This window comes from Rhodococcoides fascians A44A (assembly GCF_000760735.1).
GTDB classification, from domain to species: Bacteria; Actinomycetota; Actinomycetes; order Mycobacteriales; family Mycobacteriaceae; genus Rhodococcoides; species Rhodococcoides fascians_E.
The window spans coordinates 1,029,237-1,084,581 of sequence record NZ_JMEX01000005.1 but is presented as its reverse complement, the minus strand read 5'-3'; the positions used below and the strand labels follow the sequence as shown (position 1 = coordinate 1,084,581).

General features: G+C 64.9%; 50 protein-coding genes and 1 riboswitch. Of the genes, 33 read left to right on the top strand and 17 right to left on the bottom strand.

Features of this window, described 5'->3' with window-relative positions:
* Window positions 1-24: 24 nt before the first annotated feature.
* On the bottom strand, window positions 25-318 hold the full coding sequence (locus BH95_RS28220) for a WhiB family transcriptional regulator (RefSeq protein ID WP_026347518.1): 294 nt from the start codon (window positions 316-318) through the stop codon (window positions 25-27).
* Window positions 319-1,002: 684 nt separating this feature from the next.
* On the opposite strand from BH95_RS28220, the gene BH95_RS08860 reads away from it, so the two are divergent.
* From BH95_RS08860 to BH95_RS08850, 3 genes are all read left to right on the top strand, one after another.
* A complete protein-coding gene (locus tag BH95_RS08860) occupies window positions 1,003-1,833 on the top strand; it encodes a hypothetical protein (protein WP_208601151.1) in 831 nt (276 codons plus the stop codon).
* A gap of 122 nt (window positions 1,834-1,955) precedes the next feature.
* Window positions 1,956-2,534: a sigma-70 family RNA polymerase sigma factor gene (locus BH95_RS08855; protein ID WP_019663610.1), complete on the top strand. Its 579-nt coding sequence runs from the start codon at window positions 1,956-1,958 to the stop codon at window positions 2,532-2,534.
* Window positions 2,527-3,519, top strand: coding sequence for an anti-sigma-D factor RsdA (locus tag BH95_RS08850; protein WP_020111134.1), 993 nt, complete (start codon window positions 2,527-2,529; stop codon window positions 3,517-3,519). The genes BH95_RS08855 and BH95_RS08850 overlap by 8 nt, the downstream gene beginning before the upstream one ends.
* Window positions 3,520-3,598: 79 nt before the next feature.
* Here the strand turns inward: BH95_RS08850 and BH95_RS08845 are convergent, their stop codons facing one another.
* Complete coding sequence (locus BH95_RS08845; RefSeq protein ID WP_026347520.1) at window positions 3,599-4,003, bottom strand: DUF5319 domain-containing protein; 405 nt, start codon at window positions 4,001-4,003, stop codon at window positions 3,599-3,601.
* Window positions 4,004-4,315: 312 nt separating this feature from the next.
* Between BH95_RS08845 and guaB the strand changes: the two genes are divergently transcribed.
* From guaB to guaA, 4 genes are all read left to right on the top strand, one after another.
* Window positions 4,316-5,839: an IMP dehydrogenase gene (gene guaB / locus BH95_RS08840; RefSeq protein WP_170945130.1), complete on the top strand. Its 1,524-nt coding sequence runs from the start codon at window positions 4,316-4,318 to the stop codon at window positions 5,837-5,839.
* Between the two features lie 53 nt (window positions 5,840-5,892).
* Window positions 5,893-7,032 (top strand): GuaB3 family IMP dehydrogenase-related protein, encoded by a 1,140-nt coding sequence (locus tag BH95_RS08835; RefSeq protein WP_037181593.1) that lies wholly within the window; start codon window positions 5,893-5,895, stop codon window positions 7,030-7,032.
* 411 nt (window positions 7,033-7,443) lie between these two features.
* Window positions 7,444-9,201, top strand: a complete 1,758-nt coding sequence (locus tag BH95_RS08830) for a GMC oxidoreductase (RefSeq protein WP_019663615.1) — start codon at window positions 7,444-7,446, stop codon at window positions 9,199-9,201.
* Between the two features lie 48 nt (window positions 9,202-9,249).
* Window positions 9,250-10,839 carry a glutamine-hydrolyzing GMP synthase gene (guaA, locus tag BH95_RS08825; protein WP_020111133.1) on the top strand — a complete coding sequence of 530 codons (1,590 nt, stop codon included), beginning with the start codon at window positions 9,250-9,252 and terminating at the stop codon, window positions 10,837-10,839.
* Between the two features lie 7 nt (window positions 10,840-10,846).
* On the opposite strand, the gene BH95_RS08820 is transcribed toward guaA, so the two are convergent.
* Together BH95_RS08820 and BH95_RS08815 are read right to left on the bottom strand one after the other, a co-directional pair.
* Window positions 10,847-11,095, bottom strand: coding sequence for a hypothetical protein (locus BH95_RS08820; RefSeq protein WP_019663617.1), 249 nt, complete (start codon window positions 11,093-11,095; stop codon window positions 10,847-10,849).
* Entirely contained in the window at window positions 11,088-12,515 is a 1,428-nt protein-coding gene (locus tag BH95_RS08815) for a PspC domain-containing protein (RefSeq protein WP_080737970.1), read from the bottom strand. The genes BH95_RS08820 and BH95_RS08815 overlap by 8 nt, the downstream gene beginning before the upstream one ends.
* 14 nt (window positions 12,516-12,529) lie before the next feature.
* On the opposite strand from BH95_RS08815, the gene BH95_RS08810 reads away from it, so the two are divergent.
* From BH95_RS08810 to BH95_RS08785, 6 genes are all read left to right on the top strand, one after another.
* A complete protein-coding gene (locus BH95_RS08810; protein ID WP_256976891.1) occupies window positions 12,530-13,321 on the top strand; it encodes an NADPH-dependent F420 reductase in 792 nt (263 codons plus the stop codon).
* A 71-nt stretch (window positions 13,322-13,392) separates the two neighbouring features.
* Window positions 13,393-14,712: an ATP-binding protein gene (locus BH95_RS08805; RefSeq protein WP_033189924.1), complete on the top strand. Its 1,320-nt coding sequence runs from the start codon at window positions 13,393-13,395 to the stop codon at window positions 14,710-14,712.
* Complete coding sequence (locus BH95_RS08800) at window positions 14,709-15,356, top strand: response regulator (protein WP_019663621.1); 648 nt, start codon at window positions 14,709-14,711, stop codon at window positions 15,354-15,356. Before BH95_RS08805 ends, BH95_RS08800 begins: the two co-directional genes overlap by 4 nt.
* Window positions 15,357-15,424: 68 nt before the next feature.
* A complete protein-coding gene (locus BH95_RS08795) occupies window positions 15,425-16,111 on the top strand; it encodes a YqeB family protein (protein ID WP_033189925.1) in 687 nt (228 codons plus the stop codon).
* Window positions 16,108-17,241, top strand: a complete 1,134-nt coding sequence (locus tag BH95_RS08790; protein WP_019663623.1) for a sensor histidine kinase — start codon at window positions 16,108-16,110, stop codon at window positions 17,239-17,241. The genes BH95_RS08795 and BH95_RS08790 overlap by 4 nt, the downstream gene beginning before the upstream one ends.
* Entirely contained in the window at window positions 17,220-17,876 is a 657-nt protein-coding gene (locus BH95_RS08785; RefSeq protein ID WP_019663624.1) for a response regulator, read from the top strand. The genes BH95_RS08790 and BH95_RS08785 overlap by 22 nt, the downstream gene beginning before the upstream one ends.
* A 63-nt stretch (window positions 17,877-17,939) precedes the next feature.
* On the opposite strand, the gene BH95_RS08780 is transcribed toward BH95_RS08785, so the two are convergent.
* Window positions 17,940-19,160, bottom strand: a complete 1,221-nt coding sequence (locus tag BH95_RS08780; protein WP_019663625.1) for a serine/threonine-protein kinase — start codon at window positions 19,158-19,160, stop codon at window positions 17,940-17,942.
* A 326-nt stretch (window positions 19,161-19,486) separates the two neighbouring features.
* On the opposite strand from BH95_RS08780, the gene BH95_RS08775 reads away from it, so the two are divergent.
* Genes BH95_RS08775 through BH95_RS08765 form a run of 3 tightly spaced genes read left to right on the top strand, consistent with a single transcriptional unit; the run spans window position 19,487 to window position 22,394 of the window.
* A complete protein-coding gene (locus BH95_RS08775) occupies window positions 19,487-20,290 on the top strand; it encodes a hypothetical protein (RefSeq protein WP_230594067.1) in 804 nt (267 codons plus the stop codon).
* A gap of 13 nt (window positions 20,291-20,303) precedes the next feature.
* Window positions 20,304-21,857, top strand: a complete 1,554-nt coding sequence (locus BH95_RS08770; RefSeq protein WP_037181935.1) for a DNA polymerase Y family protein — start codon at window positions 20,304-20,306, stop codon at window positions 21,855-21,857.
* 27 nt (window positions 21,858-21,884) lie between these two features.
* On the top strand, window positions 21,885-22,394 hold the full coding sequence (locus BH95_RS08765) for a hypothetical protein (protein ID WP_037181591.1): 510 nt from the start codon (window positions 21,885-21,887) through the stop codon (window positions 22,392-22,394).
* 15 nt (window positions 22,395-22,409) lie between these two features.
* Here BH95_RS08765 and BH95_RS08760 read toward each other — a convergent pair whose 3' ends face one another.
* Both BH95_RS08760 and BH95_RS08755 read right to left on the bottom strand, forming a co-directional pair.
* A complete protein-coding gene (locus BH95_RS08760) occupies window positions 22,410-24,410 on the bottom strand; it encodes an SDR family oxidoreductase (protein WP_019663629.1) in 2,001 nt (666 codons plus the stop codon).
* A 182-nt stretch (window positions 24,411-24,592) separates the two neighbouring features.
* On the bottom strand, window positions 24,593-26,722 hold the full coding sequence (locus BH95_RS08755) for an MMPL family transporter (RefSeq protein WP_037144593.1): 2,130 nt from the start codon (window positions 26,720-26,722) through the stop codon (window positions 24,593-24,595).
* A gap of 172 nt (window positions 26,723-26,894) precedes the next feature.
* On the opposite strand from BH95_RS08755, the gene BH95_RS08750 reads away from it, so the two are divergent.
* Both BH95_RS08750 and BH95_RS08745 read left to right on the top strand, forming a co-directional pair.
* Complete coding sequence (locus tag BH95_RS08750) at window positions 26,895-30,182, top strand: error-prone DNA polymerase (RefSeq protein ID WP_052060010.1); 3,288 nt, start codon at window positions 26,895-26,897, stop codon at window positions 30,180-30,182.
* Window positions 30,183-30,245: 63 nt separating this feature from the next.
* Window positions 30,246-30,743: a metallophosphoesterase family protein gene (locus BH95_RS08745; RefSeq protein ID WP_019663632.1), complete on the top strand. Its 498-nt coding sequence runs from the start codon at window positions 30,246-30,248 to the stop codon at window positions 30,741-30,743.
* Between the two features lie 9 nt (window positions 30,744-30,752).
* Here BH95_RS08745 and BH95_RS08740 read toward each other — a convergent pair whose 3' ends face one another.
* Window positions 30,753-31,706, bottom strand: a complete 954-nt coding sequence (locus BH95_RS08740; protein ID WP_019663633.1) for a HAMP domain-containing protein — start codon at window positions 31,704-31,706, stop codon at window positions 30,753-30,755.
* A gap of 170 nt (window positions 31,707-31,876) precedes the next feature.
* Here BH95_RS08740 and BH95_RS08735 point away from each other — a divergent pair, with 170 nt between their 5' ends.
* A complete protein-coding gene (locus tag BH95_RS08735) occupies window positions 31,877-33,178 on the top strand; it encodes an ATP-binding protein (protein ID WP_230594061.1) in 1,302 nt (433 codons plus the stop codon).
* 15 nt (window positions 33,179-33,193) lie between these two features.
* Here the strand turns inward: BH95_RS08735 and ctaD are convergent, their stop codons facing one another.
* Window positions 33,194-34,972 carry an aa3-type cytochrome oxidase subunit I gene (ctaD, locus tag BH95_RS08730; protein ID WP_037159715.1) on the bottom strand — a complete coding sequence of 593 codons (1,779 nt, stop codon included), beginning with the start codon at window positions 34,970-34,972 and terminating at the stop codon, window positions 33,194-33,196.
* 158 nt (window positions 34,973-35,130) lie between these two features.
* The gene (locus BH95_RS08725; protein WP_037181587.1) at window positions 35,131-35,607 is read right to left on the bottom strand and encodes a DUF6764 family protein; all 477 of its coding nucleotides are present in this window, start codon (window positions 35,605-35,607) and stop codon (window positions 35,131-35,133) included.
* 240 nt (window positions 35,608-35,847) lie between these two features.
* Here BH95_RS08725 and BH95_RS08720 point away from each other — a divergent pair, with 240 nt between their 5' ends.
* Window positions 35,848-36,789 (top strand): DUF4349 domain-containing protein, encoded by a 942-nt coding sequence (locus tag BH95_RS08720; protein WP_020113415.1) that lies wholly within the window; start codon window positions 35,848-35,850, stop codon window positions 36,787-36,789.
* Window positions 36,790-36,844: 55 nt separating this feature from the next.
* Here BH95_RS08720 and BH95_RS08715 read toward each other — a convergent pair whose 3' ends face one another.
* The gene (locus tag BH95_RS08715; protein ID WP_026348292.1) at window positions 36,845-37,309 is read right to left on the bottom strand and encodes a tRNA (cytidine(34)-2'-O)-methyltransferase; all 465 of its coding nucleotides are present in this window, start codon (window positions 37,307-37,309) and stop codon (window positions 36,845-36,847) included.
* A gap of 33 nt (window positions 37,310-37,342) precedes the next feature.
* Here BH95_RS08715 and BH95_RS08710 point away from each other — a divergent pair, with 33 nt between their 5' ends.
* The 3 genes from BH95_RS08710 to BH95_RS08700 are packed head-to-tail and all read left to right on the top strand — an operon-like array spanning window position 37,343 to window position 39,131.
* Window positions 37,343-37,951, top strand: coding sequence for a pentapeptide repeat-containing protein (locus tag BH95_RS08710; RefSeq protein WP_037161963.1), 609 nt, complete (start codon window positions 37,343-37,345; stop codon window positions 37,949-37,951).
* Window positions 37,952-37,988: 37 nt separating this feature from the next.
* Entirely contained in the window at window positions 37,989-38,849 is an 861-nt protein-coding gene (locus tag BH95_RS08705; RefSeq protein WP_179275219.1) for a bifunctional methylenetetrahydrofolate dehydrogenase/methenyltetrahydrofolate cyclohydrolase, read from the top strand.
* Between the two features lie 6 nt (window positions 38,850-38,855).
* Window positions 38,856-39,131, top strand: a complete 276-nt coding sequence (locus BH95_RS08700) for a DUF3017 domain-containing protein (RefSeq protein ID WP_019667990.1) — start codon at window positions 38,856-38,858, stop codon at window positions 39,129-39,131.
* A gap of 30 nt (window positions 39,132-39,161) precedes the next feature.
* On the opposite strand, the gene metX is transcribed toward BH95_RS08700, so the two are convergent.
* A complete protein-coding gene (gene metX, locus BH95_RS08695; RefSeq protein ID WP_020113413.1) occupies window positions 39,162-40,310 on the bottom strand; it encodes a homoserine O-acetyltransferase MetX in 1,149 nt (382 codons plus the stop codon).
* Window positions 40,307-41,644 (bottom strand): bifunctional o-acetylhomoserine/o-acetylserine sulfhydrylase, encoded by a 1,338-nt coding sequence (locus BH95_RS08690; RefSeq protein ID WP_080733864.1) that lies wholly within the window; start codon window positions 41,642-41,644, stop codon window positions 40,307-40,309. The genes metX and BH95_RS08690 overlap by 4 nt, the downstream gene beginning before the upstream one ends.
* A 177-nt stretch (window positions 41,645-41,821) precedes the next feature.
* Window positions 41,822-41,949: riboswitch (SAM riboswitch) on the bottom strand.
* A 468-nt stretch (window positions 41,950-42,417) separates the two neighbouring features.
* Here BH95_RS08690 and BH95_RS08685 point away from each other — a divergent pair.
* Window positions 42,418-43,566 (top strand): MFS transporter, encoded by a 1,149-nt coding sequence (locus BH95_RS08685; RefSeq protein WP_033188525.1) that lies wholly within the window; start codon window positions 42,418-42,420, stop codon window positions 43,564-43,566.
* Window positions 43,567-43,633: 67 nt separating this feature from the next.
* Here BH95_RS08685 and BH95_RS08680 read toward each other — a convergent pair whose 3' ends face one another.
* Complete coding sequence (locus BH95_RS08680; protein WP_020113410.1) at window positions 43,634-44,677, bottom strand: iron-siderophore ABC transporter substrate-binding protein; 1,044 nt, start codon at window positions 44,675-44,677, stop codon at window positions 43,634-43,636.
* Between the two features lie 189 nt (window positions 44,678-44,866).
* Between BH95_RS08680 and BH95_RS08675 the strand changes: the two genes are divergently transcribed.
* The 9 genes from BH95_RS08675 to yhjD all read left to right on the top strand — a co-directional run bounded on the left by BH95_RS08675 (window position 44,867) and on the right by yhjD (window position 52,982).
* Window positions 44,867-45,547: a response regulator transcription factor gene (locus BH95_RS08675; protein ID WP_037181585.1), complete on the top strand. Its 681-nt coding sequence runs from the start codon at window positions 44,867-44,869 to the stop codon at window positions 45,545-45,547.
* A complete protein-coding gene (locus BH95_RS08670; protein WP_027499116.1) occupies window positions 45,544-46,530 on the top strand; it encodes a sensor histidine kinase in 987 nt (328 codons plus the stop codon). Before BH95_RS08675 ends, BH95_RS08670 begins: the two co-directional genes overlap by 4 nt.
* A gap of 100 nt (window positions 46,531-46,630) precedes the next feature.
* Window positions 46,631-48,130 carry a DUF4153 domain-containing protein gene (locus tag BH95_RS08665; RefSeq protein WP_244164862.1) on the top strand — a complete coding sequence of 500 codons (1,500 nt, stop codon included), beginning with the start codon at window positions 46,631-46,633 and terminating at the stop codon, window positions 48,128-48,130.
* 56 nt (window positions 48,131-48,186) lie between these two features.
* Window positions 48,187-48,477, top strand: a complete 291-nt coding sequence (locus BH95_RS08660) for a DUF6412 domain-containing protein (RefSeq protein ID WP_244164860.1) — start codon at window positions 48,187-48,189, stop codon at window positions 48,475-48,477.
* A gap of 73 nt (window positions 48,478-48,550) precedes the next feature.
* On the top strand, window positions 48,551-48,820 hold the full coding sequence (locus BH95_RS08655) for a DUF6412 domain-containing protein (protein ID WP_020113406.1): 270 nt from the start codon (window positions 48,551-48,553) through the stop codon (window positions 48,818-48,820).
* Window positions 48,821-49,019: 199 nt separating this feature from the next.
* Window positions 49,020-49,967 (top strand): membrane protein insertase YidC, encoded by a 948-nt coding sequence (gene yidC / locus BH95_RS08650; RefSeq protein ID WP_037181933.1) that lies wholly within the window; start codon window positions 49,020-49,022, stop codon window positions 49,965-49,967.
* A 39-nt stretch (window positions 49,968-50,006) separates the two neighbouring features.
* Window positions 50,007-50,813, top strand: coding sequence for an exodeoxyribonuclease III (locus BH95_RS08645; protein WP_080737990.1), 807 nt, complete (start codon window positions 50,007-50,009; stop codon window positions 50,811-50,813).
* A gap of 45 nt (window positions 50,814-50,858) precedes the next feature.
* Window positions 50,859-51,899 (top strand): tryptophan--tRNA ligase, encoded by a 1,041-nt coding sequence (trpS, locus tag BH95_RS08640; RefSeq protein WP_019667978.1) that lies wholly within the window; start codon window positions 50,859-50,861, stop codon window positions 51,897-51,899.
* 57 nt (window positions 51,900-51,956) lie between these two features.
* Window positions 51,957-52,982: an inner membrane protein YhjD gene (yhjD, locus tag BH95_RS08635; protein ID WP_019667977.1), complete on the top strand. Its 1,026-nt coding sequence runs from the start codon at window positions 51,957-51,959 to the stop codon at window positions 52,980-52,982.
* Between the two features lie 2 nt (window positions 52,983-52,984).
* On the opposite strand, the gene BH95_RS08630 is transcribed toward yhjD, so the two are convergent.
* The 3 genes from BH95_RS08630 to BH95_RS29460 form a co-directional block, all read right to left on the bottom strand.
* Window positions 52,985-54,280 (bottom strand): D-alanyl-D-alanine carboxypeptidase family protein, encoded by a 1,296-nt coding sequence (locus BH95_RS08630; RefSeq protein ID WP_019667976.1) that lies wholly within the window; start codon window positions 54,278-54,280, stop codon window positions 52,985-52,987.
* A gap of 65 nt (window positions 54,281-54,345) precedes the next feature.
* Window positions 54,346-54,804 carry a MepB family protein gene (locus tag BH95_RS08625; RefSeq protein WP_019667975.1) on the bottom strand — a complete coding sequence of 153 codons (459 nt, stop codon included), beginning with the start codon at window positions 54,802-54,804 and terminating at the stop codon, window positions 54,346-54,348.
* A 124-nt stretch (window positions 54,805-54,928) separates the two neighbouring features.
* Window positions 54,929-55,345, bottom strand: a 417-nt coding sequence (locus tag BH95_RS29460) for an aldehyde dehydrogenase family protein (RefSeq protein WP_244164858.1), incomplete at its 5' end; no start/stop codon positions are given.

Sequence of the window (55,345 nt, the reverse complement as noted above, 5' to 3'; positions counted from 1 at the left end):
CCCGGCTTCTCGTATGTGGTCCTGCTACACCGCGATTCGTCGACGGTTGTGGCGTGCGTACATCTCCCGCTCGGTCTCGGACATTCCGCCCCAGATTCCATAGGGTTCCGAGACGCTGAGCGCGTGGGACCTGCACTGTGCGAGAACCGGGCAGGTTCGGCACATCTCCTTGGCACGCATCTCACGCTGAGCACGTGCTCGGCCGCGTTCGCCGTCCGGATGGAAGAACATCGACGAGTCGACGCCACGGCACAAACCGTGCATCTGCCAATCCCAGATATCTGCATTGGGCCCAGGGAGGTGATTCGGCTGCGGCATGAGAACTCCTAGGGTGTCTGCTCGCCGCAACGGATGCGGCGACGCTCCTGTGGAAGACAGAAGAAATGCGAATTCGTGGTTTCGTCCGGCGGCGGCGCCGAACTTGTGGTGAACTCGTTCCGCGAGATACTGCAATCGCGGTTGTCGTGAACAACGCCAACGTTATTCGTGGCGATGAAATCGAGTCAATAGGCCATCGCCGTGGCGAGGTGCATAGTCGTATCTCGAGAAATTAACGCGGGCGACATTTACTTCGACACAACTTCATGGGTCGATTCGTTGAGGAGTTCTCGGTCGCAGCATGAACAGCGGTCTGACGGACTTCGGTCACGATCGAAAGCAAAGGGCACTGGCCTGCAGGTTCGTGGTCGTGTCGGAAGAAGGATCGCGGAATTCGTCTGCCGGATTCGAACGACTCGATCAGGTCGCGAGCAACACTGGTCCCCGGGTAGTGAATCCCGCGATTAACCTTACGGCTACATTCTCGTCAGAAAGCGCTCATCAAATGCATCCCGGGAGCGCATGTTAATTCCGTGAAACAAACGAGAATGTCGCGCGACGGATTCGACGATACTCGGCGATGGGCACGAAGCGGCCAGGAGTATCCATCCATTCGACGGTGAACCGAGAGGAATGCCGAGCCTCACGGTCGCAGGGGCCGCTCCGGGTCGTAACGTCGACACGATGGACGATCGGCTTCATCGCGCTGCCTGGGGCACCGAACCCGGTATGTGGCCACTGCCCGCTGCATCGACCGTCCGCGAGCGGTGGGACCGCGCCGTCGCACTCGGTGGGCAAGGCAGGTACCTCGCCGCGTCGGCCGAGCTCGATGCGGCTGCGCTGTCGGGCCCTGTTCCTCCGTCTCTGCGGTCGCAGATGTATTCGACTCGCGCATCATGGATACGGCAGAGGGGAGTGCACAGTGCAGCGGCGCGGGTGGACGGGACGGCGATCGCTGCGGTCGGGCTCGACGAGCGCAGTTCTCCGTCGGGTGAGGACGGCAATGAGGCTGCTGTCGTTCGTGCGCGAGCGGATGCTCTCGTCGGCCTTGCCGCGGACGCCCTCGGCGTAGGCAGATTCGGCACCGCGGACGCGCTGCTGACTCGATGCGAGCACATCGTGGCGCGAGATGGGCGCGAGGACGTTCTGTGGCGTCAACATCTGAGGCTCGGGTGGGTCCGCGCGGAACTCGCGATGTTCTCGGGAAATGGGCCCGACGCGGTCCGGCATGCGCTCGACGCGCGCGGGCGTGCCGACGAGATCGATTCGTTACGCCACATCGTCAAGACCGACCTCGTGCTGGCTGCCGCCTACAGCTCCGTGGGAGATCTGTCACGAAGTGGTGACGGCGCCCAGCGTGTACTCGATGCCTGCGAGGTGCACGGACTCCTACCGTTGCGCTGGGCGGCAGCGATGTTGTGGAGCGGCGTCGGGGGAGGAGCGGCCGCGCAGTCGGTCGCGCGGGAGTGCGAGGCGGAGCTGGCTCGGCGCGGTGGTCGGTTCACGGCCGTGTGAAGTCACGGACCGAGTGGTTCGATCGAGTGGGGTGAAGGTCGCTATCCTTACTAGGTTCCACTTCGGGTGGAAGCGCTGTCGAGATGCGGCGGCGTCACTGTAACGCGGGGAATCCTTGAGCGATGAACAACACGGGTGAGGAGTTGGACTCCTTCGTCGCTGCCGCAGCGCAGGGCGAGCGAGCCGCACTCTCCCGAGTTCTGGAAATCATCCGTCCGCTCGTGGTGCGGTACTGCCGCGCACGTGTGGGCTCCGCCGAGCGTGGTCAGCTCTCGGCGGACGACGTGGCTCAGGAGGTCTGCTTGGCAGTCATGACCGCCCTGCCGCGTTATCAGGACCAGGGCCGACCGTTCATGGCCTTCGTGTACGGCATTGCCGCCCACAAGGTCGCCGACGCACATCGAAGCGCCTCCCGTAACAAATCGGACCCGGCCGCCGAAGTACCAGATGTCGTGTCGACGGAACACGGACCGGAGCAGCGAGCTCTGGACTCCGAGTCGAGTAGACAGATGACCGCCCTGCTGGACACCTTGCCCGCCAAGCACCGAGAGATTCTGGTGCTCCGACTCGTCGTCGGATTGTCGGCCGAGGAAACGGCAGCGGCAGTGGGTAGTACCGCAGGTGCCATCCGCGTGGCTCAACACCGAGCCATCGCGAAACTGAAGAACGAAGTTGTGAAAGCGGGTGAAATGTATGGCTAGGAACAACGGCCGTGATGGCATTCCCCGTATCGGCCGCCCGGATGGTTCCACGCCATCCGAGGATTCTCTCGACAGCACCCTCGTGGGTTCGAGTCCGGTGGACATCGCAGCGGTACGCCGAGACGAGGAATTCATCGAGGCAATCCGTGGCGACGGACCGATCGCGACGGACGACGCGGACGAGTACCAGCTCGCTCTGCTCCTCGCCAACTGGCGTGCAGAAATCGTCCACCCCGCGCTCCCCGCAGGTCCCGACCTCGACGAAGTGGCGGCAGCCGTCGATCAGGAGATTGCCGCGACAGGGCTACGCCGCAAGGCGTCGAGTCGCGGACGTCAGCGTCTGCTCCGCCCGGTAGCGGGCGCCGCAGCGGCGATCGCGCTGGTGATGGGCGGCTTGGTCGTCTTCTCCTACAACTCCTCCCCGGGCGACGCGCTGTGGAGCGTCAAGTCCGTGGTGTTCTCGCAGCAAGCAGATTCGACCGTCGCGCAGATCGACACGACGTCGAAGCTCGAGCAGGCAGAACAGCTGATCGCAGCAGGCGACGTCGAAGGTGCACAGGCTCTGCTCGACGGTGCGTCGGGTGCGGCCGGCGCGGTCACCGACGACGCGCAGCGCACGGATCTGGAGATCTGGCTGCAGCGGTTGATCGAGCAACTCCAGACGATCATCCCGACGATTCCTCCGCAGTTGCCGCTACCGGTCGATCCGACGTTGCCTGCGCCCGTTCAGAGTGCACCCGAGTTGGGCTCGGTTCCGGTCACCACGGATCCGCTGCCTCCGCCGGTCTCCGGCACGGTCGACCCGTCGCAGGTTCCTTCGACCAGCGATCCGGTTCTCCCGACGACCGAGCCGCCCGCAGTCACCACGACGCCTCCCGGGCCGACGATTCTGAATCAGACCGGTGAGACGACGGCTACGGCCAGCGGTTCGAGTGACGGTACATCTGCTCCCCGGATCGACACGCTGGACACCAACGGAGGCTGATCGCCCTCCGGCCCTGCACCGCATACGACTGATGCCCTACACGAAAATCGTGTAGGGCATCAGTCGTATGATCGGCTGACTAGTTCTCGAAACCGTCGCCGTGCAGAGCGTCGTTCATGGACGCGTCCGCGTATCCGCGGCAGTAGTCCCATGTGACGTACGCATCGGGAACGGGGTCGTACGCAGGCTCGTGGGGACGAACGGTCCCGTCGACCAGGAGCTGGAGAAGGTTGGCTCGCAACATGTCCCAGTCGTGGTAGTGATCCTGCTGGCAGTCCTCGCAGCACACCACGAGTCCGCGAATACCGCGGTGTCCGAGGAGTGCCTCGTACACCGCGAGATCGGCGAGGTCTTCCTCGACGGCGAGCCGCTCCTGGGGGTCCAGAGGCTGGCCGGGCTCGATTGCATCGAGGGCGGCCGAGGGGTCGGCGGGGTCACCGGCGAAGGGATCCGGCGGTAAACCTGGAGGCAGTTGATCGCGCACGCCTCCACGGTACGCAGGACTGGTGGGTCTGCGCCAGCCGTTCACGCTTCGTGTCGACGCGCGACGAGGTCCACCGGGCGGCCGATCGGCCGCAGTCGGGGTGCGGTCGACCTGCTCGAACGACGCCGTCCGGTGCGCGTTCACGAGCGAACGGCGGAGCCGATACCATGTGTGCAGGCGCTGAGCGAGCGTACGCGTCCATGTTTTTTCGTCCGCACTGTCTCCATCCGCTTTCGAACACGCCGTCTTCTCCGGTGCACCGCCCGCGCGCTGCGAGAAGGGCACACAGGCTCTAGGGAGGGCCAGATCCGCATGAGTAGTTCCGGAGCCCACGTCCGTACCGGTGGCGACGACCCCAACAAGGTCGCCATGCTCGGTTTGACCTTCGACGATGTTCTGCTGTTGCCCGCTGCGTCGGACTTGATTCCCAGCGCCGTGGACACCTCCAGTCAACTCACCCGCGAGATCCGTCTGCGCGTCCCACTGGTCAGTTCCGCGATGGACACCGTCACCGAGGCGCGCATGGCCATCGCCATGGCCCGCGCGGGTGGCATGGGCGTCCTGCATCGCAACCTGTCACTGCAGGATCAGGCGTCCCAGGTGGAAACCGTCAAGCGGTCCGAGGCGGGCATGGTCACCGACCCGGTCACCTGCAAGCCCACCGACACACTCGCCGAGGTCGACGCGATGTGCGCACGGTTCCGCATCTCGGGTCTGCCGGTGACCGACGAGACCGGTGCCCTCGTCGGCATCATCACCAACCGTGACATGCGTTTCGAGGTCGACCAGAACCGCCGCGTCGCCGACGTGATGACCAAGGCACCGCTCATCACCGCGCGCGAGGGCGTCACCGCCGAGGCAGCTCTCGGTCTTCTCCGTCGGCACAAGATCGAGAAACTCCCCATCGTCGACGGACAGGGCGCTCTCACCGGACTGATCACGGTCAAGGACTTCGTCAAGACCGAGCAGCACCCCCTCGCCACCAAGGACCGCGACGGGCGCCTGCTGGTCGGAGCGGCAGTGGGTGTCGGGCAGGACGCGTGGTCGCGTTCCATGGCGCTCACCGACGCCGGTGTCGACGTGCTCATCGTCGACACCGCGCACGGGCACAACTCGTCGGTGCTCGAGATGGTCAGCAAGCTGAAAGCCGAAGTAGGAGAACGCGTCCAGGTCGTCGGCGGCAACATCGCGACCCGCGCGGGCGCATTGGCACTCGTCGAGGCAGGCGCGGACGCGGTCAAGGTCGGCGTCGGTCCCGGCTCGATCTGCACCACCCGCGTCGTCGCAGGCGTCGGCGCCCCGCAGATCACCGCGATCCTCGAGGCGGTCGCCGCGTGCAAGGCGCACGGTGTTCCGGTCATCGCCGACGGTGGTCTCCAGTTCTCCGGCGACATCGCCAAGGCGTTGGCTGCGGGCGCGTCGACGGCCATGCTCGGCTCGTTGCTGGCAGGTACGGCCGAGTCGCCGGGCGAGTTGATTCTCGTCGGTGGCAAGCAGTTCAAGAGCTACCGCGGCATGGGTTCGCTCGGGGCGATGCAGGGACGCGGAGCGGCCAAGTCGTTCTCCAAGGACCGTTACTTCCAGGACGACGTCCTCGCCGAGGACAAGCTCGTCCCCGAAGGCATCGAAGGCCGGGTCCCGTACCGCGGACCGCTGTCCCAGGTCATCCATCAGCTGACCGGTGGTCTCCGTGCCGCGATGGGATACACCGGGTCCAACTCCATCGAGGAACTGCAGGAGGCGCAGTTCGTGCAGATCACCGCTGCCGGACTGAAGGAAAGCCACCCGCACGACATCACGATGACCGCGGAAGCTCCCAACTACACCGTGCGCTGACTTCGCTCGCATCGGCCTGAACTCAAGACGAACTCCTAGGGAAAGGGGCGCGCGTGCGCGACCTCGTTGAAATCGGCATGGGCAGAGAAGCCCGTCGCACCTACCAGCTCGACGACATCGACATCGTGCCCTCGCGCCGTACTCGGTCGTCGAAGGAGGTGTCCACGGCCTGGCAGCTCGACGCCTACCGATTCGACATTCCGGTCCTGGCTCATCCGACCGACGCGTTGGTGTCGCCGGAATTCGCGATCGAGCTCGGCAAGCAGGGTGGCCTCGGCGTCATCAACGGCGAGGGGTTGTGGGCTCGCCACACGGACGTCCAGGCCAAGCTCGACGAGCTGGTCGCGATCGCCGAGAACGACTTCGACGCCGACGCTCCCGTCGCATTCCTGCAGAAGCTGCACGCAGCACCGCTGCAACCGGACCTCCTCGCTGCCGCCGTCGCGCAGGTCCGCGCAGCCGGTGTCACCGTCGCGGTCCGCGTCAGCCCGCAGAGCGCCAAGAACCTGACGCCTGCGCTGGTCGCAGCCGGTATCGATCTGCTCGTCATCCAGGGCACCATCATCTCCGCGGAGCACGTGGCGCACGGCGACGAGGAGCCGCTCAACCTCAAGACGTTCATCGCCGAGCTCGACGTACCGGTCATCGCCGGTGGCGTCAGCGATCACCGCACCGCGCTGCACCTGATGCGCACCGGCGCTGCCGGAGTCATCGTCGGCTACGGGTCGGTCGAGGGAGGCACCACCACCGGTGAAGTTCTCGGCATCGGTGTACCCATGGCAACGGCCATCGCGGACGCTGCGGCAGCTCGTCGGGACTACCTCGACGAGACCGGCGGCCGCTATGTTCACGTCATCGCCGACGGCGACATCACCACGTCGGGCGGCCTGGCCAAGGCAATCGCGTGCGGTGCGGACGCCGCCGTGCTCGGTGCTCCTCTCGTGGCGGCAGCAGAGGCGCCCGGTGGCGGTTGGTACTGGCCCTCCGCGGCAGCGCACCCGTCGATGCCGCGAGGCGCACTCCTGCCCGTCGCAGCCGGTGAGCGCCCGAGCCTCGACCAGGTCCTGCACGGTCCGTCGAGCGAGCCCTACGGTTCGATCAACCTCGTCGGAGGTCTGCGCCGGTCCATGGCGAAGTCGGGTTACTCGGATCTCAAGGAATTCCAGAAAGTCGGCCTGAACGTCCGAGCCTGACCCTCTCTGTCCCACGTTCGACAGCGCGCACCCCGAATCGGGGTGCGCGCTTCGTCGTTTGCTGGGGAACTCGGGTGCCGGGTGGGAGCGAACGTGACGTTCGGTCACCTGGGGGCCCGGGAGCGCGGGTTGCAGCGAGTGCGCGGGTTGCAGTGCGCGCGTGGGCTGAAAGCCGCGCGTTCGGGGGCCGAGAGCGAGCGAACGTGACGTTCGGTCACCTGGGGCAGCGCGGAGTGAGCCTTACCTCAGTTGGTGATACTTGGAGTTACAGCTACAGTGGCTTGTGTCAACTGTCACAGGGTTGTTGTCAGTTCGCCGCTGCTGTCATCTAGAGTGTGGTCGCAGTCACATCGAGGTAATACGCGGTGCGGCGGAGCTGGCTGAGTAACGCACGAGGCGCGGAGGTCAACAGTGGAGACACGGACAGCTGGGACACAGGCTCGCACGACCGACTACGACGTTCTGATCGTCGGGTCCGGTTTCGGCGGAAGCGTCACGGCGCTGCGCTTGGTCGAGAAGGGCTACAAGGTAGGCATCCTCGAGGCCGGACGGCGCTACGAGGACAAGGATTTCGCCAAGACCAGCTGGGACCTGAAGCGGTTCCTGTGGGCGCCCAAGCTCGGGTGCTACGGCATCCAGCGTGTTCACCTGCTGCGTGACTGCCTCATTCTGGCCGGTGCAGGGGTGGGCGGCGGTTCGCTGAACTACGCGAACACCCTGTACCAGCCGCCGGAGCCGTTCTTCAAGGACAAGCAGTGGGCGCACATCACCGACTGGAGCAGCGAGCTCGGTCCGTTCTACGACCAGGCGACGCGCATGCTCGGTGTCGTGCGTAACCCGCACATGACACCCGCCGACGAGGTCATGAAGTCCGTCGCCGAGGACATGGGCGTCGGGGACACGTTCATTCAGACACCGGTCGGCGTGTTCTTCGGCGACGAGCCGGGCAAGAAGGTCGGCGACCCGTACTTCGGCGGCGTCGGTCCCGAGCGCACCGGGTGCATCGAGTGTGGTGAGTGCATGACCGGGTGTCGCCACGGCGCCAAGAACACACTGCTGAAGAACTACCTCGCCCTTGCCGAGCGCGCCGGAGCCGAGATCGTCCCGATGACGACGGTGACAGGTCTTCGTGCTCTGCCCGACGGCACGTGGGACGTCGCCACCGAGCGAACCGGCGCGTGGGTTCGCAAGCACCCCAAGACCTACACCGCGTCGCACGTCGTCCTGGCCGCGGGCACGTGGGGTACGCAGAATTTGCTGCACAAGATGAAGGACACCGGCGCACTGCCGCGTCTGTCCGACAAGCTCGGTGAATTGACGCGTACCAACTCCGAATCCATCGTCGGTGCCGCCAAGTTGAAGGTCGACCCGGAGATGGATCTGACCAGGGGAGTGGCGATCACGTCGTCGTTCCACCCGTCGTCGAACACCCACATCGAACCGTGCCGCTACGGCAAGGGTTCCAACGCGATGGGCCTGTTGCAGACGCTGATGACCGACGGGGGTGGGCGCATTCCGCGATGGCTCAAGTTCGTTTTCGCGCTGCTGGCTCATCCGCTCGACTTCCTGAGGGTGGTGAACACCAAGAACTGGAGCGAGCGCACGATCATCGCGCTCGTGATGCAGAACCTCGACAACTCGATCACCACCTTCACCAAGCGTGGGCTGTTCGGTCGCAAGGTGTCCAGCAAGCAGGGACACGGCGAACCGAACCCGACGTGGATCCCTGAGGGCAACGACGCGACGCGGCGTATAGCGAAGAAGATCGGGGGCGTCGCGGGCGGCACATGGGGTGAGCTGTTCAACATTCCGTTGACCGCTCACTTCCTCGGTGGCTGCGCCATCGCGTCCGACGCCGAGCACGGCGTCATCGACCCGTATCACCGCGTCCACGGGTACCCGACGATGTTCGTTGTCGACGGGTCGTCCGTGTCGGCCAACCTCGGCGTGAATCCGTCGCTGACCATCAGTGCTCAGGCGGAGCGTGCAGCGGCGCTGTGGCCCAACAAGGGTGAGCAGGATCTACGGCCGCGCCAGGGTCTCGCTTACGAACGGATCGAGCCGATCGCTCCCAACGCTCCGGTGGTGCCGGTGTCCGCGCCCGCAGCGTTGCGTCTGCCCATCGTCGAGATCCGCTCTCCGAAACCCGCCACCACCGGTGCCGCGTAAGAAGATGCTGCGTGGAACCAGCCTGTCGCGCGCCACTAGACTGTTCCGGTGACCGCATCGCAGCAGCCTGATCCCGCCCTGCCTCGGCCCGTTCTCGTAGTCGACTTCGGTGCCCAGTACGCCCAGCTCATCGCGCGTCGTGTGCGTGAGGCGAACGTGTATTCCGAGGTGATCTCGCATACCGCGACCGTCGAGGAGATTGCAGCCAAGAACCCGGTTGCACTCGTTCTGTCCGGCGGGCCGTCGAGTGTGTACGCCGAGGGCGCGCCTGCTCTCGACGCGAAGGTGTTCGATCTCGATCTTCCGGTCTTCGGTATCTGCTACGGCTTCCAGGCGATGGCGCAGGCACTCGGCGGAACCGTCGCGCACACGGGGACTCGTGAGTACGGCCGGACGCAGCTGTCCGTCGATGGCGGTGTCCTGCACGACGGTCTTCCTGCGACGCAGCCGGTGTGGATGAGTCACGGTGATGCTGTGACGGAGGCTCCGGAAGGGTTCACGGTCACGGCGACGAGCGCCGGCGCTCCCGTGGCTGCGTTCGAGAACGCCGAGCGCAGGCTCGCCGGTGTCCAGTACCACCCCGAGGTGCTGCATTCGCCGCACGGTCAGCAGGTCCTCGGTCGGTTCCTGCACGAGACAGCCGGAATCAAGGCGGAGTGGACGGCGGCCAACATCGCCGACGCATTGATCGAGCAGATCCAGGAGCAGGTCGGGCCGGACGGTCACGCCATCTGCGGACTGTCCGGGGGTGTGGATTCCGCGGTTGCGGCAACCTTGGTGCAGCGTGCGATCGGTGACCGTCTGACGTGTGTGTTCGTCGACCACGGTCTGCTGCGAGAGGGCGAGCGGGAGCAGGTCCAGCAGGACTTCGTCGCGTCGACCGGCGCCAAGCTGGTCACCGTCGATGCGGTCGACACGTTCCTCGGTGCCCTCGACGGCGTCTCCGATCCCGAGGAGAAGCGTAAGATCATCGGCCGCGAATTCATTCGTAGCTTCGAGGGTGCTGTCGCTGAGGTGTTGGGTGACAACGCTGCTCAGGGTGCGGAGGTTCAGTTCTTGGTGCAGGGCACGCTGTACCCGGACGTGGTCGAGTCCGGTGGGGGATCCGGCACCGCCAACATCAAGAGCCACCACAACGTCGGCGGTCTGCCGGACGATCTGCAGTTCGACCTCGTCGAGCCTCTTCGTACCTTGTTCAAGGACGAGGTCCGGGCAGTGGGCCGCGAGTTGGGTCTTCCCGAGGAAATCGTCGGCCGCCAGCCCTTCCCCGGGCCCGGTCTGGCCATTCGCATCGTCGGCGAGATCACGCGAGACCGATTGGCCACGTTGCGCCAGGCCGATTCGATCGTCCGTGAGGAACTGACCGCGGCGGGCTTGGATCAGCAGATCTGGCAGTGCCCCGTGGTCCTGCTCGCGGATGTGCGCAGCGTCGGCGTTCAGGGTGACGGCCGGACGTACGGCCATCCCATCGTCTTGCGCCCGGTATCGAGCGAGGATGCGATGACGGCGGACTGGACGAGGTTGCCGTACGAGGTGTTGGAAACCATTTCGACCCGGGTGACCAACGAGGTTCCGGAGGTCAACCGAGTCGTTCTCGACGTGACGAGCAAGCCGCCGGGCACCATCGAGTGGGAGTGAGAATTCTCTAGTTCTTCTTCCCGCCCCGGCCTGGGGCGAGGAGAAGGGCCAGTCCGACGACGATCGCCGCGACGACGAAGACCCAGCGGAACTGAACGTTGCCGAGGGACTCGAGGGCCGAGGGCCCGATCAGAGCGCTGACGCTGACCAGCAGGGCCACGAGTCCGGAGAGAAACAGCAACGCCGAGGGTCGGGTGCGCGCGTTTCGTTCTTCGGCCGTGTCGGTGTCACTGTCTCCGTACTCGCTGCTATTCATGGATGATCTCCAAGTTTCCGAGACGGACATCTCCGTCGATGGTGAGAACAGGGGCGTCCTCGGCTGCGTCGGTGCCGCGCTGCAGGCCACCGGATCCGCAGGCAGCCGATCCCATGACTGCCACGCAGGTCGGGTCGATTGTCATCGTCGACGGTACCCAGATGGTCGCGTTTCCTCCGGTGACATCGATTGCGACAGTTCGGTTGTCGGTGAGGGCGAGGCCGCGCAAGTCGAGTTGGAGGTCACCGCCGGCGATGCTGTACGACGGTTGGAGTTGCGCGACCGTCGTCGGCCGTGCATCGACCGACCCGCTGGTTGCGCCGTCGAAGTTCACCGGTCCCACGATGGATGCGAGGATCACGAAACCGAGTACAGGGAATGCGACGACCAGCAGGCCGTACCCCTTGCGTAGGAATGCGCCGAGGATCAGTCCGACGGCGAGGACACCGAGAGCTACGGCCCCGATGCGTGCGGGGGAGAGCCACTCCGACCCCGTTGCCGCCGCGATGCCGCCGGTGACGGCTGCGGCGAGCAGGGCCAACCCGATGAAACTCGACGTCCACCGTGAGCGCCGCTTCTTCGGAGTGGTCGACGCCGGAAGGTGAACAGTCGTCGGTTCGGGTAGGTCCCAGGCGAAGGGGGCGACGCCCAACGGATCCCACGACGGTGGTGTCGGGCCGGTGGTCGTGTCCGTCGGCTGGGCCGGCGCCGCGGACTCGGATTTGTTCAGGTTCACCTCGGAACCCGTCGACCGGTCGGTGGGTGGGGGTGTGGACGGAACGTACGTCGTGGGCAGTGTCGTGTACGGCGAGTACGCGGGAGGTGTGTAGCCCGCGGGTCGATAGTTGGGCGGGCGGTAGTTGGCACCTGCCCACGGCGCCGGGGTGTACGGCGTGTTGAACGAGATCGGGAAATCCTGTTGCGCGTAGACCTGTGCACCGCCGGGCAGGAACTCGGGTGGTTGCGGCTGCCTCTGGTGCAGTAGCCACAGTCCGGCGAGAAGCGCGACCATGCTGATGGCGCCGGATCCGCCCAATCCGACACCGACGGGACCCAGGGTGGAGACCGCGATGATCAGCGCCACGATCAGGACCACGATCTTGGTGTTGGATTCCGAGCTGGTGCCTCTGCCCATCAGCGACTCGGCGGGAGAGGCTGCATCTCCTGCCTTGCTGAAGAGCAGCCAGGCGGCGAGGTACAGGACGATGCCTGCTCCGCCGAAGATGGTGCCGACGACGAGCGCGACGCGAACGAGGACGGGATCGACGCCGTAGCGGTAGCCGATGCCGGCGGCGACACCCGCGACATGGCCACGCTGTGGCAACCGATACGGGCGCGTACGCCACATCTGCTGTAGCTGTTCGGAGACGGCCAAGTTGCTCATGGAACCATCGTGGCCCGTCGGGTGCACGGAGACCATCGGGGATCGCCCTGATGTTTTCCCTACCTTCACGCACGAGTTGCAGGAATGTTCTCGGCATCCCACGGCTTGCTACTTCGAGAACGACCATTCGCATCACGAAGGAGAAACGCGTGAAGATCGGAATCATCGGGGCCGGGCTCATCGGCGGCACCCTGACCCGCAAGCTGGCCGAACTCGGACACGACGTGCGCGTGTCGAATTCGCGCGCACCGGAGACGTTGGCCGAGTTGGCTGCCGACACCGGCGCCGAGGCAGTGTGGAGCAAGGACGCAGCCGCCGACGCCGATCTCGTTATCGTGAGCATTCCACAGAAGAACACCCCGGACCTGGCGTCGGACATTCTCGATGCGGCCAAGCCAGGCGCGCCGATCATCGAGACCAACAACTACTACCCGCAGCAGCGCGACGGCCTGATCGCCGAGATCGAGAACGGCAAGCCCGAAAGCGTGTGGGTTGCCGAGCATTTCGGTGATCGATCGTCGGATGTGTTCAAGGTGTTCAACGGAATCTGGTGGAAGCATCTTCTCGAGAAGGGCGTTCCCGCCGGAACCGACGCTGCGTCCACCCGGACGAGAATCGCGCTTCCCGTCGCGGGTGCCGACGGGCCGGGCAAGAAGCTCGTCTTCGACGTCGTCGACGCTCTGGGATTCGAGCCGGTGGACGCCGGCACGCTCGAAGAATCGTGGCGTCAGCAGCCTGGTACGCCGGTGTACGGCAAGGACTACGACGCCGACGCCACGAAGAAGGCTCTTGCCGAGGCGACCGCCGACAGAACCGAGGAGTGGCGCGCGATTCCGTCCTGACATCAGTCCGGTGCGGAAATCAGGGGAGACCCTGATGCGGGTGCGGCTCGATTCGTGCCAGGATCGATGACGTGCTCCCTGTCGATGCCGCGTCCTCGTCCCCGGGCGCCGAGCCGGTGAAGTTCTACCGGCGCGGCGGCGGAAGGATCGTGGGCGGAGTCGCAGGTGGACTCTCCGACCATCTGGGTGTCGACGTCTTCAAGGTCCGAGTCGCGTTTGCGTTGCTCGCCGTCATGGCGGGCGCCGGAATCTTCGCCTACGGGTTGCTGTGGGTGTTCACCCCGGCAGGTGACGACGTGGACCGGCCGAGTTCGGCCGAGCGCCAGCGGGCATTGGGTCTCGCGGCGCTCGGCCTCGGGCTCGCGGCCGGCTTGGCGTGGCTGCTGAACGGCACGGCGGCGTCGGTACTCGTTCCTGTCGTCGTGGTGATCGTCGGTGCGGCGCTCGTATGGCGGGAGTTCGACTCCGAAGGTCCGAGGTCTCTGCTCGGGATGCCGAAGAAGCCGACCGTCCTCAGCTGGGCTCGTGTCGTCGGCGGCGCGACGTTGATCATCCTCGGACTCTGCGTCGTGGTGCTGGCCAGGGTTGACATCGCGTCGATCAGGTCCTCGTTGCTCGCGGTCATCGTGACACTGGTCGGGGCCGGTCTGCTGACGGTCCCGGTCTGGTTGCGTCTGTGGCGCACCTTGAACGCCGAGCGGTCGGCTCGTATTCGGAACGACGAGCGCGAGGAGATCGCCTCCCATCTGCACGATTCCGTGCTGCAGACGCTGGCGCTCATCCAGAAACAGTCGGATCAGCCGCAGGAAGTGATGCGTCTGGCCCGTGGGCAGGAGCGAGAGCTGCGGAAGTGGCTGTTCGAGGGCGGGGACACCGATCATTCGTCCCTGTCCGAGGCGCTGAAGACCATCGCAGGCGAGGTCGAGGATCAGCACGGCGTCACGGTTCGGCCGATCACAGTCGGCGACGTGCAACTCTCGGCCGAGAACTCCGACTCCGGGCTTCCACGTGAGCACTTCACCGCTTTGCTCGGCGCGACGCGGGAAGCGCTCGTCAACGCAGCCAAGCACTCCGGCGAGACCAACATCGACCTCTTCGCCGAGACCGAGGCGGACAAGGTGACGGTCTTCGTGCGCGATCGCGGCAGCGGTTTCGACGAGAACCTGGTGCCGACGGATCGGCAAGGACTCGCCAAATCCATCCACGGCAGAATCGAACGTCGAGGTGGTCAGGTGTCGGTACGCTCCACCGTGGGCAGAGGAACCGAAGTGCGCATCCTGATGCCCCGGCACGATTCGGCTCCCGACAGGCAGATTCATGTTGCCGACCACATCACATCCCCTGAATCGCAGACGTCCGAACAACCACTACCGCAGGAGCAGCCCCGGTGACCGACACCTTCCGTGTCTTTCTCGTCGACGACCATGCAGTGTTCCGCTCCGGAGTCAGAGCCGAACTGGCGCGCGAAGGCGATATCGAGGTGGTCGGTGAGGCAGGCGGGGTTGCCGACGCGGTAGCGGGAATCGACTCGACCAAGCCCGACGTGGTCCTCTTGGACGTGCACATGCCCGACGGCGGTGGTGTGGCGGTACTCGGACGTATATCGTCCGGTCCGGTGTGTCTGGCGTTGTCGGTGTCCGACGCAGCCGAGGACGTCATCGCCGTGATCCGAGCCGGTGCACGCGGTTACGTCACCAAGACCATTTCAGGAGCCGAACTGGCCGACGGCGTGCGGCGGGTGGCAGGCGGGGACGCGGTGTTCTCGCCTCGACTCGCCGGGTTCGTTCTCGACTCCTTCACCGGCAATTCGGCCGTTCCGGAGCCGCCGCTGGATCCGGAGCTGGATTCGCTGACACCGCGCGAACTCGAAGTGTTGAGGTTGTTGGCGCGCGGTTACACGTATCGAGAGATCGCGGAGGATCTGTTCATCTCGGTCAAGACCGTAGAGACCCACGCGTCGAACGTGCTGCGGAAGACACAGCAATCCAATCGCAACGCCCTGACCAGGTGGGCCCACAAGCGTCGGATCGATTGACGGCTGGATGCAGGAATAGACTTTCGGAGACTGTCGGATCGACCTTCGGTGCCACTAGCGTCGAGGTCATGAAGGACAAGAGCGAATCGGTGCTGTGGCTTCCCACCGCCGACCGGGTGTTTCTGGCGGTGGTCGCGCCCGCGGTCGGTGGCGCCGTCGGATTCTTTCTCCCACGCTGGGCACCGTGGGCAGCGTCGCAGAAGTGGATCCCGTTCCAGGGAGTGTTCGAGTTCGTTGCTTCGTGGTCGCACTGGTGGGTGCAGTATCTGACCACCGGGATCGGTGTCGCACTGGGAGCCGCGTTCGTCGCCTTCGCATTTCACGACAGTCTCCGCGTCGTCGTCTCCGCGTCGGGCCTGCGTCTGACCGAGGAAGGCCGGACGACGTCGGTCGCTCGGGCCGATGCGTCGACGGTGTTCGTCGACGGCAAGGAACTCGTCGTCCTCGACGCGGCGTCGCGTCAGGTCGTTCGCGCACCGATCGAGGAGAAGGAACCCGCGGTGGAGCGTGTGTTCGTCGAACACGGCTACTCCTTCGTGGAGGGCGATCCGTACGAAAGCCTGTATCAGCGTTGGATTCCGGGATCGCCGACGCTTCCCGCCGAGGTCGACGCCGTGATGCGCGCCCGAGAAATGGCGTTGCAGAAGAAGTCTCGCGAGGATGCGTCCGAGCTACGTGAGGCGCTGGACCGGTTGGGAATCGTTGTTCGTGAACGCAAGAGCACGCAGTACTGGCGACCGCTGGTGCGCGGATGACCGTGTCGCGTCGGCGTACCGGCGATCTCGGCGCAATGGCGTTCTCGCTGTTCATCGCAGCAATGGTCGTCTTCGACGGGGTGACCGCCGCCGATTTCTCGAACTTGCGTGTGGCGACCGCGGTTGCGATCGGCGTCGTCGCGACTGCATTGCTGTGGTGGCGTCGGCGCCGGCCGGTCGGTATCGCGCTCGTGCTCGCAGCCTTGACGGTGTTCTCCGACGCTGCGGGCGGCGCGGAGTTGGTGGCGATCTACACCGTGGCATCGATGCGAACGTGGAGGGTCACCGCGGCGATCGTTGCGCTGCATCTCGTGGCTTCGCTGGTGTACGCACGCTTCTTCTCGGTCGGTGACTCGGTGGTGTCGACGGGAATTCTGAGCTTGGCGCTGCTCAGTATCCCGATGGCGTGGGGTGCGATCGTCAAGGCGCGGCGAGAGGTCATCGATTCGCTTCGCGAGCGCGCCGAACGAGCGGAGGCTGCGGCGGCGGACCGGGCAGATCGGGTTCGTGGCCAGGAACGTGAGCGGATTGCCAGAGAGATGCACGATGCCCTGGCACACCGGATTTCGATGGTGAGTTTGCATGCCGGTGCGCTCGAGGTGCGGTCCGACGCCGATGCAGCCGACATCGAGAAGATCGCGGGAACCATCAGAACCAGTGCGCACGGTGCGTTGAACGATCTCCGGGAAATCCTGGGCGTACTGCGATCCGACGAGGATTCACCACCGATGAAACCGGGATCGTCGATCGATGACGTACCGGCGCTGATCGACGAGGTTCGCGCAGCCGGAGTCGTGGTCGATTTCGACAGTCGGTTGGACGCGGGCGGCGTTCCTGCGACCATGGGGCGTAACGTCTTTCGTGTCGTTCAGGAGGGCCTGACCAACGCCCGCAAGCATGCGGCGGGCTCTGCAGTGCAGGTGTCGATTCGGCCGGAAGGAGAGGGGATGCTCGTGTCGGTGTCCAACGCGCTGGGCGGGCGCGACTCGGTCGTGCCGGGTTCTCGCACGGGGCTGATCGGTCTGTCCGAGCGGCTGTCCTTGGCCGGCGGTCGGCTCGAACACGGGGTGAAGACCGTCGACGGGTCGGTCGGATACGTACTGGAAGCATGGTTGCCGTGGCCGAGGTGATCGATGTTCTCCTCGTCGACGACGACGCTCTGGTCCGATCGGGTTTGTCGATGATTCTGCAGTCCGACAGTTCGATTCGGGTGGTCGGTGAGGCCGCGGACGGCGCGAGCGGTGTCGACGCGGCTCGACGGCTCGAGCCGGACGTGGTTCTGATGGACATACGAATGCCCGTCATGGACGGTCTGGCCGCAACCGAGATGCTCAGGACTAGCACGGGAGGTCCGGCGATCCTGGTGCTCACGACATTCGACACCGACGAGTACCTCCTTCGAGCACTTCGGCTGGGCGCCAACGGCTTCCTGCTGAAGGACACTCCTCCGCGGGACATCATCGAGGCCGTCAAGCGAGTGCAGGACGGTGAGTCGATGCTGTCGCCGTCGGCCGTCGGAACACTCGTGTCGGCCTGGCGCGAGCAGGATCGACGCACGGCCGGGGCCGACGATGTACTGGACGTGCTGACCGATCGGGAACGTGAAGTGGCAATCGCGGTGGCGCAGGGATTGTCGAATGCCGAGATCAGCGGGTCGCTCTTCATGAGTGTCGCGACCGTCAAGACCTACGTGTCGAGAGTGTTGGCCAAGCTCGGATGCACCAACCGAGTGCAGATCGCCATTGCCGTGTTCGAGAGTCGATAGCTCTCCGGCCTCGGTCGTTCGCCGAGCGTTCTCGCGCAGTTCTTCCGATTCCTGGACGGAGATTCAGAGGAGGACGATCAGCAGCACCACCATCAGTAGGACGACAGCCACTCCCACGCCCAGAATCACCGCAGGCGGGATGTCGACCTTGTCTCCCACGGCGTCGTCGACTGCATCGAGCACCTTGTCCAACGGATTCTTCTTCTTGGGCACGTCGAACGGGGGCGGGGCGTAGGGCTTGGGTGTGGTGTCCGAGAGCCCGGTCGAGCGCACTGCGGGAAGCCCTGCGACAGTGTTGCCGAATTCGCGTGACGGGCGGCGGGTTTCCGCGACGGGCGTGGATCGGTGTGCCCACCCCGGAACGACGCCGTCCGATGTGGTGAGTGGAACACCGCGAAGCGACGCAATGGATCCTTTGCTGCTGACCGCGCTCCGGATGATCTCGTCTCTGGCCTGTGCCATGGTCGGCCTGCGAGACGGGTCCGGCTCGAGCATGTGCAGCAACGCCGGGGTGAGATCTCCTGATCTGCTGGGCGAGATGATCTGGCCGCGAGCGACTCGGTGCAGCAGTGCGATGGAGTCCTCGTCGATGTCGAACGGCGGTCTGCCCTCGATCGCGGTGTACAGCGTCGCGCCGAGGGAGAAGACGTCGCTTGCCTCGGTCGGATCCTGTCCGCGTGCGACCTCGGGAGCGAAGTAGGCGGGAGTTCCGGTGATGACGCTCGAATCCGACTCCTCCACATCACCTTTCGCACGCGAGATCCCGAAGTCGCTGATCTTGACGATCCCGAGCGTCCGGCCACGGTCGGCGATGAGGATGTTGCCCGGTTTGATGTCGCGGTGGACGATACCTGCCTCGTGTGCCTCGGTGAGCGCGTCGGCAACCTGGGCGCCCACCTGCGCTACCTCGTACGGTGGCAGCGTCTCGGCGATGTTCAGTGCCTGCGCCAGCGACCGTGACGGCATGTACTCCATGACGAGCCACGGTTCTCCGTCCTCGATCGCGACGTCGTGCATGGCGATGGCATGTGGGCTGGACAGCCGCGCGGCGATCCGTCCCTCACGCATGGCGCGATTACGGACTTCGCGCGCGGCCTTCTCGCTCAGGTCGATCGTCGAGGTGACCTGTTTGACGGCAACTTTTCTTCCCATCAGCGTGTCCTGCGCAAGCCACACGGCACCCATTCCGCCACCGCCGAGCTTGTAGGCGAGGCGGTATCTGCCGGCGAGGAGATAATCGGGTCCGACGACCCGTGCGGTGCGTTGCTGCTCGGTCACGCCCACAGGTTAGTTGACAGTGAGCATCGCTGCCCGCGACGTCCGGCGTGACGCGCCGCCCCGGCCGTCACCAGCCGGTTCGTCGCTGCCTTGACGGAGGTCGCCGGAACGGCTTAACTTTGGGGGTGTTCGAAAGTCTGTTCGAAGGCGGGACTTCCCCATCGTCTTCGGAAGAGGGCCGAGTTCCACGATTCCATCACCATGGGGAGGTAAGCATGTCTGTTTCCGCCGACTCTCGGCACGGTATCTCCCGCGACAACAGAGTTGCTCGTGACGGCAGTGTTGCTCATGACGGCAGTGTTGCTCGTGACGGCGGTGTTGCGCTGGAGAGCATGTCGTTGCCGGAGAGGGTGGAACATCTTCGGCGACGCATGGCCGCTGTGCCGTCCAAGGGCGAAACACGCTCGGTCGCCCGTCCCTCGGTTTCACGGTCGAGTGCCCCTGTGTCGGCCGAGCCATCGGCGCCCGACAACCGCCTCGAACAGCAGAAAAGCACACGCGCACCTGCAAAAGAGGTGTTGAGTGTCCCGGAGGCGCTTGCGGCTGTCCTCCCTCACGGAGGCCTGGTTCGAGGGTCGGTGACCGCAGTGTCCGGCGCGGGTTCTCTGATGCTCGGCATGGTCGCGTCGGTCACGGCTGCAGGCGGTCACGTGGCAGTGGTCGGTCAACCGCGCTTCGGGTTGCTCGCAGCGTCCGAGATGGGAGCGCAGTTGCACAGACTGGCCATGGTTCCCGATCCGGGAGAGGACCCGGTGGAAGTGGCCGCGATCCTGCTCGACGGAGTGGACCTGGTCGTGCTCGGTCTCGGTGGTAGGTCGGTGCCGCCGTCGCGAGCACGTGCCGTCGTTGCACGCGCTCGAAGCAAGGGTGCGTCGCTTCTGGTGACGGACGGGCACTGGGACGGGGTGGATCTGCGGCTCGATGCGTCCGTGGCCGGCGTCGACGGTGTCGGAACCGGAGACGGTGCAGGCCGCGGGCGGCTTCGTGGTCTCCGGTTGGAAGTGCGCGCGCAGGGGAAGGCGATGCGCACTCGTTCCACTCGATTCGACCTACGTTCCGAGCGCGGCCGCGTCGAGTGGTTCGAGGTCCCGTCCATTGCGGCCGTCGGTGCCGACAGAGTGGCGGTGCTGGCATGAAATGGGAACAGGCATGAGCCGGGTGCTGGCGCTGTGGTGCCCGGACTGGCCCGCGGTCGCGGCTGCTGCCGTCGCCGATCTTCCGGCGACCAGCCCGGTGGCGGTGGTGTCCGCCAATCGTGTGATCGCATGTTCGGCACCTGCCCGCGCACACGGTGTACGGCGGGGTCTACGCAAACGTGAGGCCCAGGCTCGCTGTCCCGATGTGCATGTGGTGACGGCTGATTCGGATCGCGACGGCCGGATGTTCGAGCCGGTCGCCGCAGCCGTCGACATGGTTGCGCCGGGTGTGGAGGTACTGCGGCCGGGGTTGCTGATCCTCGGTGCCCGAGGTGTCAGCAGGTACTTCGGATCCGAGCACAACGCAGCCGAGCGGTTGATAGATCAGGCGGCCGCGGCCGGCGTCGAATGTCAGATAGGGATCGCCGACGAGTTGTCGACGGCGGTCATCGCAGCCAGGCATGCCGTGATCGTTCCCCGGGGCGGCGGGGCTCGTTATCTCGCCCCGCTGCCGGTGTCGGAACTGGCGGCAGAACCCAGTCTGGCCGCGGCGGACAGGGAAGACCTGATCGATCTCCTACGACGTCTGGGTCTGCGCACCATCGGTGATTTCGCGGCCCTTACTCCCGGTGATGTGGCGTCCCGTTTCGGGACCGACGCCGTGCTCGCCCATCGGAGCGCGAGGGGTGAGGCGGAGCGTCCACCGTCGGCTCGCGCCCTGCCACCGGACCTGAACGTGGAGTACCAGTGCGATCCGCCGATCGATCGCGTGGATGCAGCGGCCTTCGCGGGCAGGGGGATGGCGGAGAAACTGCACACGAAGTTGGCTGCCGCTGCCGTTGCCTGTACTCGACTGCTCGTCCATGCATCCACCGGCAACGGCGAGAACCTCTCGCGAACATGGCGATGCGCCGAGCCGCTGACCCCGGAAGGAACCGCAGACCGCGTGCGGTGGCAACTCGACGGCTGGCTCACCGGGCGTAGCGTCGCCAAACCGACGTCGGGCATCACGATGCTGCGATTGGAACCGGTCGAGGTGGTCGCAGCCGGTGAGCTCCAACTCGGCCTCTGGGGAAGCGTCGGCGACGAGGAGGAACGCGCCAGACGTGCCCTTGTCCGTGTGCAGGGACTTCTCGGCGGCGACTCGGTGAAAATCGGCGTGCTGAGCGGGGGGCGTGGCCCCGGCGACCGGGTGACTCTGCGCAGTCTGGGCGACGAGTTGGTGCCCCTGTCGGATCCTGCTGCTCCCTGGCCCGGCCGGCTCCCGGCGCCCGCACCGGCAGCAGTGATGGACACGTCTCCTCGGGTGACGCTGGAGGACGCGAACGGCAACGACGTGCACGTCGGCATGCGCGGAAGTTTCGACACCCGCCCGGTCACACTGCGGTGGGGGAGCAAGGCGTGGCCACTACGAGGATGGGCCGGACCATGGCCGATCGACGAACGCTGGTGGGATCCCACCGTGGGTACACAGGGCGCGCGCGTTCAGGTGCTGTTCGAAGAAACCCGTGCCCTGCTGCTTCTCTACGGCGACGACGGGTGGCGAGTGGAAGGTATCTACGAATGATCCGCGGTGAGGATCTACCATCAGTGCATGAGTCTGTCGAAGCGAGATGTTCCCTTGATCGCCAGTGCAGCGCTTTTCGTTGTCTCGCAAGCGAATATCGTTCGGCTGCTCGGTCCGGCCGGCCCCCGCGTCCTCGAAGTGCAGACGGCGTGGTCGGCACGACGATATCGAGAGATTCTCGAGAAGATGGACTCTCGAGAGACCGCGCGTTTTCGAAGCCACTACTACCCGGATTTCGTCCACCCGGCGATCTACGCCGTCGCGCTTCGTGCCGGTGCCGAGCGGTTGGGTGAACTGATGCCGATACCGCCCGCCACCGCACGTGTGCTTGCGCTCGCTCCTGTCCTCTCGGCAGCAGGAGATTACGTCGAGAACATCGTCGGCCTGCACCTGCTGGATCGGCCCGAGCACATCACCGATTCGGTCGTGCGAGCCACCTCGGCCGTCAGTATCGCCAAATGGACTCTGGCGCTGGGATCTCTGGGGTATCTGACCGCCGGCTTCGGTTCGGTGCTGGTGCGCTCGATACGCAGGTGATCGGCACCGGTCTCGTCACCAGTTGGCTCCGGGAACCAGCCTTCCGAGTCGCCTCGCCAGCTTGCCGACCCGCGCCGATGCGCTGGACGCGTCGTAGGTCGAGGTCGGAGGTACAGGGATCGGCTGAGATTCGCCCTGGTCTTCCGTCACTTCGCCTTTGGCCGCAGCCGAATCGGGGAACCGCCGGTAGAACTGATGCATCGTCCGGTCCTTGCCCTTCGGCGTGAAGATGCTGCCGAACTGACCGAGAGTGCCGAGTGGAGTGTCGATGCGCTTCGGCCTGTCGGTCAACGCCCTGATCACCATTGCCGCGGCTTTCTCCGGTGACACCACCGGGCCGACGTTCTTGTCGCCGGTGGGTGTGATCATCGGCGTCGCAACGAGCGGCATATGGATGGTCGTGAACGTTATTCCGTCGGACAGAGTTTCGGCTGCAGCCACGTCGGAGAACGCGTCGAGAGCGGCCTTGCTCGCCACGTACGCGGAGAAACGTGGTGTGTGGCCCTGCACTGCAGCGCTACTGACGTTCACGACATGGCCGAAGCGGCGCTCACGCATGTGCGGAAGTAGCGCCAACACGAGTCGGACGGCACCGAAGTAGTTGACGGCCATCGTTCTTTCGTAATCGTGCAGTCTGTCCGTCGATCGGTAGAGCGAACGCCGGATGGATCGCCCGGCGTTGTTGACGAGCATGTCCACGTGCCCGTGCTCACCGAGAATGGCCTTGACCGTCTGCTCCACCGACTCGGTGTCCGTGACGTCGCAGGGATACCCGTACGCGTCCCCGCCGGAGGAACGGATGTCCGCAACAACGCTTTCCAGCTGCTCGGCGCCGCGCGCCAGCAGAAGAACCGTTGCGCCCTTGCGCGCTGCGGACACGGCGCTCGCCTGTCCGATTCCAGAGGAACCCCCGGTGATGACGATGTGACGGCCGACCAGCGGTCCGCGTGGATCCTGCTTGCGCGCGCGGTCCGGGTCGAGGTTGCGCTGCCAGTGCGTCCACAGTTTGTCTGCATAGGACTTCAACGGCGGCGGAACGAGTCCGTTCAGCGCAGTCTGGGTGGCAGTGGACGTGAACACCGTCGGAAGCGTCAGATGATCGAGCATGACGGGTGGAACACCGAACCGTGTGAGCACGGCGTCGCGACCGTTCTTGACCACCCTCGTCCGCGGCGAGACGACAGGAGCAGCAACCGCCCCCGGTATCCCCACGACCTTGGCCTTCGAACCCGCGGCCGCGCCGAACGCGGAATACACCTCGACCATCGACTGAGGCTCGGGGTTGACGAGATGGAACACCCTCTGACCCAGAGGATTCCGCACGATCAGATCGACGATGGCAGTGGCAACGTAGTCCACCGGTACCAGATTGGTCGCACCGATATCAGGCACTGTGACAGGCAGGATCGACGGTAACTTGGCAAGTTCGGCGAAGAACGGAAAGAAGAAGTACGGCCCGTCGATCTTGTCGATCGCGCCGGTCTCGGAATGGCCGACAACCGCGGACGGCCTGTACACGCGCCAATCGGTAGCCGAATCGCGGACGATCGCCTCCGCCTCGAACTTGGTCCGGTGATACGCCGTCGGGAATCCCTGGCCCTTGTCGAAATCGTTCTCGGTGAACGTCCCCACATGGTCACCGGCAATTGCGATCGACGACACGTGGTGCAACCTCGCCCCCGTCGCCACCGCCAGATCGACCACGGCCCGGGTGCCGTCCACATTCGCCCCGGACTGCTCATCACCGGCGGTCAGGTCGTACACCGCGCCGAGATGAACGATGTGATCGACATCCGACGGCACCTCCTTCACCCCGAGCCCCGGTTCGGTGAGGTCTCCCACGAGCGGATGAACCCTGTCGTCACCGGGCAGCCCGGCGACCTGCTGTTCGAGCTTGGCAACCGACTGTTGCCGAACCAGAACATGCACCTCCGCAGCCGAATCGCGCTCCAGTATCAGGGGCAGCACATTCTGCCCGAGAAAACCCGTACCGCCGGTAACGATGTACTTCGCCATCCCTCGAACTTACTTGATAGTAAGTTCCTCGGCCACCCTTGATTTCGGACCGAACGTGGCATTCAGTCACTTGAAGTGACCGAACGTCACGTTGGGTCACTTGAAGTGACCGAGCGTCACATTGGGTCACTTGAGGTGAACGAACGTCACGTTCGGTCCACGAAGACAGGGATGCGGCGAGGTCAGTGACCGATACCGACTTTTTCGTGCACTTTCTTCATCCATGCAGGCGCCCACCAGTTGACTTCGCCCATCAGTTTCACCAGTGACGGGACGAGCAGCATTCTGATGATGGTGGCGTCGACGATCAAGGCGAGGATCATTCCGACGCCGAGGAATCTCATGATCGACAGATCGGAGATGGTGAATGCGCCGGTGACGACGATGAGGATGAGGGCGGCGGCGGTGACGATGCGTCCTGTCCGTTGTGCGCCGACGGTCACTGCTTCTTCCGTCGTGGCGCCGCCGGCTCTGGCTTCTACCATTCGGGACATCAGGAAGACCTCGTAGTCGGTGGACAGGCCGAAGACGACGGCGAGGATGAGGACGACGAATGTCGCTTCGAGTGGTGCCGGGGTGACGCCGAGCAGTTCGGCGCCGTGCCCTTCCTGGAAGACCCAGGTCAACACACCGAAGGTGGCTCCGAGGCTCAGCCCTGCCATCAGGACCGCTTTGATGGGGAGAACGATCGAGCCGAAGGCGAGGAACAACAGGATGAGCGTCGAGACGACCATGATCGCGATCATCGCCGGCAGCCACTTGGCGATCGCTGCGTTGCCGTCGTCGACGAGAGCTCTCGAGCCTCCGACGAGGATCTCGGTGCCCTCCGGCGGTGTCATCTGTCGCAGGGAAGCGACGGCGTCACTGGTCGATTCGACTTCGCTCTTGCCTTCACTGGGTTCGCTGAATGTTGCTTGGACGACGACGAAGTCGTCCGCGGACCCGGTGAACTGGACCCGGGCAATTCCGTCGACGGCTTCTGCCTGGCGGGTGATGTCTGCGATCGGGGCGCCCTGGGGTTTCTGCCCGTCGGTGCCGCGGAGAACTACGGTGGCACCTTCGCCCGTGGTGGGGAATTCGGAGTTCAGTGTCTCGACGGCGACGCGAGCCGGATCGTTCTGAGGCAGTGCGGTGTAGTCGACTTCTCCCAGCGTGACCTTGAGAATCGGCGCTGAGAGCACGAGCAGTGCGGCGACGATGACTACAGCGACGATTCCGGGAGTGCGCATCACCCGGGTGACGACGGCTCCCCAGAACTTCTGTGCGCGCGCGTCGCCGCGGTCGGATGCGCTACGGCTCCAGGTGAGCGAGTTGATGCGATGACCGAGTATCGCGAGCAGGGCAGGAACAGCCGTCAGCGACAGGATTGCCGCGCTGGCGACGGCGGCCATGGCCCCGAATCCGAGCGATTTGACGACCGGTTGCGGAAACACGAGCATTCCCGCGAATGCGCAGATCAGCAGCAGCCCCGAGAAGACGATGGTTCGGCCTGCGGTCAGCACGGTGCGAACTGCGGAGTTCTGCGGGTCGACGCCTGCGCGCATCTCCTCTCGAAATCTACTGACGATGAACAGTCCGTAGTCGATGGCGAGGCCGAGCCCGAGAAGTGAGGCGACGTTGATGGAGAACGAGCTGACTTCGGTGACCACCGTCAGCGCCCGCAGAATTGCCAGTGCGCTGATGACGCTGAGGATGCCCACGAACACCGGCACCGCGGCCGCGACCACGCCGCCGAAGATGAAGATCAACAGCACCAGGGTGATGGGGATCGCGATCGCCTCGGATCGCACGAGGTCGCTCTGCAGCGTGGTGCTGAAGGACACTCCTACCACCGATCCGCCGGCGAACTGCGAAGTCACGCCGGGGACGACGAGTTTCGGCGGCAGGTCGCCGAACGTCGAGAACGTGACGCCTGACTTGGGGCCGAGGGTGACGGTCGCGAGCGCCTTGGTGCCGTCGTTGGACAGGAGGAACTGCTTGGCTGCGGCGTTCGCCGTCCAATAGGACGTGACGTTCTCGACGGAGTATTCGTTCTGGAACTCGTCGAGCACGGCTGTGACATCGGGTGCGATGTCGTCGATCGTCTTGCCTTCGGGTGCGGTGTAGATGGCGACGATGTCCGGTGTCGGTTGCCCGAGGCCGGCGACGAGTGTGCTGACTTCGGCGGCCTCGCTTCCCGGGTCGATGAAGCCGCCTTCGCTGAGCTTGGAGAACACGCCGATTCCCCATACCCCGCTGAGGGCCACCGCCACGATGGCGATGGTGAGCACCCAGCGTTTACGGGAAACGACGAACGAAGCCCAACGTGTCACGTTCTCACTCCAGCTCTCTAGTTACATGCGATCGCAGAGCGAGCCTAGTGGCTGGAGACGACACGTTGATTTCTGTCGGTGCCGTGCGCTCTAATAGAACACACGTTCGAACGGTGTCTTCCCCCTCTGTTCGAACGTGCTGTTCGAGTTCTCGATGAACGAGGGGATGGTCATGGGCTGGAACGATGGTCCACCGACGTGGTCGGAGATGGAGCGGGTGCTGTCGGGGCGTCCTGCGCGGCCGGACAAGCCCGAGATCGTCGGCGACGGCGGGGACAGTCCTGCCTGGTCGCGTAAACGTGCGGCGTACGAAGGGTCGGTCACTTCGGCACCCGTGACAGGAACTCCGTATGCGGAGTTGCATGCGCATTCCGCGTTCAGTTTCCTCGACGGGGCGAGCCAGCCGGAAACGATGGTGGAGGAGGCCGCGAGGCTCGGGCTGGAGTCGATCGCCCTCACCGATCACGACGGTCTCTACGGGGTCGTGAGGTTCGCCGAGGCCGCCAAGGCGCTGGGTGTGGGGACTGTCTTCGGTGCCGAACTGTCGCTGGGAACGGACAAGTCGCGGGCAGGTGAGCTCGACCCGGACGGTACGCATCTTCTCGTGCTCGCTCGCGGCCAGGAGGGGTATCGCAGACTGTCGAGGGAGATCGCGGCGGCGCATCTGGCCGGTGGCGTCAAGGGAAAGCCTCGGTACGACTTCGACGCGTTGTCCGATGCCGCGGGTGGGCATTGGCAGATCCTCACCGGGTGCAGAAAGGGGCACGTGCGGCGTGCCCTGCGCGACGGCGGGCGGGACGCGATGGATGCTGCCATCCGGGACCTGGTCGACAGATTCGGCGCCGACCGTGTCACCGTCGAGCTCACTCATCACGGATTGCCGGAGGACGACGAGCGCAACGACGCGCTGTTCGACGCCGCCGCCCGCTTCCGCCTTCCGGTGATCGCCACGACTGCGGCCCATTACGCGACGCCGGAGAACCGCCGTCTTGCCATGGCGATGGCTGCGGTGCGCGCCAGAAGCAGCTTGGACGAGGCATCGGGATGGCTCGCACCGACCGGTGGTACCCATCTTCGGTCCGGTGCGGAGATGGCTGCGCTGTTCCGACATCATCCCGGCGTGGTCGACGCCGCAGCCCGGCTCGGTCGTGAGTGTGCGTTCGATCTTCACTTGATCGCGCCGAAGCTTCCGCCGTTCGATGTGCCTCCCGGACATACCGAGATCAGTCACCTGCGTGATCTCGCGCTGCGTGGTGCGCGCCTCAGGTACGGCTCGCCGACGGAACATCCTGCGGCGCACGCTCAGATCGAGTACGAACTGGACATCATCGAGCGGTTGGGTTTTCCCGGGTACTTTCTCGTCGTCCACGACATCGTGAAATTCTGCAAGGACAACGACATTCTGTGCCAGGGGCGGGGTTCGGCAGCGAACTCCGCCGTCTGTTATGCCATCGGCATCACCAACGTGGACCCTGTTGCCAACAAGCTGCTCTTCGAGCGATTCCTCGCGCCCGAGCGGGACGGTCCACCCGATATCGACGTCGACATCGAATCGGACAGGCGTGAGGAAGCTATTCAGCACGTCTACTCCAAGTACGGGCGCACGTATGCCGCGCAGGTCGCGAACGTGATCACCTATCGAGGTAAATCCTCGGTGCGTGACATGGCTCGCGCGTTGGGATTCTCTCAGGGGCAACAGGATGCGTGGAGCAAGCAGGTCACCCGTTGGTCCAACATCGGTGACCAGGAGGGAAGCGACATACCTGCTCCGGTACTGGATCTGGCGCGGCAGATCGAAGGGTTTCCGCGTCATCTCGGTATTCACTCGGGCGGCATGGTGATCTGCGATCGCCCCATTGCGGACGTGTGTCCGGTGGAGTGGGCGACGATGGCCGACCGCAGTGTTCTCCAGTGGGACAAGGACGATTGCGCTGCGGTGGGTTTGGTCAAGTTCGACATGCTGGGACTCGGGATGTTGTCGGCCCTGCATTACATGATCGATCTGATCGACGAGCACAAAGGCATCCGGATCGACCTCGCGGACATCGATCTGAGCGAGAAGGCTGTCTACGACATGCTGCAGCGAGCGGATTCGATCGGCGTGTTCCAGGTGGAGTCGCGCGCGCAGATGGCGACGTTGCCTCGCCTGAAGCCGAGTGAGTTCTACGACTTGGTCGTGGAAGTGGCACTGATCAGGCCGGGGCCCATTCAGGGTGGATCCGTTCACCCGTACATCAAGCGCCGCAACGGGCTCGAACCGGTCACGTTCGATCATCCGTCGTTGAAGAAGGCTCTGGATCGGACGCTCGGAGTTCCGCTGTTCCAGGAACAGCTCATGCAGATGGCGATCGATGTCGCGGGTTTCAGCGCTGCGGATGCCGATCAACTCCGCCGAGCCATGGGTTCCAAACGGTCCCCGGAGCGCATGAACGAACTGCGCGGAAAGTTCTACGACGGTATGCGTGAGCTGCACGGAATCGTCGGGGATGCGGCCGATCGTATCTACGAGAAACTGTCCGCCTTCGCCAACTTCGGTTTTCCCGAGAGTCATTCGCAGAGTTTTGCATCGCTCGTGTTCTATTCGTCGTGGTTCAAACTGCACCATCCGGCAGCGTTCTGCGCGGGACTGCTGCGGGCACAGCCGATGGGCTTCTACTCCCCGCAGTCGTTGGTCGCCGATGCACGGCGTCACGGTGTGCAGGTGCACGGACCGGATGTCAACGCCAGCTCCTGGTACGCGGACTTGTGCGGTGGTGGACTCGAGATTCGTATGGGTCTGGCCGATGTTCGTCACATCGGTCAGGCGCTCGCGGAGAAGATCGTCGAAGCTCGGGTACTGGGGGGCCCGTACACCTCGTTCCTCGATCTGACCGGACGTGTGGAGCTGTCCACCGCCCAGGCCGAATCATTGGCGACAGCAGGCGCTCTCGGCTGTTTCGGGACCACTCGTCGCCAAGCGTTGTGGGCTGCCGGCGCTGCGGCAGGGGAGCGGCCGCATCTGCTTCCCGGTCTCGGGGCGTCGACCCACGCGCCCGTGCTTCCCGGTATGAGCGATCTCGATCTGGCGTCCGCGGACGTATGGGCAACGGGGGTATCACCGAATTCGTATCCCACTCAGTTCTTTCGAGATCGACTCGACCGCCTCGGGGTGGTTCCGGCGCATCGGCTGTTGGCGATTCCCGATGGGGACCGGGTGCTCGTCGGGGGAGCGGTGACGCATCGTCAACGGCCTGCGACAGCGGGCGGAGTCACGTTCGTCAATCTGGAGGACGAGACGGGAATGGTCAATGTCGTGTGTTCGGTCGGACTGTGGGCGAAGTATCGAAAGCTTGCGCTCACCGCTCCTGCATTGCTGATCCGAGGCAAGGTGCAGAACGCCGAAGGGGCCGCCACCGTGGTGGCGGATCATCTGCAACTGCTGGATCTGCGGGTGCAATCCAAGTCGAGGGATTTCCGGTGAACCCCGCGCATCGTCCGATCCGGATTCCCCGCCCGCGACAGCCGAGCGTGCACACTGGAGCACGTGAAACTTCTGTTGCTGGCAGACACTCATGTGCCGAAGCGGGCGAGGGCACTGCCCCAGCAAGTCTGGGATGCCGTCCGAGATGCGGATGTCGTCGTCCACGCCGGCGACTGGGTCGAGGTCGACCTGTTCGACGCGCTGCAGGCCGCGTCGACACGGTTGATCGCATGCTGGGGGAACAACGACGGCGAAGACTTACGCGCACGCATGCCCGAGCGGGCAGACGTCGCACTCGACGGCGTCCGACTCACCGTCGTCCACGAGACAGGTCAGGCCACCGGACGTGAGAAACGCATGGCGGCGGCCTATCCCGACACGGATGTACTCGTGTTCGGGCACAGTCACATTCCGTGGGACACCACGGCCGACAACGGGCTGCGCCTGCTCAATCCAGGATCTCCCACCGACCGCCGTCGGCAACCGTTCTGTACGTTCATGACCGCCGACATCGAGGATTCGACGCTCGGAAACGTTCGCCTGCATCGAATCGAACGGTAGTGGCGTCGATCAGGAGTGCGACGCCTCCGACTGGACGCGGGCCTGATCGACCAGATCGTGGACCAGTCGGATGATCACGTCCATGTCGGTCATGACACCCGCGCGAAGCTCGTCCTGCTCCTCGGGGGACAGTGCGGGCGGGTCGTCCGAGTCCAGCGCCATCACGGTGTCGATCTTCGCTCGCAGCGTCTGCAACGGTTCCATCAACTCCTCGCCGGCGTCGGTGACGAGCTTGTTCTGCCGGCGGCCGGAGACGGTGAGCGCGGCGAGCATCTCGTTGTAGCTGGTGGCCAGCGATGCGAGTTCGTCGTCTCCGCTGACGACGATGGGTTCCAAGTCGCCGGTGCGCGCCACCTGCTCGGTGGCGTTGCGCAGACGTTTGACCGGTCTCAGCCCTGTTCGAGCCACCGCCGAACCGGCGATTCCGGCCAGGGCGACCAGGAATGCTCCGATCATCACGAGAGCGAGCGTCAGCTTCCCCAGCAGTGGATCGTTGGACTCGAGCGACTCGGCGACCATGACGGTTTCGCCGGTGGTCGTCCGCTCGGCCGCGACCATGTATCCGCGCACCTCGCGGAGGGAATCAGGCGCCGTCCCGTCGACGACTGCCTGCTCCTGGGAGTCGAGCACACCCGCCGAGTTCGTGAACGGCTTGGACTCGGTGTTGAACGTGACGAGTTCCCCGGTCGACGAGACCAGAGCTACCTTGATCGCGGGGCCATCGGGGCTGCTGACGCCGAAACCGTACGCGTTCGGCGGGACGCCCAACTGTGCTCCGGTGATGAGTGCTTTGGCGTTGCGAGACACTCGGTCACCGAGCTGATCACGAAGAGCCTGGTCCGCGACGACGTAGATGGCGAGCGCACTGACCGCGACGGCGAGAGCCGCAACACTGATCGTGAGGACACGGATGCGGCCGTGCAGCGTCAACGCTGTGGGGCGATGGGCTGCGCGGGGGATCACTGGACGAGTATGACCGTGACTGCTGAGAGCGTTCTGAGAAACGGGATTACTCGGTCGGTGACGCGTGGAAATGCGTTGGGCGACAGTGTTGTCGATGTAGTACTCTGGCGATCTTCGCGCATGCGGAGTAGTCCACGTACTCGGCGTGGTGAAAGAATCGTGACTCCCACATGGCATCAGAAGTGCACGAAAGCCTGTCCGGTGAACCGGAATCCGTCCGTCGCACCGTCGCCGCGATAGCGAACCTGCTCCTCGGCGCCTCGCGCTCGGCCACCACGGCAGACGCATTCGTCTCGACCTCACTCGGAGTGTCGAGCGACGACGTCGTCTGCGCCACCGAACTCCTCACGGTCTCCACGCGTCCGGCAGTGGCTGCAATCCTCGCGGACGAGATGTCGACATGGAACCCTCCGGTCGGTCCCGCAGAGGATTCGTGTCCTCCGACGTGGGAGCGAACGGAAATCGACGGCACGTCGATCTCGCTGCCCAAGGAACTTGCCGTGTTCTTCGTCGGTGGCTCGTTCGCCCCGATCGACGTCGTGGGGTGCCTGAGGGAAGCGTCGTTCATGAACGACGAATTCGAGCTTCGCATCTACACCCGCACGGTCGACGCCGAGGCGGGCAGGGCACTGCTCGCGCAGACGATGACCGCGGCGCGCGGTCCTCGAAACTTTTTCCGAGGGCGTGTTCTTCAGGCGACCGCGAAACCTGTGCTCGGCCTGTCGATCGTCGACCTTCCCCGTCAGGACCGCTCGAATCTGGTGTTGCCAGCCGAAGTGTGGAACGAACTGGACACCAATATCGCTGCAGTGACCACTCGCGCCGACCTGATGCGTCAGCTCGGCCTCGGCACCAGCCGAGGAGTGCTTCTGACCGGTCCTCCCGGTGTGGGCAAGAGTGCCGTCAGCCGTGTCGTGGCCGGGGAGCTGATGGGAGACGCCACCGTCATCATCGTCGACGCCCTCGCTGGATCTCGTGCGCTGAGGTCCATCTACGAGGAGACCAGATATCTCGGACGCACCGTCGTCATCCTCGAGGATCTCGATCTGATCATCGGCACGAGGGGAAGCGGGGGTCGGGACGAGCCGTTGGCGGAGTTTCTGACCGTCCTCGACGGCACCCGGCAGTACGACGACGTTCTGACCATCGCGTCGACCAACGATCCGAAGTCTCTCGATTCCGCGGCAACGCGGTCGGCTCGGTTCGATGCGATCATCGAGATCGACTACCCGGACACCGCCGCGACAGCCGAGATCCTGCGTCGGATACTGACGTCGATACCCGGCGCCGACGCTGTGGACTGCCATGCCGTGGCGCGGTCTTTCGCTACTGCGGTCTCCGGGGCGGATGTGCGAGAAACGGTGCGACGCGCAGTGCTGGAACACGGAACTGCAGTGACCACACAGGTGCTGCTCCGCACCATCGCCGACGGACGCTGGCGCGCAGCCGAATTGACGGGGCAGTACCTGTGATTCGTCGCTGCCGGTTCAGTCGCCCGAATGCTCGTCGTCGCCGGTGGCCAGTGGTTCTCGACGCGCCTTCTCGAGGACTTCGGTGGTGTGTCCGCCGTGGGCACCTGGTCCGACGTGGGCTTCGGCGCGGAGGCGTTCGACCATGTGCGGGTAGTGCAGTTCGAACGCGGGACGCTCGGAACGGATCCGGGGCAGTTCGGTGAAGTTGTGCCGCGGCGGCGGGCAGGAGGTCGCCCATTCCAACGAGTTGCCGTATCCCCACGGATCGTCGACGGTGACCACTTCGCCGTACCGGTAGGACTTGAAGACATTCCACACGAACGGCAACGTCGACGCACCGAGCACGAACGCCCCGATCGTGGAAATGATGTTGAGTGTGGTGAACCCGTCCGACGCCAGGTAATCGGCGTACCGACGCGGCATACCCTCGTTTCCGAGCCAGTGCTGCACCAGGAACGTGCCGTGGAACCCGAAGAACGTCAACCAGAAATGCCACTTGCCGAGCGTCTCGTCCATCATCCGGCCCGTCATCTTCGGGAACCAGAAATAGATACCGGCATACGTCGCGAACACCACCGTCCCGAACACCACATAGTGGAAGTGCGCGATCACGAAGTAGGTGTCGGTGACATGGAAATCGATCGGCGGGCTGGCGAGCAACACACCCGAGAGACCACCGAAGAGGAACGTGATCAAGAACCCGATGGAGAACAACATCGGCGTCTCGAGCGTCACCTGACCACGCCACATCGTGCCGATCCAGTTGAAGATCTTCACACCCGTGGGCACCGCGATCAAGAACGTCATGAACGAGAAGAACGGAAGCAGCACCGCACCGGTGGCATACATGTGATGCGCCCACACCGCGATCGACAACGCCGCGATCGCGATCGTCGCGTAGATCAACGTGGTGTACCCGAACATCGGCTTACGCGAGAACACCGGGAAGATCTCCGAGACGATCCCGAAGAACGGCAACGCGATGATGTACACCTCGGGATGACCGAAGAACCAGAACAAGTGCTGCCACAGCAACACACCACCGGTCGCCGGATCGAACAAGTGCGCACCCAGATGACGATCGGCCGCCAACCCCAACAACGCCGCCGTCAACAACGGGAACGCAAGAAGAATCAGAATCGAGGTCACCAGAATGTTCCAGGTGAAAATCGGCATCCGGAACATCGTCATACCCGGCGCCCGCAAACAGATGACCGTGGTGATCATGTTGACGCCACCGAGGATGGTGCCCAAACCGGCCACCGCCAACCCCATGATCCACAGATCAGCACCCACACCCGGCGAATGCAGAGCACTCGTCAACGGCGTGTAGGCAGTCCACCCGAAGTCCGCGGCACCACCAGGAGTGATGAACCCGGCCGTGGTGATCAATGCACCGAACAGATACAACCAGTACGAGAACGCATTGAGCCGCGGGAACGCCACATCCGGAGCACCGATCTGCAACGGCAGAATGTAATTGGCGAACCCGAACACGATCGGCGTCGCATACAACAGCAACATGATCGTGCCGTGCATGGTGAACAACTGGTTGTACTGCTCGTTGGACAGAAACTGCATCCCCGGCACAGCCAACTCGGCGCGCATCAACAACGCCATCAACCCACCGACGAGAAAGAACGCAATCGACGTCGCGATGTACATGATCCCCAACACCTTGGGATCAGTGGTCGTAATCGCCTTGTGAACGAACGAACCCTTAGGTCCCATCCGCGGCGGAAAAGGCCGAGCCGCCGTCACAGCGGGAGTAGGCCTAGGCGCTAGGGCAGTCACACAGTCCTCCTGAAGATGCGAGTGGAGTCATCGTAAACCCGCAACGGCTCGGGTACTACCTTTGGTCGTAGTTCGTTGCGGCGGAGTCGTGTATCTCGACGAAAAATCCCGCCACCGACGACGGTGGCGGGATTTCACGACGACTGTGTCGGTGAGCGTCAGTTGCCCAACGCGCAGAACTGGCCCGAGGACAGGTTGAGGGCGAGCGACCACTGGCCGACGCAATCGACGCCTGCGGCTTCGGCGGTTGCTCCCGAACCCCAACCCGCGATGGCGATGGTGGTTCCGCCGTTGTCCGCCCAGGAATGCGCGATTCCGCCGCCGATGGCTCCGGCGTACGCGGTGCCTCCGGCGCGCGAGGCCCCGAGTGCCGTGCCGTAGCCGGTTGCCAACGTGGAGGTGCTGCCCGCGCTCTCGGCGACGCTGACGGCGGTGCCGCTGTCGGTTGCGGTTGCGGTAGCGCGTGACGCGTCCTGAGCGGTGGCGCCGCAGCTGGCGTAACCGTCGACCTGGATGTCGTTCGCGGACGGAGGGGACACGCACGTCACCGGTGCCGCGGAGGCCACGCCGGCGCCGGCGAAACCAGCAGCGACGATGCCGCCACCGACAGCGAAAGCTGCTGCAGCACGGGACATTCGACTACTGGAGCGGAAGGAGGAGCCATCCTGGGGCGAGCGGCGGAGCAGAGAGAAAGGCGGAACAGCGAACAACAGGGGGGCTCCTTCACGGAATCTTGCAAATGGGTCGATGCGGCACACCGTACCCCGGTTCGGGCGTCAGGTCATCAGTGAATGTTCCCAATGGATGTAACGATTCGTCACCGTCGATGTCGTGGCCGTCTTCCGCATGTCGATGGTGCTCTAGCATCTTCGAAGATGAAGCGCAGTCTTGTCGTCGTTCTTGCCGGAGCGCTGGTGGTTCTCGCCGGATGCAGCGGGTCGTCCGACGGTCCAGCGGGTCCGCCGGCGGCGGATTCGTCGTTCACCTCGCCCGGTGTCGCGCTCGCGCCGGACTCCGGCGGAGCGGTGCGAGAGCAGGCGCCCTCGCCCGTCGAACGCAAAGAAGTTGTCACGGGCCAGATCTACGTCACCGCCGACGATCCCGTCGACGCTGCACGCGAGGCGGTCGGCGCGGTGGAGAGCGCCGGAGGCCGCATCGACAACCGAACCGAGAATCCAGCGACGGAGAACTCGACGGCCAGTAGTTCCATCACCGCCAGGATCCCCGCGGACGAGCTGACCGTGACCGTCGACAGGATCTCTGCCCTCGGCAAGGTCACCAGCGTCAGCATCACTCGTGACGACGTCACCATGCAGTACCAGGACCTCGACGCCAGGATCGCGGCTCTTCAGGCGTCGGTCGATCGGTTGCGGGCGCTCATCGCCGGTGCGACGAACACGGCCGACCTGATCGAAGCGGAATCGGCGCTGTCGAGCAGGCAAGGCGAGCTCGACGGGTTGGTCTCGCAACGCAGCTACCTCGGCGATCAAGTGGAACTGTCCACCATCACAGTGCAATTCAGCACCGACGACGTCACGCCGTCGCCCGGACCGGACAACTTCCTCGACGGCCTGGTCTCCGGGTGGAACTCGTTGCTCGACGCGATCGGAGACGGGATCGTTGCCGTGGGGCGTGCGATTCCGTGGCTGGGTGCGCTGGTGGTGGGAGCAGGTGTCGTCTACGCGGTGGTGCGGACGGTGCGTGCAGTCCGGCCGCGCCGGACAGTCGAGAAAGACAACAGCGACGACACGGATGCCGTCGGGACCGACGGCGTGGGGACCGACGAGAGCGAAGGCAACGCCGCGCCTCGGGAATGAATCGGCGGTCGGTCTGCGGTGCAGCAGTTCCGGACCGGAGTGAGTCGAGCCGGACTCACACCGCCCCGTCGAAACCGTGTTGACGCCAGGCCTCGTACATCACGACGGCGGCCGAGTTCGCGAGATTCAGCGATCGCCGCCCCGGGATCATGGGGATGCGCAACCGGTCGGTGACGCGATCGTCGCCCAGGACGTCGTCGGGGAGCCCGGTCGGCTCGGGGCCGAAGAGGAGAACGTCGCCCGGGAGGTAGTCGACGGACGTGTGGAATCGCGTCGAGTGAGCGGTGTACGCGAAGACGCGATCGGGCTTCAGTGCTTCCCATGCTGCGGCGAGGTTCTCGTGCACGGTCACCGATGCGAGGTCGTGGTAGTCGAGTCCCGCTCGTTTGAGTTTGGGCTCGGACATGTCGAAGCCCAGCGGGCCGACGAGGTGGAGTTCGCACCCCGTGCCTGCGACGAGGCGAATTGCGTTGCCGGTGTTCTGAGGAATCCGGGGCTCGAAGAACATGAGTCGAAACACCCGGCTCACTCTGCCACCACGCGTCGGGGAAGGATGGTGCAGGTGGACGAGGAACAGATCATCGGCGAGGACTACTCCGACAGCAGACTCGATCGGCAACGGTGGAACGGCCGAAGTTACGTGGCCTGCACCTTCCGGGATGCGGACCTCAGCGGCCTGGAGACGACGTCCGTGGTGTTCACCGAGTGCGACTTCACCGGCACCGATCTGACCGAATCGGTCCACCGCGACGCGGCCTTCCGGTCCTGTACTTTCACTCGAACCAATTTGCTGCACTCCACTTTTCGCAATTCGACGTTCATGGGTTCGACATTCGTGGACTGCAGGCTGCGGCCCGCGACGTTCGACGAGGTCGACTTCACTCTGGCAGGGATGGGCGGCGCCGACCTGCGTGGAGTGGACCTGACGGGATGTCGATTCGTCGAGGCCAACCTCGTGAACACCGACCTGCGCAAGGCGACGCTCGTGTCGGTCGACCTCTCCGGCGCGCGAGCCACCGGCGCCAAACTCGACGCCGCGGATCTACGCGGGTCGAGGGTAGACGGGGCGCTCTGGGTGGGGACCTCGCTCGTCGGCACGAAGATCGAGCTCACCCAGGCGGTGGCCTACGCGCAAGCGCAGGGACTCGCTGTCGAGGGGTGAGAAATCGGCCGGTGACAGACCTGGAACAATGTGGGTCGTGACTGCAACGATTCTGGACGGCAAGACGACCCGCGACGAGATTTTCGTCGATCTCACCGAGCGGGTTCGGACCCTGCGAGAGAACGGTATCGTTCCCGGCCTCGCGACGGTTCTCGTCGGCGACGACCCGGGTTCGGCCGCCTACGTGCGGGGCAAGCACAACGACTGCGCGAAGGTCGGGATCACATCGATTCGACGCGATCTCCCCGCCGACATCACCCAGGCGGATCTCGAAGCCGTCATCGACGAACTCAATGCCAATCCGGCGTGCACCGGATACATCGTCCAACTTCCGTTGCCGAAGCATCTCGACGAGAACGCGGCGCTCGAACGCATCGACCCGGACAAGGATGCCGACGGCCTGCACCCGATCAACCTCGGGCGTCTGGTGCTGGGCAAGGACGCTGCGCTGCCGTGCACACCGCGCGGAATCGTGCATCTGCTGCGTCGGTACGACGTACGGATCGACGGCGCTCACGCCGTCGTCGTCGGTCGCGGTGTGACGGTGGGCCGCCCGATCGGACTCCTGCTGACTCGCAGGTCGGAGAACGCGACAGTGACGCTGTGCCACACCGGAACCCGTGATCTTGCGGCCGAGGTGTCTCGCGCCGACATCGTCATCGCGGCCGCCGGTGTGCCGGGCATCATCACCGCCGACATGGTCAAGCCGGGTGCTGCGGTCCTCGACGTCGGCGTCAGCAGGACCGAGGACGGTCTGCGCGGCGACGTCGCTGCAGGCGTCGCGGACGTCGCGGGATTCGTCTCACCCAATCCCGGGGGCGTGGGACCGCTCACTCGCGCCTTCCTGCTGTCCAACGTCGTCGAACGTGCCGAGCGAGACCTCCCGGCGACGGTCTGACGTCGCATGGGCGCTCAGATCCGCAAGAACCTGCCACTACTGGCCGTGATGGTCGTCCTCGCGGCCGCGCTCGTGCTCGTCCTCGCGGACCGGTGGCGCCGCGGATCGTTCGTGCTGGGCGTGGCCACTCTTCTCGCGGCGGGTTTCCGGCTGTGTGTTCCCGAAAACCGCGTGGGGCTGCTCGCGGTACGAAGCCGTGGCTTCGACGTGTCCGCCCTCGCGCTGGTGGGCGGCGCCATCGTCTTTCTGTCGTCCTCGATCGACCCACTCGGTACGGACTGAGCGCCGCACCGAGTCGGTCGACTCCTGAGTTCAGACGTGGCGAGCAGCGCGTGCGTGCTGCATCGTCTCGCCGAGCAGCTTTGCGACGGACCCGGCTTCGGTGAGAAAGCCGTCGTGACCGTCTCTGGACTGAATGACTTCGAGTCCACGGCACTCGGGTAGACCGCGCGCGATCTCCTTCTGCTGACGCAGCGGATACAACCGGTCGGAATCCACACCGCCGACGATGGTCGGCACCGTCGCGCGCGCCAGGGCTTCGTCGACGCCACCGCGTCCCCGACCGATGTCGTGCCGGTTCATCGCCTCGCTCAGTAATACGTACGTGCTTGCGTCGAACCTGTCGGCCAACTTGTTGGCCTGGTGCTGAAGGTAGCTGTCGACGGCGTATCGGCCACCGTTCCACGGGTTCTCGTCGCCCTGGGGGTTGTTCTCGAACCGGAGGTCGAGCTCGCTCTCGGTGCGATAGGTCAGGTGCGCGATGCGACGAGCGATCTTCAGTCCAGCGCGAGGGGATCGAGCCGTGCCGTGGTAATCACCGCCCTGCCAGTCCGGATCCGACGCGATCGCTTCGATCTGAGTGGTCTGCGTACCGATCTGATCCGCAGTGGCGCGGGCGCCGACGGCGAGTACGAGGGCGGCGCCGACACGCTCGGGATGGCCGACGATCCACTCCAGTGTGCGCATGCCGCCCATGGAACCGCCGACGACAGCAGCGAAGCGGTGGATGCCGAGCGCGTCCGCGAGCGCGACCTCGGCCGCAACCTGGTCGCGAATGGAGATGCCGGGGAATCGGCTGCCGTACGGCTTACCGTCCTCGGCGAGCGAGCTGGGACCCGTCGTTCCACCGCAGCCACCGAGGACGTTCGATGCGACGACGCACCACTCGTCGGTGTCTATCGGTGCGCCGGGTCCGACCATCCCGTTCCACCAGCCGGGCAACGCGTGATCCGCGTCGGCGGGTCCGCTGACGTGCGAATCGCCGGTGAGGGCGTGCTCGACGAGAACCACGTTGTCACGTCCGGGTGCGAGCTCTCCCCAGCGCTGCACCGCAACGGTCACCTGGGGTAGCGAGGCACCGCTCTCGAGGTCGAGCCGGCCGATGTCGATACTGCCGAGCCGTCCGTCCGGCGGCGGGAATCCCGCAGCCGGACGGACGTCGTGCACAGAGCCGATGGTCAAGACGCCGCCGCTGCGAATCCGGTTTCGAGATCGGCGAGAATATCGTCGATCCCTTCGATACCCACAGCGAGCCTGACCAGGCCCGGAGTGACGCCCGAGGCCAGCTGCTCCTCCGGCGTCAACTGCGAATGTGTGGTCGAGGCGGGGTGAATGACGAGTGAACGCACATCACCGATGTTAGCCACATGGCTGTGAAGGCTCAGCGCGTTGACGAACTTCTTGCCGGCGTCGACGCCGCCCTTCAGCTCGAACGCGATGATGGCGCCCTGGCCCTTCGGTGCAAGTTCCTGGCCGCGGCCGTACCACGGCGAGGACTTCAGACCCGCGTAGTTGATGGACTCCACCTCGTCCCGCGCCTCGAGGAACGCCGCCACCTTCTGTGCGTTCTCGACGTGACGTTCGATGCGCAGACTCAACGTCTCGAGCCCCTGGCTGATGAGGAACGCGTTGAACGGAGACACGGCCGCGCCGACATCACGCAGCAACTGGACGCGGGCCTTGAGCGCGAACGCCGGAGCACCGAGGTCCGCGAACACGACGCCGTGATAGCTGGGATCGGCCGTCGTGAAGTTGGTGTGGCGCCCCTGCGTCCAATCGAAGGTGCCACCGTCGACGATGACGCCCGCGATGGCGGTGCCGTGCCCGCCGAGGTACTTCGTCGCCGAATGCACGACGATGTCCGCGCCGTGCTTCAGCGGCTGGATGAGATACGGAGTCGCGACGGTGTTGTCGACTATGAGCGGAATCCCGTTCTCGTGCGCCACGGCGGAGATACCGGGGATGTCGAGAATGTCGTTCTTCGGGTTGGAGATGGTCTCGCCGTAGAACGCTTTGGTGTTCGGGGTGATGGCTGCGCGCCACTGCTCGAGATCGTCCGGATCCTCGACGAACGTGACCTGCACACCGAACTTCGGAAGCGTGTAGTGAAACAGGTTGTACGTTCCGCCGTACAGACGAGGGCTGGAGACGATGTGATCGCCCGCTTCCGCGAGGTTGAGGATCGCGAACGTCTCGGCGGCCTGCCCGGACGCCAGGAGCAGCGCGGCGACGCCGCCCTCGAGAGCAGCGATGCGCTGCTCGACCACGTCCTGGGTGGGGTTGATGATGCGGGTGTAGATGTTGCCCGGTTCTGCCAGCCCGAACAGTGCGGCGGCGTGATCGGTGTTGTCGAACGTGTACGACGTGGTCTGGTAGATGGGCAGAGCGCGCGCGTTGGTCGCGCCGTCCGGAGTCTGACCCGTGTGAATCTGCTTGGTCTCGAAAGCCCACGAAGCAGTGGGGTCTTCGATGGGGGCGCCGGTTGCGTCCACGACGTCAGGGGTGTTGTCGGTCATGTGAGTGATAACTCCGTCTTCGAAGGATGATCAGGTTTCGAATCGGCTCTCGTCCGGAAAGCCGGGGCGGGGCGTATCGGTACAACAACACATGATCAACCTCTTCCTGGGGCCGCCGACGTGTCGGACAACTCCCGGTCAGTGGGCCCACCGACATCATGTGACATCACCGTGGCGGGCCCGCGCTTGCTCGACGGCAACGCGTGTGCGCAGCCGACTAACCAGGTCTTCTCACCCGGGGCACCCCACCGCGGTTGGAGGGTTGCCGGCCAGCAAGCCGGGGCTCGATGCTGGCACTCATGACCTGGCGTGAATCCTAGCGGTGCGATCGACTTCGGGAAACAAGCAGTCCGGCCACAACACGCGCGCCGACGGCCGGGAGTGGAGCCTGCGGAACGAGCACGATGAAGGCCGGGAGTGGAGCCTGCGGAACGAGCACGATGAAGGCCGGGAGTGGAGCCTGCGGAATGAGCACTATAAAGGTAGTAGTGGGGCCTGCGGATCGACCGTTGGACGGCGGCGTGAGCACTATCACCGCCGGAGGATTCGAAAATCGCTTGTGCCGGGGATGACAATTGACGCCTGGGACGTTGCCGATCCAGTCCGTCCTTTTTCTTCTTGATCGATCCCGAAACCCCGAAACCCCGAAAGGTCGTTGTGCCGTGTCTGTCACCGATTCCGCCCTCGCCAGGAATGTCGGCGCCGTGCGTTCGAAGGTGTCGAGCGGCCTGAGTACCAGTAACCGTCCGCACTCCACGCGGAGACGGTTCGCGATGTTCGCCCTGTCGATCGGTGGGTTCGGTATCGGGACCACCGAGTTCGCGTCGATGGGTCTGCTTCCCGACGTGGCGTCGAGCATGGGTATCTCCGAGCCCTCGGCCGGTCACATGATCTCGGCGTACGCCCTCGGCGTCGTCGTCGGTGCGCCCGCGATCGCGACGCTGGCCGCGCGTGTACCGCGTCGAGCACTGTTGATCGCTCTGATGGTGGCGTTCACTCTCGGCAACCTCGGTACCGTGTTCGCTCCCAGTTTCAACGAATTGGTCGCGTCCAGGTTCGTCGCGGGCTTGCCTCACGGTGCGTACTTCGGTATCGCGGCGCTCGTCGCGGCGCATCTCGCCGAGCCGGGCAAGCGCGCCAAAGCTGTTGCGATGGTCATGATGGGGCTCTCGATAGCCAACGTCGTCGGTGTCCCCGCAGCTACCTGGCTCGGGCAACTTCTCGGCTGGCGCAGTGCGTTCGCCGTCGTCGGGGTGATCGGTGCACTCACCGTCACCGCCTTGATCATGTGGATGCCTCGTCTCGACGGCATGCCGACCACCAATCCGATCACGGAGCTCGGTGCACTTCGCCGCAGCCAGGTGTGGATGACGCTGTTCGTCGGCATGGTCGGCTTCGGTGGCATGTTCGCCGTGTACACCTATATCTCGTCGACGCTGACCGATGTCGCGGGACTGGCACGCACTCTGGTGCCGGTCGCGCTGATGATCTACGGCCTCGGCATGGTTGCCGGCAACTACTTCGGCGGATGGCTCGCGGACCGCTTCAAGCTGAAGGGAACGTTCTTCGGGCTGGCATCGATGGCTGTGTTCCTGGCTGCGTTCGTTCTGGCCGCACACAACCCGATCAGCGCGCTGATCCTGGTGTTCCTGATCGGCGCGTCGGGCTCGTCGGTGATCCCCGGACTGCAGACCCGGTTGATGGACGTCGCCGAGGACGCTCAGACACTGGCGGCGTCGCTCAATCACGCGGCGTTCAACCTCGCCAATGCAATCGGTGCCGCGCTCGGTGGTGCCGTCATCGCCGCCGGCTTCGGGTACACGGCACCCGCGGCTGCAGGTGCCATCCTTGCCGTCGCAGGCCTCGTCGTCCTGTCCATCGCGATGTGGATGCAGCGACGGACCGACGCCCGCGCTGCTTGATCGACTCGCCTGGATCTTTCGGTGCGCACCGCTCGGTGTGCGTCCGAGAGATCCAGGCCGAGGTCGGTCAACTCGTGGTGGTGGCTGCGCCGCCCCCGGCGAGCGTGCCGGCGAACGCCGGGACCAACTTGTCGATCACGTACGGCAAGCTCAGGACGCTGGTGAAGTAGATCGCGCCTGCTGTGACGCCATCGGTGAACACGAGCTTGTTCTCTTTCACCCGCTCGAGGTTCCGATACACCCGCTCCTGCTCGAGTGCGGTGCGATCTTCGGGCTTCTCGGTGCCCCAGAGCAGCACGTCGGCCGAATCGAGGACCGACAGGTTCTCGAGCGGAATGTATGCCTGGCCGCTGCCGTCCGCGGGTGCGAATTCATCGATGTCCGACGGCACGACGAACCCGAGATCGGTCAGAAAGTCCGTGCTCAAGCCGTTCTGGTAGGCGATGGCGTCGCCGTCGTAGATTGCGTTCTGCAGGAAGATCGCCTTGGTTCCCTCGAACTCCGGGTGCTCGGCCCTCGCGGCTGCGAACTTCTCGTCGACGCCCGCGATGAGATTCTCGACGTCGTCCTTCTTGCCGACGGCGGCGCCGATGCTGCGAGCTTGAACATCCCACGGTTCGAAGTACTCGGAGTACTCGCCGGAGTGTGCAATGGTCGGCGCGATCTCGCTGAGCCGGTCGTAGGATTCCTGATCCAGACCCGCGTTGGTCGCGATGATCAGATCGGGCTCGAGCCCGACGATCCGTTCGTACTGAAAGCCGTCGGCGATGTCGAGCACCTCCGGTTGTGCGTCGCCGAGCGCGTCCTGTGCCCACGGCCAGGTGGCGTACGGCTGCTCGCCGTACCATTCGGTGACGCCGACGGGGATCACGCCGAGTGCGAGGAGGGTGTCCTGCTCGGTGTAACCGACGGAGACGACGCGTTGCGGTTCCGATTCCACCGTCGTCTCGCCGAAGGCGTGGTCGACGGTCACCGGAAACGCCCCGCTCGACTCGGAGCCGCTGGTGGGAGTGCTCGCCGTGTCGTCGGACGAACTCGAGCATGCGGACAGCAGGAGCGCGGCAGCTGCCGCGGCGGCGGCCCACCGAAGCAGTCGCGTGGATTCGACCATGAAGGTGCCTTTCGAGGGGGTGACGTGGCTCGAGTTCTGTCGGGCCTCGCTCGGATCCGTAAGGGTAGCCGACCCTTATGTGACGGAATCAGGCCGTGTCCCGCGACGCCCGCGCGGCCCGACGGATCTTCACCGAACCTCCACATTTCCCGACGGACTCCTCCACGTCCGGGCTCTAGGGTCGACATCATGAACCGCACAGTGCTGGTCGTCGACGACGAACCCACGATCTCCGACGCGTTGGCCGCACGACTCCGCGGCGAAGGTTTCGGCGTGGTGACGGCGCACGACGGACCGTCGGCGGTCGAGGTCTGTGCCCGCGAGAAGCCGGACGTCGTGGTTCTCGACATCATGCTGCCGGGCTTCGACGGCCTGGAGGTGTGCCGACGGATCCAGGCGGACCGTCCGATTCCGGTGCTGATGCTGACCGCGAAGTCGGACGAGACCGACATGCTCGTCGGACTCGGCGTCGGCGCCGACGACTATCTCTCCAAGCCGTTCAGTATGCGCGAGGTCGTCGCGCGGGTGCACGCACTCCTTCGTCGCGCCGAACGCACCGCCGCGGCATCGACTGCGACGGCGGCGATGACGCTCGGCGCGTTTCGAATCGACCACGATGCGCGACGCGTGAGCGGACCCGACGGTGAAATTCACCTCACCCGAACCGAATTCGACATCCTTGCATTCCTGTCGGCTCGACCCGGCGCTGCGGTCGCCCGCGACACCCTCCTCGCCGAACTGTGGGGTTGGGAGGATTCTGCCAGCAGTCGGACCGTGGACAGTCATGTGAAAGCGTTACGACGCAAGCTCGGCGGCACGCTGATCCGCACCGTTCACGGCGTCGGGTACGCGCTGGAGACTCCACGATGAGAGCTCCGATCCCGCTTGTCCGGTTGCCGCGACCGCTGGACTCGCTGACGTCGTTCAAACTCAAGGTCGCTCTGATCGTGGGGATCGTTCTGCTGTTGGCAAGCGTGACGTTCTGGATCGGTGCGAGCTGGCAGTTCCGCTACACGCTGCTGGCCGCGCTCGTGGTGTCCATCGCAGCAACGCAATTGGTGGCGCACGGTATGACTTCACCGCTGCGAGAGATGACGGCCGCGGCCCGCGCAATGGCACGAGGGGACTATACGACGCGGGTGCGCGCGAGCTCGCGTGACGAGGTCGGCCAACTCGCCGAGGCCTTCAACACGATGTCCGCTGATCTCGAAGCAGCCGACACGTACCGGCGTGAGCTCATCGGAAACGTCTCCCACGAACTCAAGACGCCGATCGCGGCACTTCGTGCGGTGCTGGAAAACATGGTCGACGGCGTGACCGAGCCCGATCCTGCCACGCTGAACGTCGCGCTGCGTCAGACGGAGAAGCTCGGTGACCTGGTGACCGAGTTGCTGGATCTGTCCCGGCTCGAAGGGGGAGTGCTCCCACTGCGGCCGGAACGATTCGGTGTGCACGACTTCCTCGGCGCGGTGGCGTCGGAGTACGGGCGTGTGCGCGTCGTGGTGACGCCGCACCAGCTGCAGATGTCCGCCGACCGGTCACGAGTGCAGCAGATCGTGACGAACCTGCTGAGCAATGCCGTCGAGCATTCCCCTCCGGGCTCGGCCGTCACAGTGTCCGCGATGCCTGCACCGGAAGGGGTCAGGATCGAGGTGTCCGACGACGGTCCGGGAATCTCGCCCTCCGAACGTTTTTCGGTCTTCGACCGGTTCACCAGAGGTGGTGCCACAGGCGGCGGAACCGGACTCGGTCTGGCGATCGCCCGGTGGGCGACCGAACTGCACGGCGGGACGATAGAAGTCCTGGACAGATCACCCGGGTGCCACATCCGGGTGTGCCTTCCACAGAACTGAACCCTGCCCGGTCCCACACGAGAACCACTTTCACTCACGGCGCACGCACAGGCGTGTCGTCGCTCCAAGTCCTGCCCAGAACAACTGTGAGGTAGAGGAAATGAACGCAATCACTACACCGAAGTCCACCTCCACCGGGCCGGCTCCGGTGCTTCCGCCACGCAACCGGTCATTGCGTCGATGGTCACCGTGGGCCCCGCGAGTGTGGCCGGTGCTCCGCCACGCATCGGCGCCGCGAAAGGCTTTGATCGCCGCGATGTCCGCAGGTGCGGTGGGGGCATCGGTACTCGGAGGACAGGGCGTCGGATACTCCATCACCACGGCCGTCATCGTCGCCGCAGTCGCCTTCGCACTGCGGGAAAGGCCCACCCCGTGGCAGCTCGCCGGCGCGAGCGGAGTGCTTCTGCTGGGATCGGTCGCGACCGTCCGCGCAGCGGAATGGCTGGTGGCACTGTGCACATGGACGTCGATAGTCGTTGCTGCGGCGGTACTCTCCGGCTCATGGACCTGGCGAGGTCTCGGGCTGGGGGCCTTGGCTCCGCTGTTTCTGCCGGTCCGCACGTGGAGATGGGCGTCCACCGGTGCGCGGCGGCTGGACACCGACCGTGCCCACCCGCGCCGACTGGCCGCGGTCTTCGCATCGACGGTGATGCTGGTGATCGTGTTCGGCGCGCTGTTCGCTGCAGCCGACCCGACATTCGGGAAGATCGTCGACGCGGCGACTCCCGACTGGGATCTCGGTGGCACCGTGACACGCATCCTCGTGTTCACCTTCGTCGGCGCAGCGACACTGGGTGCGGCGTATCTGGCGGTCAATCGACCGCACTTCGATCTGCTCGCGCGGCCGTCGAAGTCGTCGGTGTCACTCTGGGAGTGGATGGTGCCCGTCGCGGCTCTCGTCGGAGTGTTCGCCCTGTTCGTGGCCGTTCAGACGACAACACTGTTCGGCGGTCAGAGCCACGTGCGCACGACGGACGGCCTCACCAACGCCGAGTACGCCCGTCAAGGGTTCTGGCAGTTGCTGGCGGTGACGGCCCTGACTCTTCTGGTACTGGCCACCGTTGTTCGCACAGCGCCGCGAGGCACTCGTACCCAGCGGACGTATCTGAGGGTTGTTCTCGGCTTGCTGTGCGTCCTCGCCCTCGTGGTGGTGGCCTCGGCCTTGCATCGCATGTCCCTGTACGAGCGTCAATACGGGTACACGACGCTTCGTCTGTTCGTCACGGTCGTCGAGGTTCTGCTGGGAGCGGTGTTCGTGCTCGTCATGGTCGCCGGAATCGGTATGACAGGGAAATGGCTGCCGCGAGCCGTCGGGGTCGCTGTCGTCGGCGCGGTTCTTTCCCTCGCTGCGCTGAATCCGGACGCGTACGTCGCCCGGCACAGCGTCGAGCGGTTCGAGGACACCGGCAAGATCGACACGCGGTATCTCCGAAGCCTCTCGGCGGATGCGGCACCGGAGCTCGACCGCCTGCCCGAGCCCTATCGCAGTTGCGTGCTCTCCGACGTCACGGCAACGGTGAAGTGGACGGAGTGGAACCTTGCCGAGGATCGAGCTGCAGCACTCGACGGGCGTGGTCCCGGAGGCGCGAACTGCGCGTGATCGGATGGACGCGATACGCTGGCCACCGGCGAAGCGAACGGAAGGGGTGGACGGCAATGCGATACCTGAGCGCAATCTCGGCATACCTCGTCCTGCTCCTGATGCTCGCCACCCTTCCCGACACCGCCGTGACCACAGTTGCCTTCGGGCTGGTCGTCACCGCAGTGGCCGTGGCGCTCGCGTCGTCGGCGGCAAGGCGAATCGTGCTCGACGCCCTGTTCGGCGTCGCACACGGACCACGGGGAGAAGAACGCAGGCGCCGCGGGTCGTTCCGCCGTCAGCAACGGCCCGACGAAGCGGGCCGCCCCATGCCCAGAGCCCCGGGCGCACCGGTGGGGGCACACTGAGCGACGCTCGCGTCCGCGGCTCTGCCCCCGAACCCTTTCTGCCGAAAGAAATTCGTTCACCCGGGGAGTTCTCGTGCGCACAATCTTCGTTTCACTCGTCGTCACCGTACTGCTGCTGCTGGCAGTCCTCGACGACCCGTCGACGGTCGGCGGACTACTGCTCGGGATCGCTGCGGCAACACTCGCCGCTCTCGGTGCGGTCGACGCGACAGTCGGACTGGACCGAACCCGGGTGCCGGGTCCACCAGCGGAAGAGCGACGTCTGCGTGGACGATTCCGTCGCCAACACCGCCCTGATGCCCCCGGGCGCCCCATGCCGAGAGCACCCGGATCGATGACCTGACCGTTCCCGCAGGCTCCACTCCCGTCCCCTTCCCGGGTCGTTCCTGCAGGCTCCACTCCCGTCCCCTACCCGGGTCGTTCCTGCAGGCTCCACTCCCGACCCCTACCCGGGTCGTTCCTGCAGGCTCCACTCCCGTAGGCGAGTCTTGCCGGGATCGGTCGTGACGTTCATCGACCGACTCCCTCGAAGAGGTGCTCTCATGCTCGATTTCATCTACTACCCCGTGTCCGGAATCCTCTGGGTCTGGCACACTGTGTTCGGCTCGGTCCTCGGACCGGACAACGGGATCACCTGGGCTTTGTCCGTGATGTTCCTGGTGTTCACCCTCCGGCTCGTGCTCTACAAACCCTTCGTGAGCCAGGTGCGGACCCAGCTCACGATGAAGAAACTGCAACCGGAGATCAAGGCGTTGCAGAAGAAGTACATCGGTGACCGCGCGCGGCAGGCCGCCGAGATGCAGAAGCTGCAGAAAGCGCACGGATTCAATCCGCTGCTCGGCTGCCTACCCGTGTTGGTGCAAGCCCCGGTGTTCATCGGGCTGTTGCACGTGCTCCGCTCCTTCAACCGAACCGGCACCGGTATCGGGCAACTGGGAATGTCGCCGGAGGAGAACGCGAACACCGCGAACTACTTCTTCAGCGCAACAGACGTCCAATCATTCCTGGAAGCACGGCTTTTCGGTGCACCGATCTCCGCCGCGATGAACAGCGGGGCGGCGACACTGGAGGCGTTCGCGCCGTTCGGCGGTGTACCGACAGTGATCGGCATCGCGATGGTGGCGGTACCGCTGATGGTGCTGGCCGGCATCGCGACGCACTTCAACTCTCGTGCGTCGATCGCTCGACAGGACGACGCTGCGCGCGCCAATCCGCAGACGGCGCTGATGAACCGTCTGGCGCTGTGGGTGTTTCCCGCGGGCGTACTGCTCGGCGGTCCATTTCTGCCGATTGCCGTGCTGCTCTACTGGGTCAGCAACAACCTCTGGACCTATGTTCAGCAGCATGTGGTCTACCGACGCATCGACTCCCTCGCTGCCGCAGTCAGCGACGCGGACGACGGGACGACGCAGGCCGACGCCACGGTGGCCGCGCCGTCGAAGCCCCGGCCCGGTGTCAAGCCCGGAGGCCGTAAACGTCGACGCCGATAGATTCCAGGTCTGTCGGTGGTCTCGGCTACGGTGCCCTACGTGACTATCACCGTGTCCACAGTCAACGTAAACGGAGTACGCGCAGCAGCCAGGAAAGGCATGTTGCCGTGGCTCGAGACCACCGACGCGGACGTGATCTGTCTGCAGGAAACCCGCGCGAACGACGGCGAACTCACCAAGGCGCTCGCCCCCGCACTCGACGAAGGCTGGCACCTGGCCTCCGCCGAACCGTCGGCGAAGGGGCGCAACGGTGTGGCGATCCTGTCCCGCACGGCGCCCGATGCCATCCGGGTCGGCATCGGCGCGAAGGAGTTCTCCGATTCCGGACGCTACATCGAGGCCGATTTCGGTGATGTGTCCGTCGCGAGCCTGTACCTGCCGTCCGGCGAGGTCGGTACCGAACGCCAAGAGGAGAAGGAACGCTTCATGGCGGCGTTCGCCAAATACCTCGCCGCATCCGCGAAAGCAGCGAAGTCCGCGGATCGAGACGTGGTCGTGTGCGGAGACTGGAACATCGCCCACACCGAGGCCGACCTGAAGGCGTGGAAGACCAATCGGAAGAACTCCGGATTCCTGCCGGAAGAGCGCGCATGGGTCTCCGCTCTGCTGACGGAGAAGGCGCCGTGGACCGACGTCGTGCGCGCTCTGCACCCGGATGTCGAAGGACCGTACAGCTGGTGGTCCTACCGGGGGAAGGCGTTCGACAACGACGCGGGTTGGCGTATCGACTACCAGCTGGCAACGGCGTCGCTCGCAGAGCGAGCCAAAGAGGCCGTCACCGAACGTGCCGAGGCCTACGACCAACGGTGGTCCGATCACGCGCCCGTCACCGTCCGGTACCGGTAACACCTGAGAAGAATCGCCTTGCTCGGGCGTGAAAAGATTACGAGCATGTCTTCTCCTTCGCCCACCGACGCACCACAGGGCCCGCGTCAGCGAGTTCTGTCCGGGATCCAGCCGACCGGGGATTCGTTCCACCTCGGCAACTATCTCGGTGCGGTGCGTCAGTGGGTGGCGTTGCAGGAAGACTACGACGCGTTCTACTTCATCCCGGACCTGCACGCCATCACCGTTCCCCAGGACCCCAAGGCGCTGCGCAACCGCACTCGCATCGCCGCGGCGCAGCTGCTGGCGGTGGGAATCGACCCGAAGCGCTCCACTCTGTTCGTGCAGAGCCAGGTTCCCGAACACGCGCAGCTCGCGTGGGTCCTCAACTGCATCACCGGATTCGGTGAAGCAGGGCGAATGACGCAGTTCAAGGACAAGTCGGCGAAACAGGGGCGTGACCAGACCACTGTCGGGCTGTTCACCTACCCCGTTCTCCAGGCTGCCGACATTCTGCTGTATCGCCCCAATCTCGTTCCCGTCGGCGAGGATCAGCGTCAGCACCTCGAGTTGACCCGTGATCTCGCGCAGCGTTTCAACACTCGCTTCAAGAAGACGTTCGTCGTGCCCGACGCGCACATCATCAAGGGCACGGCAAAGATCTTCGATCTGCAGGAGCCGACCTCAAAGATGAGCAAGTCCGGATCCAACCCGGCTGGCATCGTGAACCTTCTCGACGACCCCAAGGTGACGGCGAAGAAACTCCGATCCGCGGTCACGGACAACGATCGTGACATTGTGTTCGATCCCGAGAACAAGCCGGGCGTCAGCAACCTGCTCGTCATCCAGTCCGCCCTCTCGGACCGGTCGATCGAGGACCTCGTGTCCGGGTACGAGGGAAAAGGCTACGGCGACCTCAAATCCGACACGGCCGATGTGCTGACCGAGTTCGTGACGCCGCTTAAGGCGAGCGTCGACGGGTATATGTCCGATGTTGCCGAATTGGACCGCATCCTTGCCGACGGCGCGGATCGGGCCAGGGAAGTAGCGTCGCGCACGTTGGCGCAGGTGTACGACCGGGTGGGGTTCTTGGCTCCGCTCTCCTGACTGACGCTTTCTCTGACAGGCTGGGGGGACTGACAGCGAGGGCCCGACTCCAAGAGGGTGATTGTCGTTCCTGACTTCGCAGCAACTCTGCAAGACCGTCGTGACAAATGGCCGTGGTTCGATCACACGGTCCGCGCAGCAACTCGATACCAGGCTCAGAAGGGCGACTACTACGCGGCGGGCATGACCTACTTCAGCGTCCTCGCGCTGTTCCCGTTGCTGATGGTCGCGTTCGCAGCTGCCGGGTTCATCCTGGTCGGTCAGCCGGAGTGGCTCGATCAGATCCGTGACCAGATTGCGCAGAACGTTCCGGGAAGCTTCGGCGAGACCATCAATTCGTTGATCGACACCGCCGTCGAGTCCAGAACGAGCGTCGGCATCATCGGTCTGCTCGGTGCGCTCTACGCAGGTCTTGGGTGGATTGCCAATCTGCGCGAGGCGCTGACGGCGATGTGGGAGTTCGTACACGAGCCGGGAAGTTTTCTCGCGACCAAGCTGAAGGATTTCGCGGCACTCGTCGGCCTCGGGTTGGCGCTCGCGCTCTCGCTCGGCCTGTCGGCGTTGAACGGCGGATCCGTCATGCGCAGTCTGCTGGAACTGGCGAATCTCGACCAGGCTCCCGGCGTCGGGATTCTGTTACGAGTCGTGTCGGTGCTGTTGGCGCTGGCCGCGACCTGGGCGGTGATGACGTGGGTCATCTCGAGGCTGCCGAGAGAGCCCGTCCCGTTCCGCAGCGCGGTCAAGGGCGGCTTGATCGCAGCCGTCGGCTTCGAGATCTTCAAGCAGATCGCCGCGATCTATCTCGCGTCGGTCACCAACGGTCCCGCCGGAGTCGTCTTCGGCCCCATCATCGGTCTCCTCGTGTTCGTGTTCACGACATCGCGATTCATCCTGTTCGCCACGGCATTTGCGGCGACGACCCGAGAAAGCATGGCGCTGGCCTACGTCCCTCCGCCGGAGCCGGCCGTCATCAACACGCGGGTGGAGGTCAACGAGGGCCCGACCCTCGGCGGCGGAATTGCGCTCGTGGGCGCCGGCGCGCTGGCCGCCGTCGGGCTCGGGTTCTTGAACCGGAGACGCTGACCTCAGCGACGCCGGTGGAGTTGCCGAGCCCACAGCAGGAGCCCGATCACCACCAACCCGCCGACGACGGCGACGCCGATTCGTATCGCAGTGTCACCACCCGCCTCGAGGGACGTCTCCCGTTCGCCTGCCGTGCTCGGAGTGTCCGGCGGAGATGCCAGAGTCGGCGCGGCCGTGCGTGTGCTGGTGACGCCTCCCACCGACTCCGGCGGCACCAGCGTTCCCACACTCGTGCCCGGTGGTAGCGCGAAGCCGTAGTCGAGCAGCCTGGCTGCTTGCTCCCACGGACGAATCGGCAGCACGTCGCCCTTCATGATGGTGACTGCGAGGCGTCTGCCGTTCTTGTCGGCGCCTCCGACGAACGTCTGACGTGCGTCGTCGGTGTATCCGGTTTTGCCGCCCACGGCGCCGTCGTAGTTGTACAGAAGCTGATTGTCGTTCGACAAGGTGAATCCTGGACGGTCGACGTCGTCGGGGATGTTCGGATCCTTGGGGAAGCCCGGAAACTGAACGGTCTCGGTGGAAATCAACTGAGCGAACGTGGGGTTCTCCATCGCCGCACGGAAGAACAACGCGAGATCGTATGCAGAACTGGACATTCCAGGACCGTCGAGACCGGACGGCGTCGCCGTGCGTGTGTCGAGCGCGCCCAGAGACCGTGCCTTGGCGTTCATCTTGGCGACAGTGGCGTCGTCGCCGCCCATCTGAGAGGCCAACGCGTGCGCAGCGTCGTTCCCCGACGCCATCACCAGGCCCTGCATCAATTGAAAGTTGCTGTACACGCCGCCCTTGCCGATGCCGACGGCGCTGCCCTCGGCATTCGCGTCCTCGGCTGTGGCGACGACGGTGGTGTTCAGGTCGAGCTCGTCGAGGGCGACCAACGCCAGCAGGATCTTGATCGTGCTTGCCGGGCGGTACCGGCCGTGCGGATCCTTCGCGGCGATGACGTCACCCGAGTCCAGATCCGACAGAACCCAACCCGTCGCAGAGATGTCCTCGGGGAGGGCGGGTGCACCGTCCGGCACCACCACGCCGCAGTAACCGAGTTGCTCACCGCCCACGGCGTCGGCGGGAACCGGGAGTGGCGTGGGCGCGCTCTCCCCGGGCTTCGGCACCTCGGACAGATCGATGGCTGGCGGTGGCGACGTCGCCTGCGGGCAGTCGTCGGTGTTCGGCGTCGAGAACGGGGTCGAAGTCCCGGCGGGAGGGTCGGGTTCCTGCGCAGCAGCCGGGCCGGCTGCCACGAACAGGACCGCAGCTGCGGCCAGTGCCGCTGCAGTTCGCGAAATCGTTTTCATCGCGAACAACCTTAGGTCTCGGTGTGAGCGACGCGGGCACGACTCACCGGACCGTCGATGGGCAGTCAGATCTGGTCGGACAGGTCGGAGAAGTAGTTGAGCTGCCAGGTCTGCGCGGCCACGCCGGACCTGTTGTTCGGTTCGTCCCATTCGGGGTAGACCCGAAAACCGCGCTTGCCCTCGGTGGTCCCCACCGTGAGCACGCCGTGCTCGGACAGTGCGTGCTTGGGGAACTCGAAGTAGCCGTACGATTTCGGCGTCCACGTGACAACGATCAGACGATCGAAGTCGTCACGTACATCGAAGGGCTCGATCTGATCGCCGGTCGCGCGCTTCCAGAACGTCACGAACTGGCCGACCTTCTTGGGTGTGGTCCGAGCAACGCGGAAGTGAACGGAAAGACCGTCGATCGTCAGGTGATGAGCTCCGTATTCGGAACCTTCGGTTTCGGCGACAGCATTGTCCAGTACGGCTCCTCGCGCATCGAGGACAAGGGACTTCAGCTGCTGTAGTTGTGCGTTCACTGGTACCAGTTTGCTATATCGACGGCAGATACGAAAAACGTCGTGAGTGGAAATGTAGGTGCTCTCTGGTCGCTCCGCGGGCTCCGCTCCTGACTCAGGGCCTACATTTCCACTCACGTGGGGTCTAGTTGTTTTCGGGGAATCCGAGGTTGATGCCGCCGTGGCTGGGGTCGAGCCAGCGGGAGGTGACGGCTTTGCCGCGGGTGAAGAAGTGGATTCCTTCGGTGCCGTGGGCGTGGGTGTCGCCGAACAGCGAGTTTTTCCAGCCGCCGAAGCTGTAGTAGGCCATGGGGACGGGGATGGGGACGTTGATGCCGATCATGCCTACTTCGACTTCGTTCTGGAAGCGTCGTGCTGCGCCGCCGTCGTTGGTGAAGATGGCGGTGCCGTTGCCGTAGGGGTTGTTGTTGATCAGTTCGAGGGCTTGGTCGTAGGTGTCGACGCGGACGACGGAGAGCACGGGTCCGAAGATTTCGTCGGTGTAGATGGACATGTCGGTTTTGACATGGTCGATGAGCGTCGGGCCGAGCCAGAAGCCGTT

What these genes read in the sequence shown, in the direction of transcription:
- BH95_RS28220 (WP_026347518.1), bottom strand. Translation starts at nt 318, where the DNA reads ATGCCGCAGCCGAATCACCTCCCTGGGCCCAATGCAGATATCTGGGAT.
- BH95_RS08860 (WP_208601151.1), top strand. Translation starts at nt 1,003, where the DNA reads ATGGACGATCGGCTTCATCGCGCTGCCTGGGGCACCGAACCCGGTATG.
- BH95_RS08855 (WP_019663610.1), top strand. Translation starts at nt 1,956, where the DNA reads ATGAACAACACGGGTGAGGAGTTGGACTCCTTCGTCGCTGCCGCAGCG.
- BH95_RS08850 (WP_020111134.1), top strand. Translation starts at nt 2,527, where the DNA reads ATGGCTAGGAACAACGGCCGTGATGGCATTCCCCGTATCGGCCGCCCG.
- guaB (WP_170945130.1), top strand. Translation starts at nt 4,316, where the DNA reads ATGAGTAGTTCCGGAGCCCACGTCCGTACCGGTGGCGACGACCCCAAC.
- BH95_RS08820 (WP_019663617.1), bottom strand. Translation starts at nt 11,095, where the DNA reads ATGAATAGCAGCGAGTACGGAGACAGTGACACCGACACGGCCGAAGAA.
- BH95_RS08815 (WP_080737970.1), bottom strand. Translation starts at nt 12,515, where the DNA reads ATGGTCTCCGTGCACCCGACGGGCCACGATGGTTCCATGAGCAACTTG.
- BH95_RS08810 (WP_256976891.1), top strand. Translation starts at nt 12,530, where the DNA reads ATGTTTTCCCTACCTTCACGCACGAGTTGCAGGAATGTTCTCGGCATC.
- BH95_RS08795 (WP_033189925.1), top strand. Translation starts at nt 15,425, where the DNA reads ATGAAGGACAAGAGCGAATCGGTGCTGTGGCTTCCCACCGCCGACCGG.
- BH95_RS08790 (WP_019663623.1), top strand. Translation starts at nt 16,108, where the DNA reads ATGACCGTGTCGCGTCGGCGTACCGGCGATCTCGGCGCAATGGCGTTC.
- BH95_RS08785 (WP_019663624.1), top strand. Translation starts at nt 17,220, where the DNA reads ATGGTTGCCGTGGCCGAGGTGATCGATGTTCTCCTCGTCGACGACGAC.
- BH95_RS08775 (WP_230594067.1), top strand. Translation starts at nt 19,487, where the DNA reads ATGTCGTTGCCGGAGAGGGTGGAACATCTTCGGCGACGCATGGCCGCT.
- BH95_RS08770 (WP_037181935.1), top strand. Translation starts at nt 20,304, where the DNA reads ATGAGCCGGGTGCTGGCGCTGTGGTGCCCGGACTGGCCCGCGGTCGCG.
- BH95_RS08765 (WP_037181591.1), top strand. Translation starts at nt 21,885, where the DNA reads ATGAGTCTGTCGAAGCGAGATGTTCCCTTGATCGCCAGTGCAGCGCTT.
- BH95_RS08760 (WP_019663629.1), bottom strand. Translation starts at nt 24,410, where the DNA reads ATGGCGAAGTACATCGTTACCGGCGGTACGGGTTTTCTCGGGCAGAAT.
- BH95_RS08750 (WP_052060010.1), top strand. Translation starts at nt 26,895, where the DNA reads ATGGGCTGGAACGATGGTCCACCGACGTGGTCGGAGATGGAGCGGGTG.
- BH95_RS08735 (WP_230594061.1), top strand. Translation starts at nt 31,877, where the DNA reads ATGGCATCAGAAGTGCACGAAAGCCTGTCCGGTGAACCGGAATCCGTC.
- BH95_RS08725 (WP_037181587.1), bottom strand. Translation starts at nt 35,607, where the DNA reads ATGTCCCGTGCTGCAGCAGCTTTCGCTGTCGGTGGCGGCATCGTCGCT.
- BH95_RS08720 (WP_020113415.1), top strand. Translation starts at nt 35,848, where the DNA reads ATGAAGCGCAGTCTTGTCGTCGTTCTTGCCGGAGCGCTGGTGGTTCTC.
- BH95_RS08710 (WP_037161963.1), top strand. Translation starts at nt 37,343, where the DNA reads ATGGTGCAGGTGGACGAGGAACAGATCATCGGCGAGGACTACTCCGAC.
- BH95_RS08700 (WP_019667990.1), top strand. Translation starts at nt 38,856, where the DNA reads ATGGGCGCTCAGATCCGCAAGAACCTGCCACTACTGGCCGTGATGGTC.
- BH95_RS08690 (WP_080733864.1), bottom strand. Translation starts at nt 41,644, where the DNA reads ATGACCGACAACACCCCTGACGTCGTGGACGCAACCGGCGCCCCCATC.
- BH95_RS08685 (WP_033188525.1), top strand. Translation starts at nt 42,418, where the DNA reads ATGTTCGCCCTGTCGATCGGTGGGTTCGGTATCGGGACCACCGAGTTC.
- BH95_RS08680 (WP_020113410.1), bottom strand. Translation starts at nt 44,677, where the DNA reads ATGGTCGAATCCACGCGACTGCTTCGGTGGGCCGCCGCCGCGGCAGCT.
- BH95_RS08675 (WP_037181585.1), top strand. Translation starts at nt 44,867, where the DNA reads ATGAACCGCACAGTGCTGGTCGTCGACGACGAACCCACGATCTCCGAC.
- BH95_RS08670 (WP_027499116.1), top strand. Translation starts at nt 45,544, where the DNA reads ATGAGAGCTCCGATCCCGCTTGTCCGGTTGCCGCGACCGCTGGACTCG.
- BH95_RS08665 (WP_244164862.1), top strand. Translation starts at nt 46,631, where the DNA reads ATGAACGCAATCACTACACCGAAGTCCACCTCCACCGGGCCGGCTCCG.
- BH95_RS08660 (WP_244164860.1), top strand. Translation starts at nt 48,187, where the DNA reads ATGCGATACCTGAGCGCAATCTCGGCATACCTCGTCCTGCTCCTGATG.
- yidC (WP_037181933.1), top strand. Translation starts at nt 49,020, where the DNA reads ATGCTCGATTTCATCTACTACCCCGTGTCCGGAATCCTCTGGGTCTGG.
- trpS (WP_019667978.1), top strand. Translation starts at nt 50,859, where the DNA reads ATGTCTTCTCCTTCGCCCACCGACGCACCACAGGGCCCGCGTCAGCGA.
- BH95_RS08630 (WP_019667976.1), bottom strand. Translation starts at nt 54,280, where the DNA reads ATGAAAACGATTTCGCGAACTGCAGCGGCACTGGCCGCAGCTGCGGTC.